The following is a 45,860-nucleotide window of genomic DNA, read 5'->3' on the forward strand; positions in this document are numbered from 1 at the left end:
CACCTGTGCCGCTTGGGGGCACTTCTGCCCCGGGCGGAGGGGGGGGGGGGCGGGGGGGTGGGGCCTCAGCCCTCCCCCGGCCGTGGGGCCGGGCGCTCCCGCCCCCCGCCTCCGCTGGTGCCGACCGAGCGCGGCTCACGGGCGGCGCTCCGCATCACCGACCCCCACCCCACCACCCCCCACCCGAGTGACCCCTGCCCCCGCGCAGGGGTGACCGGGAAGTGCCGTGCGTGTCGCAGTCGCGCTCTTGACTCGATCATCGAGTGTCATGAGCCTGGCAACCTGTTCGCTGCTGTGGCGAACCTCTGCAAGGGGGGTTCATGAGACACAAAGCGAGATCGATCCTCGCTCTCGGCGCGCTCCTGCTCGGCGGAGCGGGCCTCGCACCCGTCGCACAGGCGCAACCCGCCGCCCAGGCACGCCCCGGAGAAGCCGCGTCCCCCGACAAGGGCACGGACGCGGACGAAGTGAAGGTCTTCCGCGCCGACGTCACCCAGCGGCAGGTACCGCTGCTGCTGGCGGCCGGCCAGGACGGCCACGAACTCGGCGAGCAGGTACCCGACAAGGGCACGGCCACCGTCGAGGTCTACCTCACCGAACAGCAGGCCGAGAAGCTGGAGCGGCAAGGGGTCCGGCTCACCGAGCACACCCTGCCCGCCGGTGCCGAGAAACGCCTCGATGCCGCCGCCGACGGCGTCTTCCGGCCGTACGGCGGACGCGGCGGACTGAAGGAGGAGATCCTCCGCACCGCGCAGAAGCACCCCCGCCTCACCAAGGTCGTCTCCATCGGCAAGACGATCAAGGGGCAGGACATCCTGGCCCTGAAGCTCACCAGACACGCCGACCGGACCCGGGACGGTGCCAAGCCCGCCGTCCTCTACATGTCCAACCAGCACGCGCGTGAGTGGATCACCCCGGAGATGACCCGGCGGCTGATGCATTACTACCTGGACAACTACAAGAAGGACCGGCGGATCAAGAAGATCGTCGACTCCACCGAACTGTGGTTCGTGCTGTCGGCCAACCCCGACGGCTACGACTACACCTTCGAGAGCGACGACAACCGCCTGTGGCGCAAGAACCTGCGGGACGTCAACGGCGACGGCGAGATCTCCACCGGCGACGGCGTCGACCTCAACCGCAACTTCGCCTACAAGTGGGGCTACGACGACGAGGGTTCGTCCCCCAGCCCCACCAGCCAGACCTACCGCGGCGCGGGCCCGAACTCCGAGCCCGAGACCAAGGCCATCGACGCCTTCCAGAAGCGCATCGGCTTCACGTTCGGCATCAACTACCACTCGGCCGCCGAACTGCTCCTCTACGGCGTCGGCTGGCAGGTCGCCACCCACACCCCCGACGACGTCCTCTACAAAGCGCTCGCCGGAACCCCGGAGAACTCCGCGATCCCCGGCTACCGTCCGCAGGTCTCCTCGGAGCTGTACACCACCAACGGCGAGGCGGACGGCCACGCCGCGAACGTCAACGGCCTGGCGATGTTCACCCCCGAGATGTCGACCTGCCAGTCCATCTCCAACGCCCACCCGGACGACGAGTGGGAGGCGCGCGACTGCCGCTCCATCTTCACCTTCCCGGACGACGAGAAGCTGATCCAGGAGGAGTTCGAGAAGAACGTCCCGTTCGCGCTGTCCGTCGCCGACTCCGCCCCGCACCCCGACCGGCCCGACTCCGCGGTCGGCGCGGAGGCCGCGGACTTCACGCCGGCCGCGTTCTCCACGTCGTACGGACGCGGCGCCGACCAGGAGGTGTCCGTCGTCGTACGCAAGTCGGTGCGCGACAAGGAGCTGAAGTACCGCGTCAACGGCGGCCGGGTGCACGACGTGCCCCTCAGGCCCTGGAAGGGCGGCGAGACCTACGGTGGCGAGGACAACCTCTACTTCGACGAGTACCGCGCCCGGGTGAAGCACGGGGAACCGGGCGACGAGGTCGAGGTGTGGTTCACCGGCCGCACGGGCCACGGGCGGTACGGGAAGCACGGCAATCCGGTCACCAGTGAACGCTTCACCTACACCGTCGCCGAACGGCCCCGCGCCGACGTCCTCGTCGTCGCCGAGGAGGGCGCGAAGGCCGCACACGCCCAGGCCTACCTGGACGCGCTGCGGGCCGACGGCCGCCGGGCCGTGGTCTGGGACGTCGCCGAGCGGGGCGCACCCGACGCGCTCGGTGTCCTGTCCCACTTCGACACGGTCGTCCACTACACCGGAGCGGCCACCCCGGGCAACGCCACCCAGCTCCAGCTCCGCGCGTACCTCAACGAGGGCGGCAAGCTGATCGAGGCGGGCGAGCAGGCCGGCGGCAGCGTCGACCTCGGCGACGGCACCCTGTCGAACGACTTCAGCCAGTACTACCTGGGCGCCTACACCCGCACCTCCACCCCCGGCGCCACCGCCTTCACCGGCTCCGGCCGGCTCGACGGCGCCGGCGGCCCGCTCGGCGACGCCCCCGGCAACCCGCTGGACCGGGCCGGGACGTACAGCGTGACCTCGGACGAACTGCCCGCCGCCGACCACCCGCAGTTCGCGAGCGAGGGTGCGGGGGAGTTCGCCGGGACCGTCAACCCGTACGGGCCCTACGCGGGCGACTTCATGGCCGCCGCCGTTCACACCGACGACGCCTACAAACGCCTCACCCGCACCATCGACCTCGGCGGCGTGAGCGCGGCGGACGAGCCTGCCCTGCGCACCCACCTGCTGTGGGACACCGAGGAGGGCTACGACCACGTCCTGGTCGAGGCCCGCACCGCGGGGTCCGACGACTGGACGACGCTCCCCGAGGCGGGCGGCGCCACCGGCACGGCCGTCCCGGCCGAGTGCGCGGCCGGGTTCTACGTGGGCGGGCACCCGTGGCTGGAGCGGTACCTGACGGTCTCCTCCGACGGATGCGCCCCGACCGGCACCAGCGGGGCGTGGCACAGCCTCACCGGGTCCTCCGGCGGCTGGCGGCAGGTCGAGTTCGGCCTCGGCGCGTACGCCGGGAAGACTGTCGAGGTGTCGATCAGCTACGTCACCGACCCCAGCACCGGCGGACGCGGCGTGCTGGCCGACGAGGCCGCGCTCGTCGTCGGCGGCACCGCGACCGGCACCGAGGGCTTCGAGGCGTCGCTGGGCGCCTGGCAGGCAGCCGGACCGCCGCCGGGCAGCCCGGCCGTCCGCAAGGACTGGACCCGCACCGGAACGCTCTTCCGCACCCACGCGGCCGTCACCACGGACGACACCGTGCTGCTCGGCTTCGGCCTGGAACACCTCACCTCGGCGGCCGACCGGGCGGCCCTGATGAGGAAGGCGCTCAGAGCCCTGGACGAGTGACCCGACCGGTCGGCAGGGGCTGACGTCCGGTAGCGAAATCGGGTGATCCGTCCCCCGGCCGCGGGCGGTCCGTACCCCTACTGACGGGTACGGACCGCCGTGCCGTGTATGGGCCGTCTCGATGTCACTCACGAGGCGCCGGAGAGGTAGGGTCGTAGGCGGTCGGGGACATCCCAAACACAGCTCGCCGGCACATCGGGCCGGCGTACCCAACGAGGAGATCGGTTCGTGACGATCCGCGTAGGCATCAACGGCTTCGGCCGCATCGGTCGTAACTACTTCCGCGCGCTGCTGGAGCAGGGTGCAGACATCGAGATCGTGGCTGTCAACGACCTGGGTGACACCGCGACCACCGCTCACCTGCTGAAGTACGACACCATCCTCGGCCGCCTCAAGCAGGAGGTCTCGCACACCGAGGACACGATCACCGTCGGCGACAAGACCGTCAAGGTCCTCTCCGAGCGCAACCCCGCCGAGATTCCCTGGGGCGAGCTGGGCGTCGACATCGTCATCGAGTCGACCGGCATCTTCACCAAGAAGGAAGACGCCGAGAAGCACATCGCCGGCGGCGCCAAGAAGGTCATCATCTCCGCCCCCGCGAAGAACGAGGACATCACCCTCGTCATGGGCGTCAACCAGGACCAGTACGACCCGGCGAACCACCACGTCATCTCCAACGCCTCCTGCACCACCAACTGCGTGGCGCCGATGGCGAAGGTCCTCGACGAGAACTTCGGCATCGTCAAGGGCCTGATGACGACGGTGCACGCGTACACCAACGACCAGCGCATCCTGGACTTCCCGCACAAGGACCTGCGCCGCGCCCGTGCCGCCGCCGAGAACATCATCCCGACCACCACCGGTGCCGCCAAGGCCACCGCCCTGGTGCTGCCGCAGCTCAAGGGCAAGCTGGACGGCATGGCCATGCGCGTCCCGGTCCCGACCGGCTCCGTCACCGACCTGGTGGTCGAGCTCTCCCGCGAGGTCACCAAGGAAGAGGTCAACGCCGCCTTCCAGAAGGCCGCCGAGGGCGAGCTGAAGGGCTACCTCGAGTACACCGAGGACGCCATCGTCTCCTCCGACATCGTCAACGCCCCCGCGTCCTGCACCTTCGACTCCTCCCTGACCATGGTCCAGGAGGGCAAGAACGTGAAGGTCATCGGCTGGTACGACAACGAGTGGGGCTACTCCAACCGCCTCGTCGACCTCACGGTCTTCGTCGGCAACCAGCTCTGATCGCCTGAAGCAGGCATCTCGATGCGGTAGCAGGGCTCGGGCAGCGCAGCGTCGCGCCGTCCGGGCCCTGCCTCGCGTCCAGCACCACCTGTCCTCGTAGGATCACGAGCGATCAAGAGCCCCCGGGAGCCCTGCATGAAGACGATCGACGAACTCCTTACCGACGGCGTGGCGGGCAAGCGTGTCTTCGTCCGCGCCGACCTCAACGTGCCGCTGGACGGCACCACCATCACCGACGACGGCCGCATCCGCGCCGTGCTGCCCACCGTCAAGGCCCTGGCCGACGCGGGCGCACGCGTGATCGTCGCCTCCCACCTGGGCCGCCCCAAGGGCGCCCCGGACCCGGCCTTCTCGCTGGCCCCGGCCGCGAAGCGCCTCGGTGAGCTGCTCGGCGCCGACGTCGCCTTCGCCGAGGACACGGTCGGCGCCTCCGCCGAGTCCGTCGTCTCCGGCCTCGCCGACGGGCGGGTGGCGGTCATCGAGAACCTGCGCTTCAACGCGGGCGAGACGTCCAAGGACGACGCCGAGCGCGCCGCCTTCGCCGACAAGCTGGCCGGCCTCGCCGACGTCTACGTCGGTGACGGCTTCGGCGCCGTGCATCGCAAGCACGCCTCGGTCTTCGACCTGCCGAAGAAGCTCCCGCACTACGCCGGGTACCTCATCGCCACCGAGGTCGGCGTCCTGAAGAAGCTCACCGAGGACGTCCGGCGGCCCTACGTCGTCGCCCTCGGCGGCGCCAAGGTCTCCGACAAGCTCGCCGTCATCGACCAGCTGCTCGGCAAGGCCGACCGCCTCCTCATCGGCGGCGGCATGGCCTACACCTTCCTCAAGGCCAAGGGCTACGAGGTCGGCAGGTCCCTCCTCCAGGAGGACCAGATCCCGGCCGTCAAGGAGTACCTGGAGCGCGCCGAGAAGCAGGGCGTCGAGCTGGTCCTGCCGGTCGACGCGCTCGTGGCCGGCGAGTTCCCGGACCTGAAGACCAAGGCCCCGGCCCACCCCACCACCGTCGCCGCGGACGCCATCCCGGCCGACCAGGAGGGTCTGGACATCGGTCCCGAGACCCGCAAGCTGTACGCCTCGAAGCTCGCCGACGCGGCCACCGTCTTCTGGAACGGCCCGATGGGCGTCTTCGAGCACCCCGACTACGCCGAGGGCACCAAGGCGGTCGCCCAGGCCCTCGTCGACTCCGACGGCTTCTCCGTGGTCGGCGGTGGCGACTCCGCCGCGGCCGTCCGCACCCTCGGCTTCGACGAAAAGGCATTCGGCCACATCTCGACCGGCGGCGGCGCCTCCCTCGAGTACCTCGAGGGCAAGACGCTCCCCGGCCTCGCCGCACTGGAGGACTGACCTTTGAGCACGCGCACGCCGCTGATGGCGGGCAACTGGAAGATGAACCTCAACCACCTGGAGGCCATCGCCCACGTCCAGAAGCTCGCCTTCGCCCTGGCCGACAAGGACTACGAGGCCGTCGAGGTCGCCGTCCTGCCGCCCTTCACCGACCTGCGCTCGGTGCAGACGCTGGTCGACGGCGACAAGCTGAAGATCAAGTACGGTGCCCAGGACATCTCCGCCCACGACGGCGGCGCCTACACCGGCGAGATCTCCGGCCCGATGCTGGCCAAGCTGAAGTGCACGTACGTCGCGATCGGCCACTCCGAGCGCCGGCAGTACCACGCCGAGACCGACGAGATCGTCAACGCCAAGGTCAAGGCCGCCTACAAGCACGGCATCACCCCGATCCTGTGCGTCGGCGAGGAGCTGGAGGTCCGCGAGGCGGGCAACGCCGTCCCGCACACGCTCACCCAGGTCGAGGGCGGTCTGAAGGACGTCCCCGCCGAGCAGGCCGAGACCGTTGTGATCGCCTACGAGCCGGTCTGGGCCATCGGCACCGGCAAGGTCTGCGGCGCCGAGGACGCCCAGGAGGTCTGCGCCGCCATCCGCGGCAAGATCGCCGAGCTGTACTCGCAGGAGGTCGCCGACAAGGTGCGCATCCAGTACGGCGGCTCGGTCAAGTCCGGCAACGTCGCCGAGATCATGGCGCAGGCCGACATCGACGGCGCCCTGGTCGGCGGCGCCTCCCTGGACGCCGACGAGTTCGTCAAGATCGTGCGCTTCCGCGACCAGTGAGTATGCGGTAGCGGCGTTACGTCGTACCCTTGCGGGGGCATGGTGGCCCACTCCCACCGTGCCCCCGTCGTCCATCCGAATCCGAGGAAGTTGGTCCAGCCGTGGTTATGGGGTTCTCCATCGCCCTGATCGTCTTCAGCCTGCTGCTGATGCTGCTGGTGCTGATGCACAAGGGGAAGGGCGGCGGCCTCTCCGACATGTTCGGTGGCGGCATGCAGTCCTCCGTCGGCGGCTCCTCGGTCGCCGAGCGCAACCTCGACCGGATCACCGTGGTGGTCGGTCTGGTGTGGGTCGCGTGCATCGTCGTCCTCGGCCTGCTCATCAAGGCCAACAACTGAAGACGCAGACGCCCCGAGGGCACGTCCCTCCGTTCGTAAGGCCCCATGTCCGGGTCCGCGCCTCGATGCGCGGCCTATCATGGGGCCTGCGCCGTCTGAGCGGTGGTAACTCCGCTCACTGGACGCGCGTTGGGCCTTACGTAGACTGAGGCGCTCGCAGCGAAGCGGAACGCCGACTCGCTTCGCGGCACCATCACGCAGGGAGTTACGACCGTGGCAAGTGGCAACGCGATCCGGGGAAGCCGGGTCGGTGCGGGGCCGATGGGCGAGGCCGAGCGCGGCGAGTCCGCGCCCCGCCTGCGCGTCTCCTTCTGGTGCTCCAACGGACACGAAACCCAGCCGAGCTTCGCCAGCGACGCGCAGGTGCCCGAGACCTGGGACTGCCCGCGCTGCGGCTTCCCGGCCGGGCAGGACCGGGACAACCCGCCGGACCCCCCGCGCACCGAGCCCTACAAGACGCACCTGGCGTATGTGCGCGAGCGTCGCAGCGACGCGGACGGCGAGGCGATCCTCGCCGAGGCACTCGCCAAACTGCGGGGCGAGATCTAGGAGTCGGTGTCCGGCCGGGCATGGAGCGGTGCCCGGCGAAGCCGCTCGGCGTTCGGAACGCAGGTGCCGATCAACTAGGTTGGGGCCATGAACGCAGACGGCCGTACCAGGCTGAATCAGACACCCGAGTGGACCGCTCTGGCCAAGCACCGTGAAGAGTTCGCGGACACCCATCTGCGGGATCTGTTCGCGGCGGACCCCGGGCGCGGCTCCGGCTACTCGCTCCAGGTCGGTGACCTGCTCATCGACTACTCCAAGCACCTCGTCACCGACGAGACCCTGCGGTTGCTGCGGGAGCTGGCCGCCGCCACCGACGTCTTCGGGCTGCGCGACGCCATGTTCCGCGGCGAGAAGATCAACGTCACCGAGGACCGGGCGGTGCTGCACACCGCCCTGCGCGCCCCGCGGGACGCGGTGGTCGAGGTCGACGGCGAGAACGTGGTGCCCAAGGTGCACGCCGTCCTCGACAAGATGGCGGGCTTCGCCGAGCGGGTCCGCTCCGGCGCCTGGACCGGCCACACCGGCCGGCGCATCAGGAACGTCGTCAACGTCGGCATCGGCGGCTCCGACCTCGGCCCGGCCATGGCGTACGAGGTGCTGCGCGCCTTCACCGACCGCGACCTGACCGTCCGTTTCGTCTCCAACGTCGACGGCGCCGACCTGCACGAGGCGCTGCGGGACCTGGACCCGGCCGAGACCCTGTTCATCATCGCGTCGAAGACCTTCACGACCATCGAGACGGTCACCAACGCCACCTCCGCGCGCAGCTGGTTGCTCGGCGCGCTCGGTGACGAGGCCGCCGTCGCCCGGCACTTCGTCGCCCTGTCGACCCATGCCGAGAAGGTCGCGGAGTTCGGCATCGACACGGCCAACATGTTCGAGTTCTGGGACTGGGTCGGCGGCCGCTACTCCTACGACTCGGCGATCGGCCTCTCCCTGATGATCGCCATCGGCCCGGACCGCTTCCGGGAGATGCTCGACGGCTTCCGCCTCGTCGACGAGCACTTCCGCACCGCGCCCGCCGAGTCCAACGCCCCGCTGCTGCTCGGCCTGCTGGGCATCTGGTACGGCAACTTCCTGGGCGCCCAGTCGCACGCGGTGCTGCCGTACTCGCACTACCTGTCGAAGTTCACCGCCTATCTCCAGCAGCTCGACATGGAGTCCAACGGCAAGTACGTCGACCGGGACGGGCGCGAGGTCGACTGGCAGACCGGGCCGATCGTGTGGGGGACGCCCGGCACCAACGGGCAGCACGCCTACTACCAGCTGCTCCACCAGGGCACCAAGCTGGTCCCGGCCGACTTCATCGGGTTCGCCCGGCCGGTGGCCGAGCTGAGCGAGGAACTGAAGGCGCAGCACGACCTGCTGATGGCCAACTTCTTCGCGCAGACCCAGGCGCTGGCGTTCGGCAAGACGCCGGACGAGGTGCGGGCGGAGGGGGCGTCCGAGGAGCTGGTGCCCCACAAGACCTTCAAGGGCAACCACCCGACGACCACCATCCTGGCGCGCGAGCTGACGCCGTCGGTCCTGGGCCAGCTCGTCGCCCTCTACGAGCACAAGGTGTTCGTGCAGGGCGCCGTGTGGAACGTCGACTCCTTCGACCAGTGGGGCGTGGAACTCGGCAAGGTCCTCGCCAAGCGTGTCGAACCCGCCCTGACCGAGGGCGCCGACGTACCCGGTCTGGACGCCTCCACCCGGGCCCTCGTCGCCGCCTACCGGGAGCTGCGCGGCCGGTCCTGACCGTCCGGCCCCGCGCCCGGGCCGCCCGCCGCCGTCAGGCCACCGCGCTCAGCGTGTCCGCCAGCCGGCGGCGCGCGGCGCGGGACGCCGGGAGGGCGGCGAGCGCCGTCGCGCCGAGCACCGCGCCCGCGCCGAGCGCCAGCAGCAGCACGGGGGCGGGGCTCCGCGCGATCCCGGCGCCGATGCCGCTGGACGCGCCCTGGGCGTCGATCAGCCAGCGCGCGAGCGGCAGCCCCAGGGCGGTGGCGAGGATCACGGCCGCCAGCGCGGTACAGCCGGTGGCCGTGACCGTGATCGCGGTGATCTGCCGCGGGGACAGGCCGATCGCCTTCAGCGCCAGCAGGTCCCGCTCGCCGTCGCGGACCGTGCCGCCGATCGCGGTGAGCAGCTCGAGCAGCCCGATCAGCGCGAGCACGGCGATCAGTCCGAGGACCACCCCGCGCAGGGAGGACAGCCCGTCCGCCGGGTTGGTGACGGCGTGCACGTCCAGCCGGCCCTGCCCGGCCTCGGCCAGGCGCCCGGCGACCCGCTGCGGATCGGCGCCGGAATCGAGCGTGACCTGATGGAAGGTCGGCCGGAGCCCCGGGTCGTTCTCGCGCAGGGTGTCCAGGGACGTCGAGACCACTCGCCCGGCGTTCTCCGGCTCGATGCTGCGGCCCACGATGTGCAGGATCTGCGGCGTGTCGCCGACGGTCATCCGCACCCAGTCGCCGACCCGCACGTCCAGCAGGTCGAGCAGCCCCTGCCCGGCCACCGCCTCGTCGGGACCGGTCGCGGCCCGGCCCTCGGCCAGGGCGTACGGGTAGGGAGCCGCGCGGGTGCCGAGGCCGCGCAGGGCGATGGTCGCCGTCTGGCCCGGCACCAGCGCGGCCACCTCCACGCCCGGGTGGGCGGCGGCGACCTGCGGGTCGCGCTCCAGCAGCGCCCGTACGTCCGCGTCGTCCAGGCCGGCGTCCGCGCGGACGGTGAGCGCGGCGGGCAGACCGATCTGCTCGGGACGGCTGTGGAAGCGGTCGATCGTGCTCCAGGCGCTCATCGCCACCACGATCAGCAGCAGCGGCAGCGCCAGCCGGGCGACCGTGGCGGGGGAGCGGGTACGGCGCGCGAACGCCGTACGCCAGCCCAGCACCAGCGCGGCCGGCACCCCGAGCCCCAGCGCCCGGCGCGCCGGGCCGGACAGCCGCCCGCCCTGCGCCGCCGGCGGACGCGGCACCGGCACCGGCGGCACCCGGCCCGCCCGCCAGGCCGCGAGCCCGGTCGTCGCGCCGATGAACAGCACCACGGCCGCCGGCACCGCGAACAGCGCCACCGTGTGCCCGGGCAGGCCCTGCCACACGCCGACCGCGTCCCCGAGCCGCCCCGGGATGCCGCTGCCCAGGGCCTGGGTGAGCGCGGCGGCGGCCACGGCGCCCAGCAGCGCGTAGGCCAGGTGCTGGAGCAGGAACACCCGGACCACCTGGCCGGGCGTGAACCCGATCGCCTTCAGCACCGAGATGTCCCGCAGATGACCGCGGATGCGGGTGCCGATCGCCCCGTGCACCGCCAGCCCGGCGGCGAGCAGCGCGCCCAGGCCGAACAGGCCCAGCACCTGGCCGAGCAGCCGGTTGTCGCCCTGCGCCTCGGCCCGCGCCTGTTCCCAGGTGGAGACCGTCCCGATCGCGCCGGCGCCCAGCACGGTGACCGCGCGCTGCACGGCGTAGCCGGTGTCGTCGGGCTCGGTCAGCCGCAGCCCGACCACCTGGCCGTCCGGGTCGGGCACGGCCGCCGGCGGCGCCCAGACCAGGCCCGGCTGCTCGCCGGGCCGGTAGCGCCGCTCGGGGCTGTCGGCGATACCGGCCACCGTCAGGGTCCGGGCCGTGCCCGGCAGGGTGAGGGTGTCGCCGGGCTGCGCCAGCAGGGCGCGGGCCAGCCGGCTCTCCAGGACGACGCCGTCGGGGTCCGCGGGGTCGAGCCAGTCCCCGGCGGTGATCAGCGGGCGGCCCACGGAGGGCCGTTCGGCGGTGCCGCGCAGCTCGACGGAGGCGCGGCTGCCGCGCACGGCGACGGTGGTCTGGGCGGTGGGGTAGGGGCCGGCGACGGATTCCACACCGTCCAGAGCCGCCAGTTCGCCAGTGCCGGCGGCCGGGGTGGTGTGCAGCCAGACGTGGGCGCCGCGCGCCTGGGTGAAGACGCGCTGCCACGGGTTGGTGGCGTAGCCGAACAGGGCGGTGGCCAACAGCAGCGAGGCGACGATGCCCGCGGTCGCCAGCACCAGGAAGAGGGCCTCGCCACGGTGCGCGCGCAGGTCGGAGTGGGCCCAGCGAAGAGTGGCTCGCACGGTCCTCAGCCCCTCACGAGGCCGCGACCGCCCACGCCGGTGGTGGGGTGCGGGCCGGTCGTGGGGCGTGAGGCCGCGCCGGGGCGTAGGCCGGGCGGGCCGGTGACGGGGGGCGTCGGAGCGGGCAGGCCGGGCCTGGGGGCCGGGCCCGTCCGGTCGGCGGGGCCGGCGGTCGTGGGGCGGAGGTCGGTCCGGAGGCTCATGTCAGTCCCTGAGCTCCAGTACGCCGGAGGTGCCGGCGCGGCGCGGTGGCGGGCCGCCGTCCAGCTCGGCGTCGTCGGCTATGCGCCCGTCGAAGAAGCTGATCACCCGGTCCGCGGCGCTCGCCAGCCGGGCGTCGTGCGTGACCAGCACGATCGTCTGGCCACGCTGGTGGAAGCGGGACAGCAGCCGCATCACCTCGCGGGTGCCCTTGCTGTCCAGGCTGCCCGCGGGCTCGTCGGCCAGCAGCAGCGGCGGGTGGTTGACCAGCGCCCGGGCCAGGGCGACCCGCTGCTGCTCGCCGCCGGACAGTTCGCCGGGCATGCTGCGCTCCTTGCCCGCGAGGCCCAGCTCGGCGAGCAGCTCCTCCCGCTCGGCGCGGGCCCGCTTCGGCGACGCCCCGGCGAGCAGGGCGGGCAGCTCGACGTTGTCGGCGACGGAGAGGTTCGACACCAGGTTGAAGAACTGGAAGACGATCCCGATGCGCTTCCTGCGCTCCACCGCCCAGCGCGCCTGGGACCAGCCGTCCGTGGACTCGCCGTCCAGCCGGATGCTTCCGGAGTCGGGCTTCTGGAGACCGCCGAGCAGGTGCAGCAGCGTCGACTTGCCGGCCCCGGACGGGCCGGTGACCGCGACGAACTCGCCGCGCCGCACGGACAGGTCCACCCCGCGCACGGCACGGGCCGGCGCCCCCTCGCCGTGGTGCGTCTTGACCAGGCCCTCGGCGCACAGCACCGGAGCGGAGACCTCGCTCACTCCAGCTCCTCCAGCTCTTCCTGGCACCGCTCCAGCCAGTCGAGGTCGGCCTGGAGGTGCAGCATCGCGCCCTCGATCAGCAGGTGCGCGATGCGGTTGTCCCGGTCTTCGGCGGCGGCCAGCTTCGACAGCTGCCGCATCGTGTTGAGGTACTGCCGCCGCTGCCTGTTGATGAGGGCGATCTGGTCGGCGAGGCCGGTCTGCGGCGCGAGGGCGAGCTTCATGAAGAACTCGTCCCGCACCCGCGGCTCGTCGGCCGTCTCCTCGTACCAGGCGCGCAGCTCCTCCCGACCGGCGTCGGTGAGGTGGTAGACCTTCTTGTTGGGCCGGCTCGACTGCTCGACGTCCTCGCCCTCGATCAGTCCCGTCTTCTCGAGACGGCCGAGGGTGACGTAGATCTGGCCGACGTTCGGCTGAGGGTACGCGGAGCCCAGCAGTTGCTCAAGGTCCTGCTTCAGCTCGTAGCCGTGGGCGGGGCCGCGCGCGAGAAGGGCCAGGAGGGGCAGGCGCACTCGGCGGTCCTCCTGTTCTCGTCATGTGCCGCAGACCCTAGTATCGCGCATACCTAACGGGTATACATGTCCTCCAGCCGGGCGAAGCGGCCCGGTGCCGGTGCCGCCCGTGGTGTGCCCCGGTGTGCGAGGTCGTGCCAGGAGGAACCTATGCGGTGGATACGCGCCGCCGGAAGGGGCCTCCTCGTCCTCGTCGTGGTCCTGACCGGCTACGTCGCCTCCGGCGCCCGCGCCGACGAGGGCTCCGCGGACGGCCGCGGGCCGCTGACGCTGGCCACCGCCGGCGACCTCACCAACTATCTCGGACCCCTCCTCCAGGGCTGGAACCGGGCCCACCCCGACGAGAAGGTCACGCTCGTCGAGCTGCCCGACTCGGCCGACGAGACCCGCGCCCAGATGGCCACCGACCTGCGCGACGGCGACCGCCACCGGTTCGACGTCCTCAACATCGACGTCAACTGGACCTCCGAGTTCGCCGCGGCGGGCTGGATACGCCCGCTGCCCCGCGACCGCTTCCCGCTCGACACCTTCCTGCCGCCGGTGGTCGGCACCGCCACCTACGACGGACGGCTGTACGCCGTGCCGTACGTCACCAACGCCGGGCTGCTCCTGTACCGCAAGGACGTCCTCGCCGCCGAGGGCGTCGCGCCCCCGCGCACCTGGGCGGAGCTGGAACGGCAGGCGAGCACCATCGCCCCGAAGCACGGCCTCGACGGCTACGCGGGCCAGTTCCTGCCCTACGAGGGCCTCACCGTCAACGCCGCCGAGGCCGTCTACTCGGCCGGCGGCACGATCCTCGGCGACGAGGGCGAGCGGGTCACCGTGGACTCGGCGGCGGCCCGGCGGGGCATCGGGTTCCTGGTGCGCGGGGTGCGCGAGGGCTGGATACCGAAGGAGGCGCTGGCCTACAAGGAGGAGGAGTCCAAGCGGGCCTTCCAGGACGGCCGCCTGCTCTTCCTGCGCAACTGGCCCTACGCCTACGTCGGCGCCTCGGCCCCCGGCTCCAAGGTCGCCGGCAAGGTCGGTGCGGTACCGCTGCCCGGCCCGGACGGTCCCGGCACCAGCGTCCTCGGCGGCTCCAACCTCGCCGTCAGCACCCATGCGCGCCACCCCGACTCGGCCGCCCGGCTGCTGGCGTACCTCACCGGTGAGCGCGTCCAGCGCCAGGTCCTCACCCGCGGGGCGCTGCCGCCCGTACGGGCAGATCTGTACGAGGACCCGGAGCTGATCGAGGCGTTCCCGTATCTGCCGACCCTGCGCCAGAGCGTGCTGGCCGCCGCGCCGCGCCCCAAGAGCCCGCAGTACGACCAGGTCAGTCTGGCCGTCCAGGCGGTCGTGCACGACGCCATGGCGGGGCGCGGGACGCCCGAGAGCGCCGTCCGCCGGCTGGCGCGGGAGCTGGCCGCGATCTCCCGCCGCTGAGCCGGGCGGCCCAGCACCCTCCTCCTCTAGTTACCTGTTAGGTAACGCGCACATCTCATTCCCTTGCGTATTGCCCGTATTGCTCCTGCTTTGTTCTGCTCAACTCCTCGGTAGCTTCGGTACGTTCGTTGACACCCGCTCGACACCGCTACTTAACATGCATGCATAACCGTCAGCTCGACAGACAGGCCAACGGGTGAACACGCACCACTGGTGGCGGGACGCGGTGATCTATCAGGTCTACGTCCGCAGCTTCCTCGACTCGACCGGCGACGGGGTCGGTGATCTCGCCGGCGTGCGGGCCGGACTGCCGTATCTGCGCAAGCTCGGCGTGGACGGGATCTGGCTGAGCCCCTTCTACCCCTCGCCGCAGCACGACCACGGCTACGACGTCGCCGACTACTGCGAGGTCGACCCGCTCTTCGGCGACCTCGCCGAGTTCGACGCGCTGGTGACGGCGGCCCGGCGGCTGGGCGTCCGGGTGCTGCTGGACATCGTCCCCAACCACTGCTCCAGCGAGCACCCGTGGTTCCGCGAGGCGCTGGCCTCCCCGCCCGGCAGCCCGGCCCGCGCCCGCTTCCACTTCGCCGACGGCCGCGGACCCGACGGCGCCGAGCCGCCCAACAACTGGCACGCCATGTTCGGCGGCCCGGCCTGGACCCGCGTCACCGAGGCCGACGGCCGGCCAGGCCAGTGGTACCTGCACATGTTCACGCCCGAGCAGCCCGACTGGAACTGGCGCAACCCCGGGGTCGCCGCCGAGTTCGACCGGATACTCCGCTTCTGGCTCGACCGGGGCGTCGACGGCTTCCGCATCGACGTCGCCGCCGGCCTCTTCAAGCACCCCGGACTGCCCGACTCCCCGGACCCGGAGGCCGACGCCCGCACCCGCGACTCGGTCAACCCGCTGGCCTGGAACCAGCCCGAGGTGCACGACGTCTGGCGGCACTGGCGGTCGGTGTGCGAGGAGTACACCGCCCGCGACGGCCGCGAACGGCTCCTGGTCGGCGAGGTCTCCGTCCCCTCCGCCCGCGAACACGCCCGCTACGTCCGCCCCGACGAACTCCACCAGGCCTTCTTCTTCGACCTCCTCGGCGCCCCCTGGGACCCCGACGCCTTCCGCAAGGTCATCTCCGAGGCCATGCAGGACATCGCCGGCACCGGCTCGACGGTCACCTGGGTGCTCAACAACCACGACCAGGTCCGCACCGTCACCCGCTACGGCGAGCCCGCCCCCGGCGGCAGCGGCCTCGGCGCCGCCCGCGCCCGCGCCGCCGCGCTGCTGATGCTGGCGCTGCCCGGCGCCGCGTACATCTACCAGGGCGAGGAACTGGGTCTGCCCGAGGTCGTCGACCTGCCCGACGACGTGCTCACCGACCCGATCTTCCACCGCACCGGCAGCCGGGCCCGCGTCCGCGACGGCTGCCGGGTGCCGCTGCCCTGGTCCGGACAGGCCTCCCCGTTCGGCTTCACCTCCGGCACCGAGGGCGCCCGGCCCTGGCTGCCGCAGCCGGACTGGTTCGCCGAGTACGCCACCGACCGGGCACTGGCCGACACCCGCTCCTTCTGGCACCTCTATCGCGACGGCCTGCACCTGCGCTCCGCCCTGCCGCAGCTGGGCGAGGGCACGCTGCGCTGGCTGGACACCCCGCCCGGCGTGCTCGCCTTCGTCCGCGGCGACGGCCTGGTCTGCGCCGTCAACTTCGGCACCGCCCCCACCCCCGCACCGGCCCCGGGCACTCCGCTGCTGTCCAGCAGCCCCTGCCCGGCCGGCGTACTGCCCGGCTCCACGGCGGCCTGGTGGATCGCCGACGCCGGCCTGTGACCCTCCCGCGTCACCCCAACCCGAAGGGACATCGACGATGATGCGACGACGTACCACCCTGCTCACCGGCTGCACCGCCCTGGTGCTCGCCCTCGGCGCGACCGCCTGCGGCGGCGGCGACCCCGTCACGGCCGGCGGCGGCGACAAGCCGTACAGCGGTCAGACGGTCACCGTCGCCGGTGTCTGGTCCGGCACCGAGCAGAAGAACTTCCAGAAGGTGCTGGACGCCTTCACCGAGAAGACCGGCGCGAAGACCGAGTTCGTCTCCACCGGCGACAACGTCTCCACCGTCGTCGGCAGCAAGATCGAGGGCGGCAACGCCCCCGACGTCGTGATGGTCCCGCAGGTCGGCGTGCTCCAGCAGTTCGCCGAGGCGGGCTGGCTCAAGCCGCTGTCCGACACGACGCAGAAGGCCGTCGACGCCAACTTCGCCGAGGTCTGGAAGAACTACGGCAGCGTCGACGGCACCCTCTACGGCCTGTACTTCAAGGCCGCCCACAAGTCGACCGTCTGGTACAGCCCCGACGCCCTCGACCAGGCCGGCGTGAAGCCGCCGACGACGTACGACGAGATGCTGGAGGCCGGGCGCACCGTCTCCGACTCCGGGCTCGCCGCCTTCGCCGTCGCCGGGCAGGACGGCTGGACGCTCACCGACTGGTTCGAGAACGTCTACCTCTCCCAGGCCGGCCCCGAGAAGTACGACGCCCTCGCCGCCCACGAGCTGAAGTGGACCGACGCCAGCGTGGTGAAGGCCCTCACCACGCTCGGCGAGCTCTTCCAGGACGAGCAGCTCATCGCCGGCGGCCAGAAGGGCGCCCTGACCACCGACTTCCCCGGCTCCGTGGAGAAGGTCTTCGGCCCCGAGCCCGAGGCCGGCATGGTCTACGAGGGCGACTTCGTGGCCGGTGTCGCCAAGGACCAGTTCGGCAAGGCGATCGGCGAGGACGCGGACTTCTTCCCGTTCCCGGCCGTCGAGGGCGGCAAGGCACCCGTGGTCAGCGGCGGTGACGCGGCCGTCGTCCTGAAGGACGGCAAGAACGCCGAGGCCGGCATGGCGCTCCTGGAGTACCTGGCCACGCCCGAGGCCGCGGAGGTCTGGGCCGAGGCGGGCGGGTTCCTCTCCCCGAACAAGAAGGTCGACCTCGCCTCCTACGGCGACGACGTCACCCGGTCGACCGCCGAGTCCCTCGTCGAGGCCGGCGACTCGGTCCGCTTCGACATGTCCGACCAGGCCCCGGCGGCCTTCGGCGGCACCAAGGGCACCGGCGAGTGGGCGATCCTGCAGGACTTCCTGCGCGACCCGTCCGACCCGAAGGCGACCGCGGCGAAGCTCGAGGCCGCCGCGGCCAAGGCCTACAAGGACTGACCGGACATGACCGCGACCGTGGTGAAAGAGGCGCCTCCGCCCGCCGCCGCCCCCGGGAGACCCGTACGGCGTCCCCGGCGGCGCGGGCGGACCGCCGCCGTCCTCTTCGTCCTGCCCGCGCTGCTCCTGCTGGGCGCGCTGGTGGTCTACCCGGTGCTGTTCTCCGTCGGCCGCAGCTTCTTCGACGCCTCCGGGACCCGCTTCGTGGGCGGTGAGAACTACGCCGAGATGTTCCGTGACCCGGCCACCCTCAAGGCCGTCCGCAACACCGCGATCTGGGTCGTCGTGGCGCCCGTCCTGCTGACCGGCCTCGGCCTGATCCTCGCCGTGCTGGTGGAGAAGGTCCGCTGGGCCACCGCCTTCAAACTGCTGCTCTTCATGCCGATGGCGGTGTCCTTCCTCGCGGCCGGCATCATCTTCCGGCTCGCCTACGACGAGGACCCGGACAAGGGCGTGCTGAACGCCGCCGTGGTCGGCGTCCACGACGCCTTCGCGGGCACGTCGACCTATCCGACCGCGCGGGCCCGGGACGGCGAGGGCCTGACCAAGGCCGCCGACGGCTCCTACCGGGCCCGTGTCTCCCCCGGGGACACGGTGGCGCTCGGCCTGGTCGGCGTGCGCCCGGACGAGGTGCCCTCCGGCGCCGAGCCGGCCTACGAGGCGGCCCGGGCCGCGTCCGCCCCCGATGAACTGCGCGGCGTCGTCTACCTCGACTTCACGCCGGGCGGCGGGGGAGAGCGGGGGGCCGTCGACCGGCGCGAGAGCGGACTGCCGGAGATGACGGTCGAGGCGGTGCGCGACGGAAGGACGGTCGCGGCCACGACCACCGCGGCCGACGGCTCGTTCCGCTTCGAGGGCCTGGACGAGGGCACGTACGAGGTGAGACTCCCGGCGGACAACTTCGCCCCGCCGTACGAGGGCGTCTCCTGGCTCGGCCCGGCGCTCGTCACTCCGGCGATCATCGGCGCCTACCTGTGGATCTGGACGGGCTTCGCGATGGTCCTCATCGGCGCCGGCCTGTCCTCGCTGCCGCGGGACGCCCTGGAGGCGGCGCGGATGGACGGCGCCAACGAGTGGCAGATCTTCCGGAAGATCACCGTGCCGCTGCTGGCTCCGGTGCTCACCGTCGTCTTCGTCACCCTCGTGATCAACGTGATGAAGGTCTTCGACCTCGTCTACATCATCGCGCCCGGTCCCGTGCAGCAGGACGCGACCGTGCTCGCGACACAGATGTGGCTGGTGTCGTTCGGCGGCGGCAACAACCAGGGCCTCGGCAGCGCGCTCGGTGTGCTGCTCCTGCTGCTGGTGGTCCCCGCCATGGTCTTCAACGTCCGGCGCTTCAGGAGGAACCAGCGATGAACGCCGTCAAGCGCTACGTGGGCAACGGGTTCGTCCAGGCCTTCCTCGTACTGGTGGGGCTGGTGTGGATGACCCCGCTGGCCGGACTGTTCCTGTCCTCCCTGCGCTCCTCCGAGGACACCGCGAAGGGCGGCTGGTGGACGGCGCTGGCCAGCCCCGGCCAGCTGTCCCTGGACAACTACTCGGCGCTGCTGGAGAACGCGGGCATCACCCAGGCCTTCTGGAACACCGTGCTGATCTCGGTGCCGACCACGGTGCTGGTCGTGGTGGTCGCGGCGCTCGCCGGGTACGCCTTCGCCTGGCTGGACTTCCCCGGGCGGGACGCGGTCTTCCTGGTCGTGGTGGCGCTGCTGGTGGTGCCGGTGCAGATCGGCCTGCTGCCGGTGGCCAAACTCTTCGGCCAGCTGGGGCTGTTCGGCACGATCCCGGGCGTGGTCCTGTTCCACGTCGCCTACGGGCTGCCGTTCGCGGTCTTCCTGCTGCGGAACTACTTCGCCGAGATGCCGAAGGAGATGCTGGAGGCCGCGCGGATGGACGGAGGCAGCGAGTGGCGGATCTTCACGCGGCTCGTGCTGCCGGTGGGGCGGCCGGCCATCGCCAGCCTCGCCATCTTCCAGTTCCTGTGGGTGTGGAACGACATGCTGGTCGCGCTGCTGTTCGCGGACAGTTCCGCGCAGCCGCTCACCGTGGAACTCCAGTCGCAGATCCGGCAGTTCGGCAGCAACATCGATGTGCTGGCGCCCGGGGCGTTCCTGTCGCTGATCGTGCCGGTGGTCGTGTTCTTCGCGTTCCAGCGGCAGTTCGTGCAGGGGGTGATGGCGGGGTCGGTGAAGTAGGGCCGACCCGGGGGTTCTTCGCCCCCGCCGCCCCTACCCGTCCCATCCCGGGGGCTCCGCCCCCGGACCCCCGCTCCTCAAACTCCCCCAGAGGGGGCACCCCCAGAGGGGCTGACTCACCAGCCCGTCCGGCGTTTGAGGACGAGGCCGTTCAGGCCGAAGCGGGGGCCTGGGGGCGGCAGCCCCCAGAAGGATGGGAATGGGTAGGGGCGGCGGGGGCGGAAACCCTCTTACGCGGACGCCGGTGGGTAGAGTTCCCGGGGCAGACCGGACGCCGCTGCCGCGTCCAGGAGCCACAGGGTACGGGCCCGCCCGCGGGCCCCGGCCGCCGGCGCCTGGACCTCCCCGGCCCCGGACAACGCGATCGCCGCGGCCTGCGCCTTGTCCTCCCCGGCCGCCAGCAGCCACACCTCACGGGCGGCACGGATCGCCGGCAGGGTGAGCGTCACCCGGGTCGGCGGCGGCTTCGGCGAGCCGTGCACGCCGACCACCGTCCGCTCCGTCTCCCGCACCGCCGGCAGCTCCGGGAAGAGCGAGGCGACGTGCGTGTCCGGGCCCACACCGAGCAGCAGGACGTCGAAGGACGGCACCGGCGCATGGTTCTCCGGCATCGCGGCCCGCGCCAGCTCCTCGGCGTACGCCGCCGCCGCGGCGTCCACGTCGTCCCCGTGCGGCCCGTCCGACGCCGGCATCGCGTGCACCCGCCCGGGGTCCAGCGCCACCGAGTCCAGCAGCGCCTCACGGGCCTGCGTGACGTTCCGCTCCGCATCACCCTCGGGCAGGAACCGCTCGTCACCCCACCACAGATCCAGCCGGCCCCAGTCGATCGCGTCCCGGGCCGGCGAGGCCGCGAGCGCCGCCAGCAGGCCGTTGCCGTTGCGGCCGCCGGTCAGGACCACGGACGCCGAACCCCGGGAGGCCTGCGCGTCCACGATCCGCGTGATCAGCCGGGCCGCGGCGGCCTGCGCCATCAGCTCCTTGTCGCGGTGCACCACCAGCTGCGGGGTCTGCGTGCTCACTTCGCCGCCGCCTTCCTCACCGGTGCCTCCTCCTGCGCCGCGTCCTTCGCGGGAGCTTTCGCAGCCGTCTCGACGGGAGCGGGGACCGCGACCGGCTCGCCCCCGGACGCTCCTTTGGCGCCCCCGTCACCCGGCCCCGCGTTCAGCCGCTCCACGCCGTACCGCAGCGCCGACGCGTAGGTGTCGTCCGGGTCCAGCCGCCGCAGCTCCTCCGCGATCAGCTCCGCGGTGTCCCGGCGCTTGAGCGCCACCGCGCGGTTGGGCTGGCCCTGGATGGAGAGGTTGGCCAGCGTGCCGTCGCCGCGGTCCAGGACGATCGGCCCGCAGTCCGTGTCCATGCGGACCGCCGTCAGGCCGGGCCCGGCGGACACCGACCGCCGCACCGGCACGTCCAGCCGGTCCGCCAGCCACATCGCCAGCAGCTCGCAGCTGGGGTTGAACTCCTCGCCCTCCACCTCGACGCCCTGCACCTCGCAGGCCACCTGGTCCAGGGCCGCCGCCAGCATCGAACGCCACGGCGTGATCCGGGTCCAGGACAGGTCGGTGTCGCCGGGCGTGTACGTGCCGGCGCGGGCGATCAGCTCCTCCACCGGCTCCTCACAGGCGTAGGTGTCGGTGACGCGGCGCTGCGCCAGCGAGCCCAGCGGGTCGTCGGCGGGGTCCAGCGGCGCGTTCACCGGCCACCACACCACCACCGGCGCGTCCGGCAGGAGCAGCGGCAGGACCACCGACTGGGCGTGGTCGACCACCTCGCCGTGCAGCCGCAGCACCACCGTCTCACCGGTGCTGGCGTCCGCGCCGAGGCGCACCTCCGCGTCCAGCCGGGACTGGGTGCGGTCCCGGGGCGAGCGGGAGATCCGCTTGATGACGACGAGCGTGCGCGAGGGGTGCTCGTGCGAGGCGTCGCTCGCCGCCTTCAGCGCGTCGTAGGCGTTCTCCTCGTCCGTGACGATGACCAGCGTGAGCACCATGCCGATGGCCGGCGTGCCGATGGCCCGCCGGCCCTGCACCAGCGCCTTGTTGACCTTGCTGGCCGTGGTGTCCGTGAGGTCGATCTTCATGGCCGGCGCCAGCTCCGTCCGTCTCGCTCGAGCATTTCGTCCGCCTCGACGGGTCCCCAGGTCCCGGCCGGGTAACGGGCCGGGGTGCCGTGCCGGTCCCAGTACTCCTCGATCGGGTCGAGGATCTTCCAGGACAGCTCGACCTCCTCGGTGCGCGGGAAGAGGTTGGCGTCGCCGAGCAGCACGTCGAGGATGAGCCGCTCGTACGCCTCCGGGCTGGACTCGGTGAACGACTCGCCGTAGGCGAAGTCCATCGACACGTCCCGGATCTCCATCGAGGTGCCGGGCACCTTCGAACCGAAGCGGACGGTGACGCCCTCGTCGGGCTGGACCCGGATCACGATGGCGTTGGAGCCGAGCTCCTCCGTCGCCGTGGTGTCGAAGGGGGAGTGCGGGGCGCGCTGGAAGACGACCGCGATCTCGGTGACCCGGCGGCCCAGCCGCTTGCCGGTGCGCAGGTAGAAGGGGACGCCCGCCCAGCGGCGGTTGTCGATCCCCAGCTTGATCGCCGCGTAGGTGTCGGTCTTCGACTTCGGGTCGATGCCCTCCTCGTCGAGGTAGCCGATGACCTTCGCGCCGCCCTGCCAGCCCGCCGCGTACTGGGCGCGCACGGTGTCCCGGCCCAGGTCCTTGGGCAGCTTCACCGCGCCGAGCACCTTGGTCTTCTCCGCGGCCAGCGCGTCGGCGTCGAAGGAGGCGGGCTCCTCCATCGCGGTCAGCGCGAGCAGCTGGAGCAGGTGGTTCTGGATGACGTCGCGGGCGGCGCCGATGCCGTCGTAGTAGCCGGCCCGGCCGCCGATGCCGATGTCCTCGGCCATGGTGATCTGCACGTGGTCCACGTAGGACCGGTTCCAGATCGGCTCGAACATGGTGTTGGCGAAACGCAGCGCCAGGATGTTCTGGACGGTCTCCTTGCCCAGGTAGTGGTCGATGCGGAAGACCTGGTCCGGGGCGAAGACCTCGTGGACGATGGAGTTCAGCTCCTCGGCCGACCTCAGGTCGTGGCCGAACGGCTTCTCGATCACCGCGCGCCGCCAGGAGCCGCCCGTCTGGTCGGCCAGCCCGTGCTTCTTCAGCTGCTGGATGACCACCGGGAAGGACTTCGGCGGCACGGAGAGGTAGAAGGCGAAGTTGCCCCCGGTGCCCTGCTGCTTGTCCAGCTCCTCGATGGTGCCGCGCAGCCGCCGGAACGCCTCGTCGTCGTCGAAGGTGCCCTGGACGAAGCGCATCCCCTGGATGAGCTGCTGCCAGACCTCCTCGCGGAACGGCGTGCGGGAGTGCTCCTTGACGGCGTCGTGCACGACCTGGGCGAAGTCCTCGTGCTCCCAGTCGCGGCGGGCGAAGCCGACGAGCGAGAAGCCCGGCGGCAGCAGACCCCGGTTGGCGAGGTCGTACACGGCGGGCATGAGCTTCTTGCGGGACAGATCGCCCGTGACGCCGAAGATGACCAGACCCGACGGCCCCGCGATACGCGGGAGCCGTCGGTCTGCGGGGTCACGCAGCGGGTTGCTGCTTGACAAATTGTCAGCCCTCCGAGGGAGCGAGGCGCTTCAGCTCCGCCTCGGTCGACTTCAGCAGGTCGTTCCAGGACGCCTCGAACTTCTCGACGCCCTCCTCCTCCAGGAGGTGGACCACCTCGGCGTACGGGATGCCGAGCTTCTCGACCGCGTCGAGGTCGGCGCGGGCCTGCTCGTAGGTCCCGGCGACGGTGTCGCCGGTGATCTCGCCGTGGTCCTCGGTGGCCAGCAGGGTGGCCTCCGGCATGGTGTTCACCGTGTTCGGCGCCACCAGGTCGGTGACGTACATCGTGTCGCTGTACGCCTTGTCCTTCACGCCGGTCGACGCCCACAGCGGACGCTGCTTGTTGGCGCCCGCCTTCTCCAGCGCGGCCCAGCGGTCGGAGGCGAAGACCTCCTCGTAGGCCTGGTAGGCCAGGCGCGCGTTGGCCACGGCGGCCTTGCCGCGCAGGGCCTTGGCCTCGTCGGTGCCGAGCGCGTCGATGCGCTTGTCGATCTCGGTGTCCACGCGGGACACGAAGAAGGACGCCACGGAGTGGATCTCCGACAGGTCCAGGCCGCGCTCCTTGGCCTTCTCCAGGCCGGTCATGAACGCGTCCATGACCTTGCGGTAGCGCTCCAGCGAGAAGATCAGCGTGACGTTGACGCTGATGCCGTTGCCGATCGTCTCGGCGATCGCCGGCAGGCCCGCCTCGGTGGCCGGGATCTTGATGAAGGTGTTGGGCCGGTCCACCAGCCAGGCCAGCTGCCGGGCCTCGGCGACGGTCGCCTTGGTGTTGTGGGCCAGGCGCGGGTCGACCTCGATGGAGACCCGGCCGTCCTTGCCGCCGGTGGCGTCGTAGACCGGGCGCAGGATGTCGGCGGCGTCCCGGACGTCCGCCGTGGTGATCATGCGGATGGCCTCCTCGACGGTCACCTTGCGGGCCGCGAGGTCGGACAGCTGCCGGTCGTAGCCGTCGCCCTGGGAGATCGCCTTCTGGAAGATCGTCGGGTTGGTGGTGACGCCCACGACGTGCTGTTGGTCGATCAGCTCGGCGAGGTTGCCGGACGTGATCCGCTTGCGGGACAGGTCGTCCAGCCAGATCGCGACGCCTTCGTCGGAGAGGCGCTTGAGTGCGTCTGTCATGAAAAATGCATCTCCTACGTGTCGTGTACGAGCGTCAGCGCTGGGCCGCGGCGATCGATTCCTTCGCCTTCTCGGCGACGTTCTCGGCAGTGAAGCCGAACTCCTTGAAGAGCACCTTGCCGTCCGCCGAGGCACCGAAGTGCTCCAGGGAAACGATGCGGCCGGCGTCCCCCACGTACTTGTGCCAGGTCAGACCCACGCCTGCCTCGACCGCGACACGTGCCTTCACGGACGGGGGCAGAACGCTGTCCCGGTACCCCTGGTCCTGCTCCTCGAACCACTCCACGCACGGCATCGACACCACGCGGGTGGGCACGCCCTCGGCCTGGAGCGCCTCGCGCGCCTCGACGGCCACGTGCACCTCGGAGCCGGTGGCGAGGAGGATCACCTGCGGCTCGCCGCCTTCGGCCTCGAACAGCACGTACCCGCCCTTGGCGGCGTCGTCGTCCGGCTCGTACGTCGGCACGCCCTGGCGGGTGAGGGCCAGACCGTGCGGGGTGCCCTTGCCGAACTCCTTCGTCCAGCGCGTGAGGATCTCGCGCCAGGCGATCGCGGTCTCGTTGGCGTCGGCCGGGCGGACGACGTTCAGACCGGGGATGGCGCGCAGCGAGGCCAGGTGCTCGACGGGCTGGTGGGTGGGGCCGTCCTCGCCCAGGCCGATGGAGTCGTGCGTCCACACGTACGTGACGGGCAGGTGCATCAGCGCCGACAGCCGCACCGCGTTGCGCATGTAGTCGGAGAACACCAGGAAGGTGCCGCCGTAGACGCGGGTGTTGCCGTGCAGCGCGATGCCGTTCATCTCCGCGGCCATGGCGTGCTCGCGGATGCCGAAGTGGATCGTGCGGCCGTACGGGTCCGCCTCGGGCAGCGGGTTGTCCGCCGGCAGGAACGACGACGTCTTGTCGATCGTGGTGTTGTTCGAACCGGCCAGGTCGGCGGAGCCGCCCCACAGCTCGGGGATCACCGCGCCGAGCGCCTGGAGCACCTTGCCGGAGGCGGCGCGGGTGGCGACGCCCTTGCCCGTCTCGAAGACCGGGATCTTCTCCGCCCAGCCGGTGGGCAGCTCGCCCTTGGCGATCCGGTCGTACTCGGCGGCGCGCTCGGGGTTGGTGTCCCGCCACTGCTGGAAGGACTTCTCCCACACGGCCCGCGCGGCCTGGCCGCGCTCCAGCGCCTGCCGGGTGTGGGAGAGGACGTCGTCGGCGACCTCGAAGTGCTTGGCCGGGTCGAAGCCCAGGACCCGCTTGGTGGCGGCGACCTCGTCCTCGCCGAGGGCGGAGCCGTGGGCGGCCTCGGTGTTCTGCGCGTTCGGGGCCGGCCAGGCGATGATCGAGCGCATCGCGATGAAGGACGGCTTGTCCGTGACCTTCTTCGCCTCCTGGATCGCGTCGTAGATCGCGTTCGGGTCCAGGTCGCCGTCCGGCTTGGGGGCGACGCGCTGCACGTGCCAGCCGTAGGCCTCGTACCGCTTGACGGTGTCCTCGGAGACGGCCGTCTCGGTGTCGCCCTCGATCGAGATGTGGTTGTCGTCCCACAGCAGGACCAGGTTGCCGAGCTTCTGGTGGCCGGCCATCGAGGAGGCCTCGGCGGAGATGCCCTCCTGGAGGCAGCCGTCACCGGCGATGCAGTAGACGAAGTGGTCGAACGGGGACTCCCCGACCGGGGCGTCCGGGTCGAACAGACCGCGCTCGTAGCGGGCGGCCATCGCCATGCCGACGGCGTTGGCGACACCCTGGCCCAGCGGGCCGGTGGTGGTCTCCACACCCGTGGTGTGGCCGTACTCGGGGTGACCCGGGGTCTTCGACCCCCACGTCCGGAAGGACTTCAGGTCGTCCAGCTCCAGGCCGAAGCCGGCCAGGTACAGCTGGGTGTAGAGGGTCAGGGACGAGTGGCCGGCGGACAGCACGAAGCGATCGCGCCCGACCCAGTTCGCGTCGGCCGGGTCGTGCCGCATCACCTTCTGGAAGAGGGTGTAGGCGGCCGGTGCCAGGCTCATCGCCGTACCGGGATGGCCGTTGCCGACCTTCTGTACGGCGTCGGCGGCCAGGACACGTGCGGTATCGACGGCCCGGCGGTCCAGCTCGGTCCACTCGAGGTCTGTGGTGGTCGGCTTGGTGCTCACCCTGAGTCAGGGCTCCTCTCCACATGTCGGTTGCCGGTGCGCGTGGGCGCCCACCGGCTGCCGGCGTTCGCGCATCGGCCGGCCGCTGCTGAGCCTACCCCCGTAAGTACGTGCGTTTTTCCCCTGGAAACCAGACTGCCGGGACTCTTGGAAGTCCGCCTCCCGACTGGGTGAAACGGCATTCGGCAAGTGAATACGAGCGCGCTCATCTGACCGCTCATTCGACCCCCTGTACGCACGTCGGAGCACGCCCGCCAACACGACCCCACCCCCGCGAAGGGCGAGGTACGGGCAACGTCTAAAGTGGCGTGGTACGCGCGAGCCCTTTACCGCCACTTCACACGGGGGGCTTGCTGGGATGTCTCTGTCAGGGGTGTGCGTGACGGCCGTTGAATCCCGTCCTGCGGGGGTTATCGGGACGAGCCAGGGCCCGAGTCACCGGCCGATCGGGGCCCGTGTCAAGGCGTTCGTGGCGCTGACCAAGCCGCGGATCATCGAGCTTCTGCTGATCACCACCGTGCCGGTGATGTTCCTCGCCGAGCAGGGTGTGCCGGACATGACGCTGGTGCTGCTGACCTGCGTCGGCGGCTACCTCTCGGCGGGCGGCGCCAACGCGCTGAACATGTACATCGACCGCGACATCGACGCGCTGATGGAGCGCACCTCGCAGCGTCCGCTGGTCACCGGCATGGTCAGCCCCCGCGAGTGCCTGGTCTTCGGCATCACCCTCGCGGTCGTCTCGACGCTGCTGTTCGGCCTGACCGTCAACTGGCTGTCGGCCTGGCTCTCCCTCGGCGCCCTCCTCTTCTACGTGGTCGTCTACACGATGATCCTCAAGCGCCGGACCTCGCAGAACATCGTCTGGGGCGGCATCGCCGGCTGTCTGCCGGTCCTCATCGGCTGGTCGGCGGTGACGAACTCGATGTCCTGGGCGCCGGTCATCCTGTTCCTGGTGATGTTCTTCTGGACGCCGCCGCACTACTGGCCGCTGTCCATGAAGGTCAAGGACGACTACGCGCGCGTGGGCGTGCCGATGCTCCCGGTCATCGCCTCCAACAAGGTCGTCGCCCGGCAGATCGTGATCTACAGCTGGGTCATGGTCGCCGTGTCCCTGCTGCTCACGCCGCTCGGCTACACCGGCTGGTTCTACACGGCGGTGGCCCTGCTGGCCGGCGGCATGTGGCTGTGGGAGGCGCACGGGCTGCAGAACCGGGCCAAGGCCGAGGTGACCGGGGCCAAGCTCAAGGAGATGCGGCTGTTCCACTGGTCGATCACCTACGTGTCGGTGCTGTTCCTGGCGATCGCGATCGACCCCTTCCTGCGCTGACATCCGCTTCCCCGACGGGCGGGGGGGGGGGGGGGGGGGGGAGGAAAACAAACCCCCCCCCCCCCCCTCCCCCCCCCCCCGCCAAGGAACCCAACACCAAAACCCAATCCCACCCCCCCCCCCCCCCCCCCCCCCCCCCCCCCCCCCCCCCCCCCCCCCCCCCCCCCCCCCCCCCCCCCCCCCCCCCCCCCCCCCCCCCCCCGCCCGTCGCCGTTCGATCTACCCGTCGGTAGCATCCTGACCATGGCAGACACGCAGCAGGTTGACGCGAAGGCCGAGCGCGAGGCGGCCCGGCTGGCCCGGCGGATCGGTTCCTTCTCCAAGGCCCACGGCGGCGCCGAGGGCCATGTGGCCTACCTCGGCCAGCGCGGCGCCCGCATCTCGCTCGTCGGCGAGGACGGCGGCTGGGGAGACGTGGTGGCGTCCTCGTACGCGATCGCCGAGAAGGCGGTGGAGAAGGCCGGGATCACCGTCCACGAGGCCTTCGACGGCGACTTCGCGGCGAAGGTGCGCACCGGGCCCTACGAGTGGTCGCGCATGGCGGGCATCCAGGTCGGAGGCCCGAGCAACACCTGACACCCGGTTCACCCGTTAGGACCGTAGGGGGCCGTGGGCGACACGGTCCGAGGAGGCGGTCCAGTCACGGGGAGCCCGGATGATCGAAACGCCGTCCCTGGTGGACCAGTACTGCCACGGCGTGCTCAGAACGGAGCTGGGCCTCGGCACCTTCGAGGCCCAGCTGGCCCGCACCGAGGGCCCGCCCGCGCCGGGCACCACCCTGTTCGACACCCAGACCGGGTTCGCGGTGCGCCGCTGGTGCCCGCCGCTGCTCGGCCTGGAACCCCACTGCCCGCCCGCCCGCTACCTCGCCCGGCGCCGGGAACTGGGCGTGCTGGAGGCCGACCGCAGGCTGCTGCGGGGCAGCGGCATCACCACCTACCTGGTCGACACCGGCCTGCCCGGCGACCTCACCGGCCCCGCCGAGATGGCCTCGGCCTCGGCGGCCGACGCCCACGAGATCGTCCGCCTGGAACTGCTCGCCGAGCAGGTCGCCGACACCTCCGGCACCGTGGAGTCCTTCCTCGCCAATCTCGCCGAGGCCGTGCACGGCGCGGCGACGCACGCGGTCGCCTTCACCTCCGTCGCCGGGGTCCGGCACGGCCTCGCCCTCGCCCCGGAACCGCCGGGCCCCGGCGAGGTGCGCGGCGCGGCCGGCCGCTGGCTGTGCGGACGCGAGGTCGGCGGCGAGCTGAGCGACCCGGTGCTCCTGCGCCACCTGCTGTGGATCGCCGTCGCCTCCGGGCTGCCGCTCCAGCTCCACGCGGGCCTCGGCGAACCCGGCCTGCGCATCGACCGCACCGACCCGGTCCTGCTGACCGACTTCGTCCGGGCCACCGCCGGCCTCGGCACCGACCTGGTCCTGCTGCACGGCTACCCGTACCACCGGCACGCCGCCCACCTCGCCGGCGTCTTCCCGCACGTCTACGCCGACTCGGGGGCGGCCCTGGTCCGCACCGGCGCCCGCGCGGCGACGGTCCTGGCCGAGATCCTGGAGCTGGCGCCGTTCGGCAAGATCCTCTTCTCCAGCGGCGCCCAGGGCCTGCCGGAGCTGCACGTGGTGGGCGCCCGCCTCTTCCGCGAGGCCCTCGGCCGCGTCCTCGGCACCTGGGTGGCCGAGGGCGCCTGGTCCCTGTCCGACGCCCAACGAGTGGCCACCATGATCGCCTCCGGCAACGCGGGCCGGGTGTACGGGCTGGACTGATCTACGAGCGCCGGCGGGGCGGGGATCCGCGAACCGGTCCGACGGGCGCCGTCGAGGCAGGGGTTCACCATGCGCGAGTACCGGCGGGCTGGGGGTGCCCGGCGAGGTCGTGGAGGATGTCCGGCGGCGCCGCTACGGTGGCGCGGCCCCGCCGCCCGTCGGGGAGTGGGCCGCGCGTCGGGCCGAGCTGGTCAGGGCCTACCTGGGGCCGGCCATCGACGGGCTGGTGGCGGCGTGTGACGGGTGAGTCGTGGCCTCGGGGCGTGCGGGGGTGTCCGTCGCCGGGAGGTCGGGGCGCTCGCGGAGGGCCAGGGCCACTCGGAGTACCGCGATCCAGGTCAGGGCGGAGCCGAGCATGTGCAGGCCGACCAGGAGCTCCGGGAGGTCGGTGAAGTACTGGACGTAGCCGATGACGCCCTGCGCGAGCAGCACCAGGAACAGCTCGCGGGTGCGGGCCAGCGGCCCCTTGGGGGCGTCGACGGCCTTGAGCACGAACCACAGGGCGAACGTCAGCGTCACCACGATCCACGCCAGGACGGCGTGCACCTTGCTGACCGTCTCCCAGTCGACCGGCATCCGCGGGACCTCGCTGGAGTCGCCGGCGTGCGGACCGGCGCCGGTGACCACCGTGCCGACCAGGATCAGCACGACGGAGGCGGCGATCAGGGCCCACACCAGCTGCCGGACCGACGAGCCGACCAGCGGGCGCGGAGCCGCGTCGCCCTCCCGGGCGCGCTGCCACATCACCGTGGCGACGGCGATCAGCGCGGACGTGGCCACGAAGTGGGCCGCGACCGTGTACGGGTTGAGGCCGACGAGCACCACGATGCCGCCCAGGACCGCGTTGCTCATCACGATCCAGAACTGCGCCCAGCCCAGCCGGGTCAGGCCCCGCCGGTACGGCTTCGTGGAGCGGGCGGCGATGATCGCCCAGCCGACCGCGGCGCACAGCACGTACGTCAGCATGCGGTTGCCGAACTCGATGGCGCCGTGCAGGCCCATCTCGCGGGTGGCGGTCAGCGAGTCGTCGGTGCACTTGGGCCAGGTCGGGCAGCCCAGGCCCGAGCCGGTCAGCCGGACGGCGCCGCCGGTGACGACGATGACCACGGACATGACGAGCGCGGCGAGGGCGGCGCGCCGGACCGTCCGGGGGTCCGGGGTCCAGCGTGCGGCGATGAACGCGAGGGGGTTGCGCACGGCGGCTGCGGCGCCGGCGCGGGTCTGGTTTGGCACGCGCTCCATGGTAGGCCCGGCCTTGTGCACGCTTTCACGAGGGTCGTCCATCGTGCGGCCGCCCTACTCCCAGCGGAAGAACTTCCCGGCCGCCGCCAGCCCCGCGACCGCCCAGGCGGCGAGGACGCCGAGGTCGGCCCAGGGGAGGCCGGCGCCGTGCTGGAGCACGTCCCGCAGGCCGTCCGAGAGCGCGGAGATGGGCAGCAGGCCCAGCACCGTCTGCGCCGCGTCCGGGAACTTCTCCAGCGGGACGATCACGCCGCCGCCCACCAGGAGCAGCAGGAAGACCAGGTTGGCGGCGGCCAGGGTCGCCTCCGCCTTCAGCGTGCCCGCCATGAGCAGGCCGAGGCCGGAGAAGGCCGCCGTGCCGAGGACCAGCAGGAGCAGGACGGTGAACGGGTCGCCGTGCGGGGACCAGCCCAGCGCGAACGCGATCACCGTCAGCAACACGACCTGGAGCACCTCGGTGACCAGGACGGACAGTGTCTTGGCGGTCATCAGGCCCCAGCGCGGCAGCGGCGAGGACGCCAGCCGCTTCAGCACCCCGTACCGGCGTTCGAAACCGGTCGCGATGGCCTGCCCCGTGAACGCCGTCGACATCACGGCGAGCGCCAGCACGCCCGGGGTGAGGAAGTCGACCGCCTCACCGGCGCCGGTGTCGACGATGTCGACCGAGCCGAACAGCACCAGCAGCAGGGCCGGGATGACCACCGTCAGCAGCAGCTGCTCGCCGTTGCGCAGCAGCATCCGCGTCTCCAGCGCCGCCTGGGCGACGATCATGCGGGGCAGGGGCGCGGCGCCCGGCCTCGGCGCGTAGGTCCCCGTACCGGTGGCGGTCATGAGCGCAGCTCCTTGCCGGTCAGCTCCAGGAAGACGTCCTCCAGAGTGTGCCGCTCGACTGAGATCCGGTCCGGCATCACCCCGTGCTGCGCGCACCACGACGTCACCGTCGCGAGCAGCTGCGGGTCCACCTTGCCGATCACCCGGTACGACCCGGGCGTCAGCTCGGCCGCCGAGCAGTCCGCGGGCAGCGCCTTGAGCAGCGAGGCGATCTCCAGCCCGGGCCGCCCGGAGAACCGCAGGGTGTTCTCCGCGCCGCCCCGGCACAGCTCCTCCGGCGAGCCCTGGGCGACGACCTTGCCCGCGTCGATGATGGCGACGTCGTCGGCGAGCTGCTCGGCCTCGTCCATGTGGTGGGTGGTGAGGATCACCGAGACGCCGTCGGCGCGCAGGTCGCGCACCAGGTCCCAGGTGGCCCGGCGGGCCTGCGGGTCCAGGCCCGCGGTCGGCTCGTCCAGGAAGACCAGCTCCGGGCGGCCCACCACGGCCATCGCCAGCGCGAGCCGCTGCTGCTGGCCGCCGGACAGGCGCCGGTACGTCGTCCGGCCGCAGGAGCCGAGCCCCAGCCGCTCGATCAGGGCGTCCACGTCCAGCGGGTGCGCGTGCAGCCTCGCCACGTGCCGGAGCATCTCGTCGGCCCGCGCACCGGAGTACACGCCGCCGGACTGGAGCATCACGCCGACCCGCGGACGCAGCCGGCCGGCGTCGCGCACCGGGTCCAGGCCCAGCACCCGGACCGTGCCGGAGTCCGGCCGCCGGTACCCCTCGCAGGTCTCGACCGTGGTCGTCTTGCCCGCCCCGTTGGGGCCGAGGACGGCGGTCACCCCCGCCCGGGCCACCAGGTCGAGGCCGTTCACCGCGGTCTTCGTGCCGTACCGCTTCACCAGGGCCTGGACCTGGACCACGGGCTCGCTTCGCATGGGTCACGAGTCTAGGGAGGCGCACGGCGGCTCAGGCGCGGGGGTGCGCGATGCCCTCCCCGCGCGGACGGTGCACCGGCAGCCACCGTTCGGCGTAGGCGACGGCGTCGGCCACCGGGAACAGCCGGGCCTGCGCCGCGCCGACCGTGCCGCGGACGACGGGCCGGTCCCGTTCGAAGTCGTGGCCCAGTTCGTCGAAGCGCTCGGAGCTGATCGACACCTCCGTCACCCGCTCCCAGCCGTACGGTCCGGGCCGGCCCACCTCGACCAGGGGAGAGGCGATCCGGTACTCGGCGAGGTGGAAGCTCGTACAGCTGCCGTAGCCGGCGCCGAGCAGCAGCACCCGGGCGCCCAGCCGCTCCAGCCGGGCCAGCGGGCTGCGCTCCCCGAGCCGGCAGTCCGTGGCGTGCCCGTCGGTGATCTCCTTCGCAAGGGGGCCGACCGCCGCGAACGAGGTCTGCGGATGGGCGCTGCGCAGGGCGCCCGGCCAGGTGCGCACGGTCTCCGGGACCACGCCGACGCCGCGGGTCGGGGTGGTCCGCGGGTCGTACGGAGGCATCGCGGCGCGGATCGTGTCCCACCACTCGGCGGGCACCGGCGGCTGCTGCCACAGTGCCGGGTCGGAGAGGTCGCCGGTCTGGGTCGGGACGACCAGCGTGCCGTCCGGTCCGAGGGCGTCGAGCAGGCCCTGGACCACCGCGACGCGCCCGCCGCAGACCCAGCCGAGGGAGCGCAGGGAGGAGTGCACCAGGAGGGTCTCGCCCGAGCGGACGCCGAGCGCGCGCAACTCGGCGGCGAGGGTGCCACGGGTCACAAGAGGGCCGGTCGGAGGGGGTGCGGACATGGTCACGGAGTCTCCCGGAGCGCGTCCCCGAGCGCCAGCCGTTTGATCGATCAGTGATCGTTTCCGCAGGTCAGATTAGGTTCACCTAAGTGACGCACGGCACCATGGGGCGGTCCGGACGCCGCTTGCCCGGCTCCGAAGAATTACGCAACAATGGCGTTGTGAAAAACGTCGGCGAGGCACCCCACGAGGAGCTCGCGACCGGTGAGCGGTCCACCCGCAACCGTGTCGCGCGCTCCATCCTGGACCACGGGCCGTCGACCGTCGCCGAGCTCGCCGAGCGCCTCGGCCTCACCCAGGCCGCCGTCCGCCGGCACCTCGACGCGCTGGTCACCGACGGCGTCGTGGAGGCCCGCGACCGCAGGGTCTACGGCACGCGCACGCGCGGGCGGCCCGCGAAGGTGTTCGCGCTGACCGACTGCGGACGGGACGCCTTCGACCAGTCCTACGACAAGCTGGCCGTGGACGCCCTGCGCTGGATCGCCCAGCAGGAGGGCGGGGACCAGGCGGTCGCCGCCTTCGCCCGGGCCCGGATCGCCGCCCAGGCCGGCGCCTACCGCAGGGCGGTCGAGGCCGCGGCCCCCGAGCGGCGGACGGAGGCCCTGGCGAAGGCGCTCAGCGCGGACGGGTACGCTGCCACCGCGCGCAGCGCGCCCCGGCCCCAGCAGGGCGAACAGCTCTGCCAGCACCACTGCCCGGTCGCCCACGTCGCCGAACAGTTCCCGCAGCTGTGCGAGGCCGAGACGGAATTTTTCGCCGAGCTGCTCGGTACGCATGTACAGCGGCTGGCGACCATCGCCCACGGCGACGGCGTCTGCACGACGTTCATCCCCAAGACTTCCACGACACCCACCAAGACCCACAACGCTTCTGCAAGCACGGCCGGGAGGAACCCCGCATGACTCTCCCCACGGAGACTGCCCACCCTGAGCTGGAGGGCCTGGGCAAGTACGAGTACGGCTGGGCCGACTCCGACGAGGCCGGTGCGTCGGCGCGTCGCGGCCTGGACGAGGACGTCGTCCGGGACATCTCCGACAAGAAGTCCGAGCCGGAGTGGATGACCAAGCTCCGCCTCAAGGGCCTGCGGCTCTTCGAGAAGAAGCCCATGCCGAACTGGGGCTCGGACCTGTCGGGCATCGACTTCGACAACATCAAGTACTTCGTGCGCTCCACGGAGAAGCAGGCGGAGTCCTGGGAGGACCTGCCCGAGGACATCAAGAACACCTACGACAAGCTCGGCATCCCGGAGGCGGAGAAGCAGCGCCTGGTCGCCGGCGTCGCCGCGCAGTACGAGTCGGAGGTCGTCTACCACCAGATCCGCGAGGACCTGGAGGAGCAGGGCGTCATCTTCCTGGACACCGACACCGCGCTGAAGGAGCACCCGGAGCTCTTCAAGGAGTACTTCGGCACGGTCATCCCGGCCGGCGACAACAAGTTCGCCGCGCTGAACACCGCGGTGTGGTCCGGCGGCTCCTTCATCTACGTGCCGAAGGGCGTGCACGTGGAGATCCCGCTCCAGGCCTACTTCCGGATCAACACCGAGAACATGGGCCAGTTCGAGCGGACCCTGATCATCGTCGACGAGGGTGCCTACGTGCACTACGTCGAGGGCTGCACGGCGCCGATCTACAAGTCGGACTCGCTGCACTCCGCGGTCGTCGAGATCATCGTCAAGAAGAACGCCCGCTGCCGCTACACGACCATCCAGAACTGGTCGAACAACGTCTACAACCTGGTCACCAAGCGCGCCGTGGCCTACGAGGGCGCGACCATGGAGTGGGTCGACGGCAACATCGGCTCCAAGGTGACGATGAAGTACCCGGCCGTCTACCTGATGGGCGAGCACGCCAAGGGCGAGACCCTGTCCATCGCCTTCGCCGGCGAGGGGCAGCACCAGGACGCGGGCGCCAAGATGGTCCACATGGCCCCGAACACCTCGTCCAACATCGTCTCCAAGTCGGTGGCGCGCGGCGGCGGCCGTACGTCCTACCGCGGCCTGATCGAGATCGGCGAGGGCGCCCCGGGCGCCAAGTCCAACGTGCTCTGCGACGCCCTGCTGGTCGACACGATCTCCCGCTCCGACACCTACCCCTACGTGGACGTCCGCGAGGACGACGTGTCCATGGGCCACGAGGCGACCGTCTCCAAGGTCTCCGAGGACCAGCTCTTCTACCTGATGAGCCGCGGTCTCTCCGAGGACGAGGCGATGGCGATGATCGTGCGCGGCTTCGTCGAGCCGATCGCCAAGGAGCTGCCCATGGAGTACGCCCTGGAGCTCAACCGGCTGATCGAGCTGCAGATGGAGGGCGCGGTCGGCTGATCACCGGCCGGGGCGGCCCCCGGGGCCGCCCCGCTCTCCCCTCCAGCCCCTTACGTAACGGAAAGCGAGCACTACGACAGCCATGGCTGAGGCTCAGAACATCCCGGTGGGCTCCACCACCGCCGGTGCGATCGCGGTGGCCGCCGAGGCGGACTCGACGGTCGCCACGCGCATGAGCGCGCCCCCGTCCTACGACGTGGCCGACTTCCCGGTCCCGCACGGCCGGGAGGAGGAGTGGCGCTTCACCCCGCTGGAGCGGCTGCGCGGCCTGCACGACGGCACCGCCACCGCCACCGGCGAGGGCGTGAAGGTCGCCGTCGAGGCCCCCGAGGGCGTCACCGTCGAGACCGTCGGCCGTGACGACGCCCGGATCGGCAAGGCCGGCGTCCCGGTGGACCGCGTCGCCGCCCAGGCCTACTCGGCCTTCGAGCGGGCCTCGGTCGTGACCGTGCCGAAGGAGACCGTCCTCACCGAGCCGATCCGCATCGCGGTGCACGGCGAGGGCGGCACCGCCTTCGGCCACCAGGTCGTCGAGCTGGGCGCGTTCGCCGAGGCCGTCGTGGTCATCGACCACACCGGCGACGCGGTGCTCGCCGCCAACGTCGACTACGTCCTCGGCGACGGCGCCAAGCTCACCGTCGTCTCCGTCCAGGACTGGGACGACAAGGCCGTGCACGTGGGGCAGCACAACGCCCTCGTCGGCCGCGACGCCTCCTTCAAGTCGGTGGTCGTCACCTTCGGCGGCGACGTCGTCCGTCTGCACCCGCGCGTCGCCTACGCCGGTCCCGGCGGCGAGGCGGAGCTGTTCGGCCTGTACTTCACCGACCGGGGCCAGCACCAGGAGCACCGCCTCCTGGTCGACCACAACGTCCCGCACTGCAAGTCCAACGTCGTCTACAAGGGCGCGCTCCAGGGCGACGACGCGCACGCGGTGTGGATCGGCGACGTGCTCATCGAGGCCAAGGCCGAGGGCACCGACACCTACGAGATGAACCGCAACCTCGTCCTCACGGACGGCGCGCGGGTCGACTCGGTGCCGAACCTGGAGATCGAGACCGGCGAGATCGTCGGCGCCGGGCACGCCAGTGCCACCGGCCGCTTCGACGACGAGCAGCTCTTCTACCTGATGGCCCGCGGCATCCCGGAGTTCGAGGCCCGCCGCCTGGTGGTCCGCGGCTTCTTCGCCGAGCTGGTCCAGCAGATCGGCGTCGCGGACATCGAGGAGCGGCTGATCGCCAAGATCGAGCAGGAGCTGGAGGCCTCGGTCGCATGACCTTCGTACGCGTCTGTGGGGCGGGCGAGCTGGAGGAGGACACCCCCAAGCGGGTGGAACTCGACGGCACGCCGATCTCCGTCGTGCGCACCGAGGGCGAGATCTTCGCGATCCACGACATCTGCTCGCACGCGAACGTCTCCCTGGCCGAGGGCGAGGTCGACGACTGCCACATCGAGTGCTGGCTGCACGGCTCGCGCTTCGACCTCCGCTCCGGCAAGCCCGACGCCCTCCCGGCGACGCGCCCCGTCCCCGTATACCCCGTAAAGATCGAAGGGGACGACGTGCTCGTCTCCCTCACCCAGGAGTCCTGAGGCACCCATGGCAACGCTTGAAATCCGAGACCTGCACGTGACCGTCGAGGCCGACAACGCCACGAAGGAGATCCTCAAGGGCGTCGACCTCACCGTGAAGCAGGGCGAGACGCACGCCATCATGGGCCCCAACGGCTCGGGCAAGTCGACCCTCGCCTACTCGCTCGCGGGTCACCCCAAGTACACGATCACCCAGGGCACCGTCACCCTCGACGGCGAGGACGTCCTGGAGATGTCCGTCGACGAGCGCGCCCGCGCCGGCCTCTTCCTCGCCATGCAGTACCCGGTCGAGGTCCCCGGCGTCTCGGTCTCCAACTTCCTGCGGACCTCCGCGACCGCGATCCGCGGCGAGGCCCCCAAGCTGCGCACCTGGGTGAAGGAGGTCAAGGAGGCCATGGAGCGCCTCAACATGGACCCCGCCTTCGCCGAGCGCAACGTCAACGAGGGCTTCTCCGGCGGTGAGAAGAAGCGCCACGAGATCCTCCAGCTGGAGCTGCTCAAGCCGAAGATCGCGGTCCTCGACGAGACCGACTCCGGCCTCGACGTCGACGCCCTGCGCGTCGTCTCCGAGGGCGTCAACCGCGTCCGCGAGACCGGCGAGGTCGGCACGCTGCTGATCACGCACTACACGCGCATCCTGCGCTACATCAAGCCCGACCACGTCCACGTCTTCGCGGCCGGCCGCATCGCCGAGTCCGGCGGCCCCGAACTGGCCGACAAGCTGGAGGCCGAGGGCTACGAGGCATACACGAAGGGTGGCGCATCCGAGTGACACAGCTGCCGGGCCTCCTCGACACCGAGGCGATCCGCAAGGACTTCCCGATCCTGGACCGCGTGCTCCACGACGGTAAGAAGCTCGTCTACCTCGACAACGCCGCGACCTCGCAGACCCCGCGCCAGGTCATCGACGTGCTCGACGAGTACTACGAGCAGCACAACGCCAACGTCCACCGTGGCGTGCACGTCCTCGCCGAGGAGGCCACGGCGCTGTACGAGGGCGCGCGCGACAAGGTCGCGGAGTTCGTCAACGCGCCCTCGCGCGACGAGGTGATCTTCACCAAGAACGCCTCGGAGTCGCTCAACCTCGTGGCCAACATGCTCGGCTGGGCCGACGAGCCCTACCGGGTCGACCACGAGACCGAGATCGTCATCACGGAGATGGAGCACCACTCCAACATCGTCCCGTGGCAGCTGCTGGCGCAGCGCACGGGCGCGAAGCTCCGCTGGTTCGGCCTGACCGACGACGGCCGCCTGGACCTGTCCAACATCGACGAGGTCATCACCGAGAAGACCAAGATCGTCTCCTTCGTGCTGGTCTCCAACATCCTGGGCACCCAGAACCCGGTCGAGGCGATCGTGCGCCGCGCCCAGGAGGTCGGCGCGCTCGTGTGCGTCGACGCCTCCCAGGCCGCGCCGCACATGCCGCTGGACGTGCAGGCCCTCCAGGCCGACTTCGTGGCCTTCACCGGCCACAAGATGTGCGGCCCGACCGGCATCGGCGTCCTGTGGGGCCGCCAGGAACTGCTGGAGGACCTCCCGCCGTTCCTCGGCGGCGGCGAGATGATCGAGACGGTCTCGATGCACTCGTCGACGTACGCCCCGGCCCCGCACAAGTTCGAGGCGGGCACGCCCCCGATCGCGCAGGCGGTGGGCCTGGGCGCGGCGATCGACTACCTCAACTCGATCGGCATGGACAAGATCCTCGCCCATGAGCACGCGCTCACCGAGTACGCGGTGAAGAGGCTGGCGGAAGTCCCCGACCTGCGCATCATCGGCCCGACGACGGCCGAGGAGCGCGGCGCGGCGATCTCCTTCGTCCTCGGCGACATCCACCCGCACGACGTGGGCCAGGTCCTGGACGAGCAGGGCATCGCGGTCCGGGTCGGCCATCACTGCGCCCGGCCGGTCTGCCTCCGGTACGGAATTCCTGCGACCACCCGAGCGTCGTTCTATCTGTACTCCACGCCGGCTGAGATCGACGCGCTGGTCGACGGCCTGGAGCACGTACGGAACTTCTTCGGCTGAGGGGCGTGCTGAGACGGTGAAACTGGATTCCATGTACCAGGAAGTCATCCTGGACCACTACAAGAACCCGCACGGGCGTGGTCTGAGGGATGGCGACGCCGAGGTGCACCACGTCAATCCGACGTGCGGCGACGAGATCACCCTGCGCGTGAAGTACGACGGTACGACGATCAAGGACGTCAGCTACGAGGGCCAGGGCTGCTCGATCAGCCAGGCCTCGGCCTCCGTGCTGAACGAGCTCCTGGTCGGCAAGGAACTGGCCGAGGCGCAGAAGATCCAGGAGACCTTCCTGGAGCTGATGCAGTCCAAGGGCAGGATCGAGCCGGACGACGCGATGGAGGACGTCCTGGAGGACGCCGTCGCGTTCGCCGGGGTGTCCAAGTACCCGGCCCGGGTCAAGTGCGCCCTGCTGAGCTGGATGGCCTGGAAGGACGCGACGTCCCAGGTGCTGGACGGCACCGACGCCGAGAAGGAGACGGCATGAGCGAGACCGTGAAGATGAAGCCGGCCTCGGAGGAGGAGCTCCGCGAGGCACTGATGGACGTCGTCGACCCCGAGCTGGGCATCGACGTCGTCAACCTGGGCCTCATCTACGGCATCCACGTCGACGAGTCGAACATCGCGACCGTCGACATGACCCTGACCTCGGCGGCCTGCCCGCTGACCGACGTCATCGAGGACCAGGCCAAGTCCGCCACGGAAGGCCTGGTCAGCGAGTTGCGCATCAACTGGGTCTGGATGCCGCCGTGGGGTCCCGACAAGATCACGGACGATGGGCGCGAGCAGCTGAGGGCGCTCGGGTTCAACGTCTGAGGCGGCTGCAACGCCTGAGGCGGCTTCGACGTCTGAGGCGGAGCCTCTTCCGGAACGGCGGTACCTGCGGGTGCCGCCATTCCGTCGTCTCCGGTGCGTTCGGCCGCCGCGCTATGTACGCTCGTACACATGGGATATCTGCTCCTTGCCGGAGCCATCGCCGCCGAGGTCGCCGCCACCACCGCCATGAAGTACAGCGACGGCTTCAGCAGACTGGTCCCGTCGCTGCTGACGGCGCTGGGCTACCTCGTCTCCTTCACCCTGCTCGCCCAGACTCTGAGGACGGTCTCGGTGGGGACGGCGTACGCCATCTGGGCGGGCGTCGGCACGGCGGCGATCGCCACGATCGGCGTGGTGTTCCTGGGGGAGGGCATGACCGCCGTCAAGGCCGTCGGCATCGCCCTGATCATCATCGGGGTCGTGGTGCTGAACCTGGGCGGAGCGCACTGATGCCCCGCCGCTACGACCCGGAACGCCGGCAGCGCATCATCGACGCGGCGATCAGGGTGGTGGGCGCCAAGGGCATCGCCGGCCTCAGCCACCGCACGGTGGCCGCGGAGGCGGACGTCCCGCTGGGCTCCACGACGTACCACTTCGCCACCCTCGACGAACTGCTGGTGGCCGCGCTGCGCCAGGCCAACGAGGGCTTCGCCAAGGTCCTCGCCGCGCACCCGCGCCTGGCCGACCCGGCGGCCGACCTCGCCGGGGAACTCGCCCGCGTCCTGGGCGAATGGCTGGCCGGCGACCGCGAGGGCGTGGAACTGGAGTACGAGCTGTATCTGGCCGCCCTGCGCCGGCCCGCCCTGCGCCCCGTCGCCGCCGAGTGGTGCGAGGGCATCGCCGAGGTCCTCGCCTCCCGCACCGACCCGGTGACGGCGCGGGCCCTGGTGGCGCTGATGGACGGCATCTGCCTCCAGGTGCTGCTCACGGACACGCCGTACGACGAGGAGTACGCGCGGCAGGTGCTGGCACGGGTCGCGCACCCCGCCCACGGCTAGCCGGGCGCGGAGCGGGCCGGCGGGTCCCGCGGACGGAAAATCCGCTCGCGCGGGCGCGGCCGGATGGGAGGGTGTCGGGGCACATCGACCGACCGCCGAAGGGACCCCGGGATGGCCGTCATCCACCGCACCACCGTCACGCCGACCAAGCTGGAGCTGCTCGCCTCCTGGCTGCCCTCCCGGCCGTGGTACGGCGGCGGGGACACACCGGAACCGGTCAAGGCCGGGGGCTTCCGGCTGGACGACCCGCAGGGCGAGGTCGGCATCGAGTTCATGGTGGTCACCGATACGGCCGGTCCCCGCCCGGCCACCTACCTGGTGCCGCTCACCTATCGCGGTGCCCCGCTCGCCGGGGCCGAGCACGCCCTCGTCGGCACCATGGAGCACGGGGTGCTGGGCCGGCGCTGGGTCTACGACGGCTGCCACGACCCGGTGCTCGTGGCGGAGCTGCTGGCCCTGATCGAGGGCCGGGCCCAGGCCCAGGACCAGAACGCCAGCGACACCCCCGACCTCGACGTCGAGCGCTCCTGCGACGGTGACTGCCCCGCCGCCGGGCAGCTCACCCTCGTCACCGACGACCGGGAGGGCACCGAGCTGCGGGCCCCCCACGGCCCGGCGCTCCGCCTGCACCGGGTGCTGCGGCCCGCCTCGGACGACGCCGGTGTGCCGCCGCACGCGGCCGGTCATGTCGCCGGTGCCTGGCGCACACGGGACGGCAGCCGTGCGCGGGGCCTGTTCGCCGTCCTGCACGCGGGCCCGGAGGCCTGAGCGGCCCGGGGGGCGGACCGGTAGTGGGCCGGCGGGGCGGGGCCGGTGCGCGTACCGGGCTGGGGGGGGCGGGCTTGGGGCAGGGCTCATCGGCGGGGCCCCAGGCTGCGGGGCTTCAGGCCGCGGGGCCTCAGGCTGAGGGGCCGCGTGCGTCGGATGGACAGGCGGCCGAGGACGGGCGACCCGCGAGTCCGTCCGCCGCGGTCCTCGCGGCGGGCACCGTGAGTCGCCCGGCACGTGAGACATCCCGTGGCCCGGTTCGCCCGGGGCGCCGCCCGCCGGTTAGGTTGCCCTCATGACCGACACGACTGCTTCCCGCACCACCGGTGCCGTGGCCGCCGGCCTCGCCACCATCACCTCCGACGGCACCGTCCTGGACACCTGGTTCCCCGCCCCCGAGCTCGTCGCCGAGCCCGGCCCGTCCGGCACCGAGCGGCTCACCGCCGAGCAGGCCGCGGAGCTGATCGGCGGCGGCGCGACCGCGGCGATCGGCCCGGACGCCCGCCGGGGCGTCGAGGTGGTCGCGGTCCGCACGGTCATCGCCTCCCTCGCCGAGAAGCCGATCGACGCGCACGACGTCTACCTGCGCCTGCACCTGCTCTCGCACCGCCTGGTCAAGCCGCACGGCCAGAGCCTGGACGGCATCTTCGCCCACCTCGCCAACGTCGCCTGGACCTCGCTGGGCCCGGTCGCCGTGGACGACATCGAGAGGGTCCGCCTGAACGCGCGCGCCGAGGGCCTGCACCTCCAGGTGACCTCGATCGACAAGTTCCCGCGCATGACCGACTACGTGCTGCCCAAGGGCGTCCGCATCGCCGACGCCGACCGGGTCCGCCTCGGCGCGCACCTCGGCGAGGGCACCACCGTGATGCACGAGGGCTTCGTCAACTTCAACGCCGGCACGCTCGGCACGTCGATGGTCGAGGGCCGCATCTCCGCGGGCGTCGTGGTCGGCGACGGCTCGGACATCGGCGGCGGCGCCTCCACCATGGGCACGCTGTCCGGCGGCGGCAACGTCATCATCTCCATCGGCGAGCGCTGCCTGGTCGGCGCCGAGGCGGGCGTGGGCATCGCGCTGGGCGACGAGTGCGTGGTCGAGGCCGGCCTGTACGTCACCGCCGGCACCCGCGTCACCATGCCCGACGGCCAGATCGTGAAGGCCCGCGAGCTGTCCGGCGCCTCCCACATCCTCTACCGCCGCAACTCGGTCACGGGCGCGGTGGAGGCCCGCCCGAACAACGCGGTCTGGGGCGGCCTGAACGAGATCCTGCACAGCCACAACTGACACCACGGGCTGCCCGACCGAGCGCCCTCCCCGGCCGGCGACGGCGGGGAGGGCGCTGTTCTGCGCGCGGTGCCGCTCCCTGTGATCGTTTGCGGCGGGCGCGCGCCTGGGCAGGCACCGTGCGCGGCAGCCGGTGAAACGAAGGAGTAGCAGTATGGAAGAGATCACCGCGGTGATATCCCTCGTCATTTCCACGGTCTCCCTGGCCGTGATCGCGGCGGCGCTGAGGTTCCAGTCCCGGCAGATGAAGATCGCCCAGGACGAGAGCATGCGGGCGCAGCACCGGGAACTCGTCACGATGTCCATGAACGACGCCGCGCTGGCGCGCTGTTGGGGCGACGCGCCCGACGGTGAGTGGACGGACCGGGAGCGGCAGCTGATGTTCGCCAACCTGATCTTCTCCTGGTACTACTCGTCGTTCATCACCGAGGACGTCAACGCGGCGCAGTTGAAAGCGAACCTCGAGTCCTTCTTCCGGGGGGAAGTGGGACGCGAGTACTGGAGCCGCAGCAGGGAGGGGTGGGCGAAGCTGATCGACGCCGCGGGCTCGGCGCGCAAGGCGAGTTTCCTGGTCGTGGCGGACGACTGCTACCGCTCGGTGGCGAACGTGGCCCCGTGACGTGCGGGCCGTCGGGCGTGCTCCTCGCGGGGCGACTCCGTCTCCGAGGCGGAAGGACGCGCACAGGCCGTGACCTTCCGGTGGTTTTGGCAGATGAACGGGTGGACGCAGAGTCCGATCAGAAGCCGAACCGACGAGACGAGGGACGGACATGGCCGGGGCGAGGAACGTGCGGGGGCGGGCTGTGGCGCGGTGGCTGGCCGGGGTGGGGGCGGTGATGGCCGTGTGCTGGCTTCCGGCCGGTGCCGCGCACGCCGACGAGACGAGCAACGCCTCGCACAACGGGCACCGGGTCGGCCTGCTCAACCTCAACGTCGGGCAGATCGACGACCCGGCGGAGGACGTCCTGGAGCACACGCTGCTGCTCGGGGGCAGTCACCGCTGGGAGTAGGGCCGGCCGCGCCGACGGCGGTCGCCCGGCGGCCGGGCGGAGCGGGGCGCGGACCGGGCCGGCGGGCAGGCCGAGGTCGCCGAGGAGCGCCTTGGCCGTGACCGCTCCCGGCAGGTCCGACCCGGTCATCGCCTCGATCAGCGGTGGTTTCGGCAGGGAGGCAGGCGAGATCTACTTAAATTTCTTATGGGGTGTTGTTAAGCACCGCTGAGAGGTCGGGGGCGGCGGCGGGCGGGGTAGCGGACGTCGGGCCGGGGTACCCGGGCGTTCCGAACCCGAGAGGAGGCGGAACACCGTGACCGGGACCATGGACACCAGGCCGCCCGTGCGCGACGAGCACCACTCCGTGGGCGAACTCGTCGGGCAGGCCACCGAACAGCTCTCCCGGCTCGTGCGTCAGGAAGTGGCTCTCGCCAAGACCGAGCTGGCCGACAAGGGACGGCGCATGGGGCGGGGCGGCGGGATGCTGGGCGCCGCGGGCGCCATCGCGTACGTCGGTCTGATCGCACTGGCCGGCACGGCCACCGCCGCGCTCTCGCTGGCGCTGCCCGTCTGGGCCGCGGCACTCATCGTGACGGCCGTGCTCTTCGTGGTCGCGGGCGTGCTGGCCCTGGCCGGACGCGCGCAGTTGCGCCGTGCCGCACCCCCCACGCCCGAACAGACCCTCGGCAGTGTCAGGGCCGACGTGGAGGAGATCAAGGGAAGGGCGCATCGATGACGGACGCGACGAGCGGCGACAGCAGGCGGGCCGGTTCCACCACCGGACCGGCGGGCGGGGCGAAGGGGCCCGACGAGCTGCGGCGGCAGATCGAGCAGACCCGCAGCGAACTGGGCGACACGGTCGAGGAACTGGCCGGCAAGGCCGACGTGAAGGGCCGCGCCAAGGCGCGGGCCGCCGACCTCAAGGACAAGGCCGGCGCGCTGACCGTGCAGCTGCGGAGTTCGGCCGCGCAGGCCGGGCACAGCGTGCAGGACCGGGCCGGCCGGGCCGGGCACGCCGTGCAGGACAAGGCCCACGGAGTACAGGACAAGGCCCACGGCGTGCGGGACAAGGCCGGCCGCTCGGGGCGCGGCGGCAGGCACAAGGCGGGCCGCGGCGGGCCGCCCGTCGAGCACGACCTGCCGGGACCGGTGCACAGCGCGGCCCGCACCGGTCGCAGGCGCCCCTCCCCGGCGGTCGTCGCCGGCGCCGCAGCCTGCACCGGCGCCGCCATCGCCGCAGGCGTGCTGTGGCGCCGCCGCCACGGGCACTGCTGAGCCCGCCCGGGGGGGGGGGGGGGGGGGGGGGGGGGGGGGGGTGGCGGGGGGGGGGGGGGGGGGGGGGGGGGGGGGGGGGGGGGGGGGGGGGGGGGGGGGGGGGGGTGGGGGTCGACTAC

General features: G+C 71.8%; 43 protein-coding genes and 1 pseudogene. 31 read left to right on the forward strand and 13 right to left on the reverse strand.

Features of this window, described 5'->3' with window-relative positions:
* The first annotated feature begins 320 nt into the window (after window positions 1-320).
* The 7 genes from ACZ45Q_RS11110 to pgi all read left to right on the forward strand — a co-directional run bounded on the left by ACZ45Q_RS11110 (window position 321) and on the right by pgi (window position 9,313).
* Window positions 321-3,323 carry a M14 family metallopeptidase gene (locus tag ACZ45Q_RS11110; protein WP_468258168.1) on the forward strand — a complete coding sequence of 1,001 codons (3,003 nt, stop codon included), beginning with the start codon at window positions 321-323 and terminating at the stop codon, window positions 3,321-3,323.
* Between the two features lie 228 nt (window positions 3,324-3,551).
* The gene (gene gap, locus ACZ45Q_RS11115) at window positions 3,552-4,559 is read left to right on the forward strand and encodes a type I glyceraldehyde-3-phosphate dehydrogenase (RefSeq protein ID WP_468258171.1); all 1,008 of its coding nucleotides are present in this window, start codon (window positions 3,552-3,554) and stop codon (window positions 4,557-4,559) included.
* A gap of 135 nt (window positions 4,560-4,694) precedes the next feature.
* Window positions 4,695-5,906 carry a phosphoglycerate kinase gene (locus ACZ45Q_RS11120; protein WP_468258174.1) on the forward strand — a complete coding sequence of 404 codons (1,212 nt, stop codon included), beginning with the start codon at window positions 4,695-4,697 and terminating at the stop codon, window positions 5,904-5,906.
* Between the two features lie 3 nt (window positions 5,907-5,909).
* Complete coding sequence (tpiA, locus tag ACZ45Q_RS11125; RefSeq protein ID WP_468258177.1) at window positions 5,910-6,686, forward strand: triose-phosphate isomerase; 777 nt, start codon at window positions 5,910-5,912, stop codon at window positions 6,684-6,686.
* A gap of 107 nt (window positions 6,687-6,793) precedes the next feature.
* Window positions 6,794-7,024, forward strand: coding sequence for a preprotein translocase subunit SecG (gene secG, locus ACZ45Q_RS11130; protein WP_468258595.1), 231 nt, complete (start codon window positions 6,794-6,796; stop codon window positions 7,022-7,024).
* Between the two features lie 213 nt (window positions 7,025-7,237).
* A complete protein-coding gene (locus ACZ45Q_RS11135; protein WP_119105043.1) occupies window positions 7,238-7,573 on the forward strand; it encodes an RNA polymerase-binding protein RbpA in 336 nt (111 codons plus the stop codon).
* A gap of 87 nt (window positions 7,574-7,660) precedes the next feature.
* Entirely contained in the window at window positions 7,661-9,313 is a 1,653-nt protein-coding gene (gene pgi, locus ACZ45Q_RS11140) for a glucose-6-phosphate isomerase (protein ID WP_468258181.1), read from the forward strand.
* A gap of 34 nt (window positions 9,314-9,347) precedes the next feature.
* Here pgi and ACZ45Q_RS11145 read toward each other — a convergent pair whose 3' ends face one another.
* From ACZ45Q_RS11145 to ACZ45Q_RS11155, 3 genes are all read right to left on the reverse strand, one after another.
* Window positions 9,348-11,630: an FtsX-like permease family protein gene (locus tag ACZ45Q_RS11145; RefSeq protein ID WP_468258184.1), complete on the reverse strand. Its 2,283-nt coding sequence runs from the start codon at window positions 11,628-11,630 to the stop codon at window positions 9,348-9,350.
* A 204-nt stretch (window positions 11,631-11,834) separates the two neighbouring features.
* A complete protein-coding gene (locus ACZ45Q_RS11150; RefSeq protein ID WP_468258187.1) occupies window positions 11,835-12,587 on the reverse strand; it encodes an ABC transporter ATP-binding protein in 753 nt (250 codons plus the stop codon).
* Window positions 12,584-13,099, reverse strand: a complete 516-nt coding sequence (locus ACZ45Q_RS11155) for a PadR family transcriptional regulator (protein WP_468258190.1) — start codon at window positions 13,097-13,099, stop codon at window positions 12,584-12,586. Before ACZ45Q_RS11155 ends, ACZ45Q_RS11150 begins: the two co-directional genes overlap by 4 nt.
* A gap of 150 nt (window positions 13,100-13,249) precedes the next feature.
* Here ACZ45Q_RS11155 and ACZ45Q_RS11160 point away from each other — a divergent pair, with 150 nt between their 5' ends.
* The 5 genes from ACZ45Q_RS11160 (at window position 13,250) to ACZ45Q_RS11180 (ending at window position 19,907) form a co-directional block, all read left to right on the forward strand.
* Window positions 13,250-14,521 carry an ABC transporter substrate-binding protein gene (locus tag ACZ45Q_RS11160; RefSeq protein ID WP_468258192.1) on the forward strand — a complete coding sequence of 424 codons (1,272 nt, stop codon included), beginning with the start codon at window positions 13,250-13,252 and terminating at the stop codon, window positions 14,519-14,521.
* 196 nt (window positions 14,522-14,717) lie between these two features.
* The gene (locus ACZ45Q_RS11165; RefSeq protein ID WP_468258194.1) at window positions 14,718-16,346 is read left to right on the forward strand and encodes a glycoside hydrolase family 13 protein; all 1,629 of its coding nucleotides are present in this window, start codon (window positions 14,718-14,720) and stop codon (window positions 16,344-16,346) included.
* 37 nt (window positions 16,347-16,383) lie between these two features.
* A complete protein-coding gene (locus ACZ45Q_RS11170) occupies window positions 16,384-17,712 on the forward strand; it encodes an ABC transporter substrate-binding protein (protein ID WP_468258197.1) in 1,329 nt (442 codons plus the stop codon).
* A gap of 6 nt (window positions 17,713-17,718) precedes the next feature.
* Complete coding sequence (locus tag ACZ45Q_RS11175; protein ID WP_468258199.1) at window positions 17,719-19,071, forward strand: carbohydrate ABC transporter permease; 1,353 nt, start codon at window positions 17,719-17,721, stop codon at window positions 19,069-19,071.
* Window positions 19,068-19,907: a carbohydrate ABC transporter permease gene (locus ACZ45Q_RS11180; protein ID WP_468258202.1), complete on the forward strand. Its 840-nt coding sequence runs from the start codon at window positions 19,068-19,070 to the stop codon at window positions 19,905-19,907. Before ACZ45Q_RS11175 ends, ACZ45Q_RS11180 begins: the two co-directional genes overlap by 4 nt.
* Before the next feature lie 230 nt (window positions 19,908-20,137).
* On the opposite strand, the gene pgl is transcribed toward ACZ45Q_RS11180, so the two are convergent.
* Genes pgl through tkt form a run of 5 tightly spaced genes read right to left on the reverse strand, consistent with a single transcriptional unit; the run spans window position 20,138 to window position 26,752 of the window.
* Complete coding sequence (gene pgl, locus ACZ45Q_RS11185; RefSeq protein ID WP_468258205.1) at window positions 20,138-20,926, reverse strand: 6-phosphogluconolactonase; 789 nt, start codon at window positions 20,924-20,926, stop codon at window positions 20,138-20,140.
* Window positions 20,923-21,987, reverse strand: coding sequence for a glucose-6-phosphate dehydrogenase assembly protein OpcA (opcA, locus tag ACZ45Q_RS11190; RefSeq protein ID WP_468258208.1), 1,065 nt, complete (start codon window positions 21,985-21,987; stop codon window positions 20,923-20,925). The genes pgl and opcA overlap by 4 nt, the downstream gene beginning before the upstream one ends.
* Entirely contained in the window at window positions 21,984-23,507 is a 1,524-nt protein-coding gene (gene zwf, locus ACZ45Q_RS11195; RefSeq protein WP_468258211.1) for a glucose-6-phosphate dehydrogenase, read from the reverse strand. Before zwf ends, opcA begins: the two co-directional genes overlap by 4 nt.
* Window positions 23,508-23,511: 4 nt before the next feature.
* A complete protein-coding gene (gene tal, locus ACZ45Q_RS11200) occupies window positions 23,512-24,630 on the reverse strand; it encodes a transaldolase (RefSeq protein WP_468258213.1) in 1,119 nt (372 codons plus the stop codon).
* A gap of 34 nt (window positions 24,631-24,664) precedes the next feature.
* Window positions 24,665-26,752, reverse strand: a complete 2,088-nt coding sequence (gene tkt / locus ACZ45Q_RS11205; RefSeq protein ID WP_468258216.1) for a transketolase — start codon at window positions 26,750-26,752, stop codon at window positions 24,665-24,667.
* A 358-nt stretch (window positions 26,753-27,110) separates the two neighbouring features.
* Between tkt and ACZ45Q_RS11210 the strand changes: the two genes are divergently transcribed.
* The 3 genes from ACZ45Q_RS11210 to ACZ45Q_RS11220 all read left to right on the forward strand — a co-directional run bounded on the left by ACZ45Q_RS11210 (window position 27,111) and on the right by ACZ45Q_RS11220 (window position 29,841).
* Window positions 27,111-28,079, forward strand: coding sequence for a heme o synthase (locus ACZ45Q_RS11210; protein ID WP_468258219.1), 969 nt, complete (start codon window positions 27,111-27,113; stop codon window positions 28,077-28,079).
* 243 nt (window positions 28,080-28,322) lie between these two features.
* Window positions 28,323-28,655 carry a hypothetical protein gene (locus ACZ45Q_RS11215; protein WP_468258222.1) on the forward strand — a complete coding sequence of 111 codons (333 nt, stop codon included), beginning with the start codon at window positions 28,323-28,325 and terminating at the stop codon, window positions 28,653-28,655.
* 79 nt (window positions 28,656-28,734) lie between these two features.
* On the forward strand, window positions 28,735-29,841 hold the full coding sequence (locus tag ACZ45Q_RS11220) for an amidohydrolase family protein (RefSeq protein ID WP_468258225.1): 1,107 nt from the start codon (window positions 28,735-28,737) through the stop codon (window positions 29,839-29,841).
* A gap of 198 nt (window positions 29,842-30,039) precedes the next feature.
* On the opposite strand, the gene ACZ45Q_RS11225 is transcribed toward ACZ45Q_RS11220, so the two are convergent.
* Genes ACZ45Q_RS11225 through ACZ45Q_RS11240 form a run of 4 tightly spaced genes read right to left on the reverse strand, consistent with a single transcriptional unit; the run spans window position 30,040 to window position 33,678 of the window.
* A complete protein-coding gene (locus ACZ45Q_RS11225) occupies window positions 30,040-31,083 on the reverse strand; it encodes a COX15/CtaA family protein (RefSeq protein ID WP_468258228.1) in 1,044 nt (347 codons plus the stop codon).
* Between the two features lie 54 nt (window positions 31,084-31,137).
* Window positions 31,138-31,914, reverse strand: a complete 777-nt coding sequence (locus ACZ45Q_RS11230) for an ABC transporter permease (RefSeq protein ID WP_468258231.1) — start codon at window positions 31,912-31,914, stop codon at window positions 31,138-31,140.
* Window positions 31,911-32,834, reverse strand: coding sequence for an ABC transporter ATP-binding protein (locus ACZ45Q_RS11235; RefSeq protein ID WP_468258234.1), 924 nt, complete (start codon window positions 32,832-32,834; stop codon window positions 31,911-31,913). Before ACZ45Q_RS11235 ends, ACZ45Q_RS11230 begins: the two co-directional genes overlap by 4 nt.
* A 31-nt stretch (window positions 32,835-32,865) precedes the next feature.
* Window positions 32,866-33,678 carry an AAC(3) family N-acetyltransferase gene (locus ACZ45Q_RS11240; protein WP_468258236.1) on the reverse strand — a complete coding sequence of 271 codons (813 nt, stop codon included), beginning with the start codon at window positions 33,676-33,678 and terminating at the stop codon, window positions 32,866-32,868.
* 161 nt (window positions 33,679-33,839) lie between these two features.
* On the opposite strand from ACZ45Q_RS11240, the gene ACZ45Q_RS11245 reads away from it, so the two are divergent.
* The 14 genes from ACZ45Q_RS11245 to ACZ45Q_RS11310 all read left to right on the forward strand — a co-directional run bounded on the left by ACZ45Q_RS11245 (window position 33,840) and on the right by ACZ45Q_RS11310 (window position 44,484).
* Window positions 33,840-34,580 carry a helix-turn-helix transcriptional regulator gene (locus tag ACZ45Q_RS11245; protein ID WP_468258239.1) on the forward strand — a complete coding sequence of 247 codons (741 nt, stop codon included), beginning with the start codon at window positions 33,840-33,842 and terminating at the stop codon, window positions 34,578-34,580.
* Window positions 34,577-35,998, forward strand: coding sequence for a Fe-S cluster assembly protein SufB (gene sufB / locus ACZ45Q_RS11250; protein ID WP_468258241.1), 1,422 nt, complete (start codon window positions 34,577-34,579; stop codon window positions 35,996-35,998). The genes ACZ45Q_RS11245 and sufB overlap by 4 nt, the downstream gene beginning before the upstream one ends.
* A gap of 82 nt (window positions 35,999-36,080) precedes the next feature.
* Window positions 36,081-37,271, forward strand: coding sequence for a Fe-S cluster assembly protein SufD (gene sufD, locus ACZ45Q_RS11255; protein WP_468258244.1), 1,191 nt, complete (start codon window positions 36,081-36,083; stop codon window positions 37,269-37,271).
* Complete coding sequence (locus ACZ45Q_RS11260) at window positions 37,268-37,585, forward strand: non-heme iron oxygenase ferredoxin subunit (RefSeq protein WP_416527764.1); 318 nt, start codon at window positions 37,268-37,270, stop codon at window positions 37,583-37,585. Before sufD ends, ACZ45Q_RS11260 begins: the two co-directional genes overlap by 4 nt.
* 7 nt (window positions 37,586-37,592) lie before the next feature.
* A complete protein-coding gene (gene sufC, locus ACZ45Q_RS11265; protein ID WP_468258247.1) occupies window positions 37,593-38,357 on the forward strand; it encodes a Fe-S cluster assembly ATPase SufC in 765 nt (254 codons plus the stop codon).
* Window positions 38,354-39,610: a cysteine desulfurase gene (locus ACZ45Q_RS11270; RefSeq protein WP_468258249.1), complete on the forward strand. Its 1,257-nt coding sequence runs from the start codon at window positions 38,354-38,356 to the stop codon at window positions 39,608-39,610. The genes sufC and ACZ45Q_RS11270 overlap by 4 nt, the downstream gene beginning before the upstream one ends.
* Window positions 39,611-39,626: 16 nt before the next feature.
* The gene (gene sufU / locus ACZ45Q_RS11275) at window positions 39,627-40,094 is read left to right on the forward strand and encodes a Fe-S cluster assembly sulfur transfer protein SufU (protein ID WP_468258252.1); all 468 of its coding nucleotides are present in this window, start codon (window positions 39,627-39,629) and stop codon (window positions 40,092-40,094) included.
* The gene (locus ACZ45Q_RS11280; protein WP_468258255.1) at window positions 40,091-40,423 is read left to right on the forward strand and encodes a metal-sulfur cluster assembly factor; all 333 of its coding nucleotides are present in this window, start codon (window positions 40,091-40,093) and stop codon (window positions 40,421-40,423) included. Before sufU ends, ACZ45Q_RS11280 begins: the two co-directional genes overlap by 4 nt.
* A 129-nt stretch (window positions 40,424-40,552) precedes the next feature.
* Window positions 40,553-40,873, forward strand: coding sequence for a DMT family transporter (locus tag ACZ45Q_RS11285; RefSeq protein ID WP_468258258.1), 321 nt, complete (start codon window positions 40,553-40,555; stop codon window positions 40,871-40,873).
* Complete coding sequence (locus ACZ45Q_RS11290) at window positions 40,873-41,421, forward strand: TetR/AcrR family transcriptional regulator (RefSeq protein ID WP_468258261.1); 549 nt, start codon at window positions 40,873-40,875, stop codon at window positions 41,419-41,421. Before ACZ45Q_RS11285 ends, ACZ45Q_RS11290 begins: the two co-directional genes overlap by 1 nt.
* A gap of 111 nt (window positions 41,422-41,532) precedes the next feature.
* Window positions 41,533-42,189: a maltokinase N-terminal cap-like domain-containing protein gene (locus ACZ45Q_RS11295; RefSeq protein WP_468258263.1), complete on the forward strand. Its 657-nt coding sequence runs from the start codon at window positions 41,533-41,535 to the stop codon at window positions 42,187-42,189.
* 295 nt (window positions 42,190-42,484) lie between these two features.
* Window positions 42,485-43,474 carry a 2,3,4,5-tetrahydropyridine-2,6-dicarboxylate N-succinyltransferase gene (gene dapD, locus ACZ45Q_RS11300; RefSeq protein WP_468258266.1) on the forward strand — a complete coding sequence of 330 codons (990 nt, stop codon included), beginning with the start codon at window positions 42,485-42,487 and terminating at the stop codon, window positions 43,472-43,474.
* Between the two features lie 154 nt (window positions 43,475-43,628).
* Complete coding sequence (locus ACZ45Q_RS11305; RefSeq protein ID WP_468258269.1) at window positions 43,629-44,093, forward strand: DUF6082 family protein; 465 nt, start codon at window positions 43,629-43,631, stop codon at window positions 44,091-44,093.
* Window positions 44,094-44,244: 151 nt separating this feature from the next.
* Window positions 44,245-44,484, forward strand: coding sequence for a hypothetical protein (locus ACZ45Q_RS11310; RefSeq protein ID WP_468258272.1), 240 nt, complete (start codon window positions 44,245-44,247; stop codon window positions 44,482-44,484).
* Between the two features lie 30 nt (window positions 44,485-44,514).
* On the opposite strand, the pseudogene ACZ45Q_RS11315 reads toward ACZ45Q_RS11310, so the two are convergent.
* Window positions 44,515-44,628: pseudogene (locus ACZ45Q_RS11315) on the reverse strand (4-hydroxy-tetrahydrodipicolinate synthase); the annotation flags it as partial.
* A 151-nt stretch (window positions 44,629-44,779) separates the two neighbouring features.
* Here ACZ45Q_RS11315 and ACZ45Q_RS11320 point away from each other — a divergent pair.
* Together ACZ45Q_RS11320 and ACZ45Q_RS11325 are read left to right on the forward strand one after the other, a co-directional pair.
* Window positions 44,780-45,202 carry a phage holin family protein gene (locus ACZ45Q_RS11320; protein ID WP_468258275.1) on the forward strand — a complete coding sequence of 141 codons (423 nt, stop codon included), beginning with the start codon at window positions 44,780-44,782 and terminating at the stop codon, window positions 45,200-45,202.
* A complete protein-coding gene (locus ACZ45Q_RS11325; protein ID WP_468258277.1) occupies window positions 45,199-45,741 on the forward strand; it encodes a DUF3618 domain-containing protein in 543 nt (180 codons plus the stop codon). Before ACZ45Q_RS11320 ends, ACZ45Q_RS11325 begins: the two co-directional genes overlap by 4 nt.
* Window positions 45,742-45,860 lie beyond the last annotated feature (119 nt).

This window comes from Streptomyces sp. NPDC031049 (genome assembly GCF_055571015.1).

Coding starts and splice junctions, on each gene's coding strand:
- ACZ45Q_RS11235 (WP_468258234.1), bottom strand. CDS start 32,834: ATGCGAAGCGAGCCCGTGGTCCAGGTCCAGGCCCTGGTGAAGCGGTAC.
- sufD (WP_468258244.1), top strand. CDS start 36,081: ATGGCTGAGGCTCAGAACATCCCGGTGGGCTCCACCACCGCCGGTGCG.
- secG (WP_468258595.1), top strand. CDS start 6,794: ATGGGGTTCTCCATCGCCCTGATCGTCTTCAGCCTGCTGCTGATGCTG.
- ACZ45Q_RS11180 (WP_468258202.1), top strand. CDS start 19,068: ATGAACGCCGTCAAGCGCTACGTGGGCAACGGGTTCGTCCAGGCCTTC.
- ACZ45Q_RS11295 (WP_468258263.1), top strand. CDS start 41,533: ATGGCCGTCATCCACCGCACCACCGTCACGCCGACCAAGCTGGAGCTG.
- ACZ45Q_RS11210 (WP_468258219.1), top strand. CDS start 27,111: ATGTCTCTGTCAGGGGTGTGCGTGACGGCCGTTGAATCCCGTCCTGCG.
- ACZ45Q_RS11260 (WP_416527764.1), top strand. CDS start 37,268: ATGACCTTCGTACGCGTCTGTGGGGCGGGCGAGCTGGAGGAGGACACC.
- ACZ45Q_RS11215 (WP_468258222.1), top strand. CDS start 28,323: ATGGCAGACACGCAGCAGGTTGACGCGAAGGCCGAGCGCGAGGCGGCC.
- ACZ45Q_RS11225 (WP_468258228.1), bottom strand. CDS start 31,083: ATGGAGCGCGTGCCAAACCAGACCCGCGCCGGCGCCGCAGCCGCCGTG.
- ACZ45Q_RS11230 (WP_468258231.1), bottom strand. CDS start 31,914: ATGACCGCCACCGGTACGGGGACCTACGCGCCGAGGCCGGGCGCCGCG.
- ACZ45Q_RS11285 (WP_468258258.1), top strand. CDS start 40,553: ATGGGATATCTGCTCCTTGCCGGAGCCATCGCCGCCGAGGTCGCCGCC.
- ACZ45Q_RS11305 (WP_468258269.1), top strand. CDS start 43,629: ATGGAAGAGATCACCGCGGTGATATCCCTCGTCATTTCCACGGTCTCC.
- ACZ45Q_RS11160 (WP_468258192.1), top strand. CDS start 13,250: ATGCGGTGGATACGCGCCGCCGGAAGGGGCCTCCTCGTCCTCGTCGTG.
- opcA (WP_468258208.1), bottom strand. CDS start 21,987: ATGAAGATCGACCTCACGGACACCACGGCCAGCAAGGTCAACAAGGCG.
- ACZ45Q_RS11290 (WP_468258261.1), top strand. CDS start 40,873: ATGCCCCGCCGCTACGACCCGGAACGCCGGCAGCGCATCATCGACGCG.
- pgi (WP_468258181.1), top strand. CDS start 7,661: ATGAACGCAGACGGCCGTACCAGGCTGAATCAGACACCCGAGTGGACC.
- ACZ45Q_RS11175 (WP_468258199.1), top strand. CDS start 17,719: ATGACCGCGACCGTGGTGAAAGAGGCGCCTCCGCCCGCCGCCGCCCCC.
- ACZ45Q_RS11220 (WP_468258225.1), top strand. CDS start 28,735: ATGATCGAAACGCCGTCCCTGGTGGACCAGTACTGCCACGGCGTGCTC.
- ACZ45Q_RS11280 (WP_468258255.1), top strand. CDS start 40,091: ATGAGCGAGACCGTGAAGATGAAGCCGGCCTCGGAGGAGGAGCTCCGC.
- sufC (WP_468258247.1), top strand. CDS start 37,593: ATGGCAACGCTTGAAATCCGAGACCTGCACGTGACCGTCGAGGCCGAC.
- ACZ45Q_RS11170 (WP_468258197.1), top strand. CDS start 16,384: ATGATGCGACGACGTACCACCCTGCTCACCGGCTGCACCGCCCTGGTG.
- ACZ45Q_RS11310 (WP_468258272.1), top strand. CDS start 44,245: ATGGCCGGGGCGAGGAACGTGCGGGGGCGGGCTGTGGCGCGGTGGCTG.
- ACZ45Q_RS11120 (WP_468258174.1), top strand. CDS start 4,695: ATGAAGACGATCGACGAACTCCTTACCGACGGCGTGGCGGGCAAGCGT.
- ACZ45Q_RS11240 (WP_468258236.1), bottom strand. CDS start 33,678: ATGTCCGCACCCCCTCCGACCGGCCCTCTTGTGACCCGTGGCACCCTC.
- ACZ45Q_RS11325 (WP_468258277.1), top strand. CDS start 45,199: ATGACGGACGCGACGAGCGGCGACAGCAGGCGGGCCGGTTCCACCACC.
- ACZ45Q_RS11110 (WP_468258168.1), top strand. CDS start 321: ATGAGACACAAAGCGAGATCGATCCTCGCTCTCGGCGCGCTCCTGCTC.
- dapD (WP_468258266.1), top strand. CDS start 42,485: ATGACCGACACGACTGCTTCCCGCACCACCGGTGCCGTGGCCGCCGGC.
- sufB (WP_468258241.1), top strand. CDS start 34,577: ATGACTCTCCCCACGGAGACTGCCCACCCTGAGCTGGAGGGCCTGGGC.
- tal (WP_468258213.1), bottom strand. CDS start 24,630: ATGACAGACGCACTCAAGCGCCTCTCCGACGAAGGCGTCGCGATCTGG.